This is a genomic window from Streptomyces canus, assembly GCF_030815415.1.
In the GTDB taxonomy this organism is placed as follows: Bacteria; Actinomycetota; Actinomycetes; order Streptomycetales; family Streptomycetaceae; genus Streptomyces; species Streptomyces canus_F.
In genome coordinates, this window is the sequence record NZ_JAUSWW010000001.1 from 7,801,810 (window position 1) to 7,858,219 (window position 56,410).

53 protein-coding genes, 2 rRNA genes and 2 pseudogenes (2 of these 57 running past the window's edge) are annotated in these 56,410 nt (G+C 70.0%); 33 read left to right on the forward strand and 24 right to left on the reverse strand.

All coding sequences use genetic code 11. The annotated features are described in order from the left end of the window. The 3 genes from QF037_RS36075 to QF037_RS36085 form a co-directional block, all read left to right on the forward strand. Positions 1–1,784: the 3' portion of a carbon starvation CstA family protein gene (locus tag QF037_RS36075; protein WP_307032530.1), read on the forward strand. Its footprint begins 370 nt before the window's first position; 1,784 of the gene's 2,154 nt are visible here — the last part of the coding sequence; its start codon lies beyond the left edge, outside the window; its stop codon occupies positions 1,782–1,784. After that, positions 1,781–1,969 (forward strand): YbdD/YjiX family protein, encoded by a 189-nt coding sequence (locus QF037_RS36080; protein WP_307032532.1) that lies wholly within the window; start codon positions 1,781–1,783, stop codon positions 1,967–1,969. Before QF037_RS36075 ends, QF037_RS36080 begins: the two co-directional genes overlap by 4 nt. 72 nt (positions 1,970–2,041) lie before the next feature. Further along, positions 2,042–2,980, forward strand: a complete 939-nt coding sequence (locus QF037_RS36085; protein ID WP_307032535.1) for a hypothetical protein — start codon at positions 2,042–2,044, stop codon at positions 2,978–2,980. 35 nt (positions 2,981–3,015) lie between these two features. Here QF037_RS36085 and QF037_RS36090 read toward each other — a convergent pair whose 3' ends face one another. From QF037_RS36090 to QF037_RS36105, 4 genes are all read right to left on the reverse strand, one after another. After that, the gene (locus QF037_RS36090; RefSeq protein WP_307032537.1) at positions 3,016–3,807 is read right to left on the reverse strand and encodes an SURF1 family cytochrome oxidase biogenesis protein; all 792 of its coding nucleotides are present in this window, start codon (positions 3,805–3,807) and stop codon (positions 3,016–3,018) included. A 48-nt stretch (positions 3,808–3,855) separates the two neighbouring features. Beyond that, positions 3,856–4,089 (reverse strand): hypothetical protein, encoded by a 234-nt coding sequence (locus tag QF037_RS36095; protein WP_079083468.1) that lies wholly within the window; start codon positions 4,087–4,089, stop codon positions 3,856–3,858. 79 nt (positions 4,090–4,168) lie between these two features. Further along, positions 4,169–5,155, reverse strand: a complete 987-nt coding sequence (locus QF037_RS36100) for a DEDDh family exonuclease (protein ID WP_307032541.1) — start codon at positions 5,153–5,155, stop codon at positions 4,169–4,171. Between the two features lie 199 nt (positions 5,156–5,354). Then, positions 5,355–5,960, reverse strand: a complete 606-nt coding sequence (locus tag QF037_RS36105) for a TetR/AcrR family transcriptional regulator (RefSeq protein WP_307032543.1) — start codon at positions 5,958–5,960, stop codon at positions 5,355–5,357. Between the two features lie 100 nt (positions 5,961–6,060). On the opposite strand from QF037_RS36105, the gene QF037_RS36110 reads away from it, so the two are divergent. From QF037_RS36110 to QF037_RS36145, 8 genes and pseudogenes are all read left to right on the forward strand, one after another. Next, a complete protein-coding gene (locus tag QF037_RS36110) occupies positions 6,061–6,858 on the forward strand; it encodes an acetoacetate decarboxylase family protein (protein WP_307032545.1) in 798 nt (265 codons plus the stop codon). Further along, positions 6,858–7,742 carry an SDR family NAD(P)-dependent oxidoreductase gene (locus QF037_RS36115; protein ID WP_307032547.1) on the forward strand — a complete coding sequence of 295 codons (885 nt, stop codon included), beginning with the start codon at positions 6,858–6,860 and terminating at the stop codon, positions 7,740–7,742. Before QF037_RS36110 ends, QF037_RS36115 begins: the two co-directional genes overlap by 1 nt. A 9-nt stretch (positions 7,743–7,751) precedes the next feature. After that, positions 7,752–9,038, forward strand: a complete 1,287-nt coding sequence (locus tag QF037_RS36120) for an amidohydrolase family protein (RefSeq protein WP_307032549.1) — start codon at positions 7,752–7,754, stop codon at positions 9,036–9,038. Continuing rightward, positions 9,035–10,261, forward strand: coding sequence for an amidohydrolase family protein (locus tag QF037_RS36125; RefSeq protein ID WP_307032551.1), 1,227 nt, complete (start codon positions 9,035–9,037; stop codon positions 10,259–10,261). Before QF037_RS36120 ends, QF037_RS36125 begins: the two co-directional genes overlap by 4 nt. A gap of 46 nt (positions 10,262–10,307) precedes the next feature. Beyond that, positions 10,308–11,018 (forward strand): VIT1/CCC1 transporter family protein, encoded by a 711-nt coding sequence (locus QF037_RS36130; RefSeq protein WP_307032553.1) that lies wholly within the window; start codon positions 10,308–10,310, stop codon positions 11,016–11,018. A 113-nt stretch (positions 11,019–11,131) separates the two neighbouring features. Continuing rightward, positions 11,132–11,998: a sterol desaturase family protein gene (locus QF037_RS36135; RefSeq protein WP_307032555.1), complete on the forward strand. Its 867-nt coding sequence runs from the start codon at positions 11,132–11,134 to the stop codon at positions 11,996–11,998. Then, positions 11,995–12,654 (forward strand): lysoplasmalogenase, encoded by a 660-nt coding sequence (locus QF037_RS36140; protein ID WP_307032556.1) that lies wholly within the window; start codon positions 11,995–11,997, stop codon positions 12,652–12,654. The genes QF037_RS36135 and QF037_RS36140 overlap by 4 nt, the downstream gene beginning before the upstream one ends. 36 nt (positions 12,655–12,690) lie before the next feature. Then, a pseudogene (locus tag QF037_RS36145) lies at positions 12,691–13,777 on the forward strand (zinc-dependent alcohol dehydrogenase family protein). 16 nt (positions 13,778–13,793) lie between these two features. Here QF037_RS36145 and QF037_RS36150 read toward each other — a convergent pair. The 5 genes from QF037_RS36150 to QF037_RS36170 form a co-directional block, all read right to left on the reverse strand. Further along, complete coding sequence (locus QF037_RS36150; protein WP_307032558.1) at positions 13,794–14,801, reverse strand: CopD family protein; 1,008 nt, start codon at positions 14,799–14,801, stop codon at positions 13,794–13,796. A gap of 100 nt (positions 14,802–14,901) precedes the next feature. Beyond that, complete coding sequence (locus QF037_RS36155) at positions 14,902–16,197, reverse strand: CoA transferase (protein WP_307032560.1); 1,296 nt, start codon at positions 16,195–16,197, stop codon at positions 14,902–14,904. A 37-nt stretch (positions 16,198–16,234) separates the two neighbouring features. Next, entirely contained in the window at positions 16,235–16,765 is a 531-nt protein-coding gene (locus QF037_RS36160; RefSeq protein ID WP_307032562.1) for a hypothetical protein, read from the reverse strand. Between the two features lie 84 nt (positions 16,766–16,849). Next, positions 16,850–18,361, reverse strand: a complete 1,512-nt coding sequence (locus QF037_RS36165) for a S8 family peptidase (RefSeq protein WP_307032564.1) — start codon at positions 18,359–18,361, stop codon at positions 16,850–16,852. Between the two features lie 70 nt (positions 18,362–18,431). Then, positions 18,432–19,961 (reverse strand): S8 family peptidase, encoded by a 1,530-nt coding sequence (locus tag QF037_RS36170; RefSeq protein WP_307032566.1) that lies wholly within the window; start codon positions 19,959–19,961, stop codon positions 18,432–18,434. A 329-nt stretch (positions 19,962–20,290) separates the two neighbouring features. Between QF037_RS36170 and QF037_RS36175 the strand changes: the two genes are divergently transcribed. From QF037_RS36175 to moaA, 3 genes are all read left to right on the forward strand, one after another. Continuing rightward, entirely contained in the window at positions 20,291–20,647 is a 357-nt protein-coding gene (locus QF037_RS36175; protein WP_307032568.1) for a DUF485 domain-containing protein, read from the forward strand. Continuing rightward, a complete protein-coding gene (locus tag QF037_RS36180; protein WP_307032570.1) occupies positions 20,644–22,269 on the forward strand; it encodes a solute symporter family protein in 1,626 nt (541 codons plus the stop codon). Before QF037_RS36175 ends, QF037_RS36180 begins: the two co-directional genes overlap by 4 nt. A gap of 179 nt (positions 22,270–22,448) precedes the next feature. Beyond that, positions 22,449–23,438, forward strand: coding sequence for a GTP 3',8-cyclase MoaA (gene moaA / locus QF037_RS36185; RefSeq protein WP_307032572.1), 990 nt, complete (start codon positions 22,449–22,451; stop codon positions 23,436–23,438). Here moaA and QF037_RS36190 read toward each other — a convergent pair. Continuing rightward, positions 23,435–23,659, reverse strand: a complete 225-nt coding sequence (locus QF037_RS36190; RefSeq protein WP_266829096.1) for a hypothetical protein — start codon at positions 23,657–23,659, stop codon at positions 23,435–23,437. The two genes, moaA and QF037_RS36190, sit on opposite strands and share 4 nt — an antisense overlap. 214 nt (positions 23,660–23,873) lie before the next feature. Then, complete coding sequence (locus tag QF037_RS36195; protein WP_307032576.1) at positions 23,874–24,272, reverse strand: DUF3099 domain-containing protein; 399 nt, start codon at positions 24,270–24,272, stop codon at positions 23,874–23,876. A 245-nt stretch (positions 24,273–24,517) separates the two neighbouring features. Here QF037_RS36195 and QF037_RS36200 point away from each other — a divergent pair, with 245 nt between their 5' ends. Continuing rightward, positions 24,518–24,796, forward strand: coding sequence for a GlsB/YeaQ/YmgE family stress response membrane protein (locus tag QF037_RS36200; RefSeq protein WP_307032577.1), 279 nt, complete (start codon positions 24,518–24,520; stop codon positions 24,794–24,796). 60 nt (positions 24,797–24,856) lie between these two features. Here the strand turns inward: QF037_RS36200 and tyrS are convergent, their stop codons facing one another. The 3 genes from tyrS to QF037_RS36215 form a co-directional block, all read right to left on the reverse strand. Beyond that, positions 24,857–26,125, reverse strand: coding sequence for a tyrosine--tRNA ligase (gene tyrS, locus QF037_RS36205; protein WP_307032579.1), 1,269 nt, complete (start codon positions 26,123–26,125; stop codon positions 24,857–24,859). Positions 26,126–26,181: 56 nt separating this feature from the next. Then, entirely contained in the window at positions 26,182–27,576 is a 1,395-nt protein-coding gene (locus QF037_RS36210; RefSeq protein WP_307032581.1) for a metallopeptidase TldD-related protein, read from the reverse strand. Between the two features lie 82 nt (positions 27,577–27,658). Continuing rightward, entirely contained in the window at positions 27,659–29,182 is a 1,524-nt protein-coding gene (locus QF037_RS36215) for a TldD/PmbA family protein (protein WP_307032583.1), read from the reverse strand. Between the two features lie 241 nt (positions 29,183–29,423). On the opposite strand from QF037_RS36215, the gene fabG reads away from it, so the two are divergent. The 3 genes from fabG (at position 29,424) to QF037_RS36230 (ending at position 31,460) form a co-directional block, all read left to right on the forward strand. Next, positions 29,424–30,143: a 3-oxoacyl-[acyl-carrier-protein] reductase gene (fabG, locus tag QF037_RS36220; protein WP_266894307.1), complete on the forward strand. Its 720-nt coding sequence runs from the start codon at positions 29,424–29,426 to the stop codon at positions 30,141–30,143. A 5-nt stretch (positions 30,144–30,148) separates the two neighbouring features. Continuing rightward, on the forward strand, positions 30,149–30,925 hold the full coding sequence (fabI, locus tag QF037_RS36225; protein WP_266829110.1) for an enoyl-ACP reductase FabI: 777 nt from the start codon (positions 30,149–30,151) through the stop codon (positions 30,923–30,925). A gap of 187 nt (positions 30,926–31,112) precedes the next feature. Continuing rightward, the gene (locus QF037_RS36230) at positions 31,113–31,460 is read left to right on the forward strand and encodes a hypothetical protein (RefSeq protein WP_307032587.1); all 348 of its coding nucleotides are present in this window, start codon (positions 31,113–31,115) and stop codon (positions 31,458–31,460) included. Here QF037_RS36230 and QF037_RS36235 read toward each other — a convergent pair. Then, complete coding sequence (locus QF037_RS36235) at positions 31,441–32,130, reverse strand: FadR/GntR family transcriptional regulator (RefSeq protein WP_307032589.1); 690 nt, start codon at positions 32,128–32,130, stop codon at positions 31,441–31,443. The genes QF037_RS36230 and QF037_RS36235 overlap by 20 nt on opposite strands. Before the next feature lie 69 nt (positions 32,131–32,199). Between QF037_RS36235 and QF037_RS36240 the strand changes: the two genes are divergently transcribed. From QF037_RS36240 to QF037_RS36255, 4 genes are all read left to right on the forward strand, one after another. Then, complete coding sequence (locus QF037_RS36240; protein ID WP_307032591.1) at positions 32,200–33,483, forward strand: CynX/NimT family MFS transporter; 1,284 nt, start codon at positions 32,200–32,202, stop codon at positions 33,481–33,483. A gap of 48 nt (positions 33,484–33,531) precedes the next feature. Next, a complete protein-coding gene (locus tag QF037_RS36245; RefSeq protein ID WP_095046370.1) occupies positions 33,532–33,648 on the forward strand; it encodes an SGM_5486 family transporter-associated protein in 117 nt (38 codons plus the stop codon). A gap of 159 nt (positions 33,649–33,807) precedes the next feature. Next, positions 33,808–34,014, forward strand: coding sequence for a hypothetical protein (locus QF037_RS36250; protein ID WP_046257754.1), 207 nt, complete (start codon positions 33,808–33,810; stop codon positions 34,012–34,014). A gap of 100 nt (positions 34,015–34,114) precedes the next feature. Beyond that, the gene (locus QF037_RS36255) at positions 34,115–34,633 is read left to right on the forward strand and encodes a SixA phosphatase family protein (RefSeq protein WP_307032595.1); all 519 of its coding nucleotides are present in this window, start codon (positions 34,115–34,117) and stop codon (positions 34,631–34,633) included. Positions 34,634–34,740: 107 nt separating this feature from the next. On the opposite strand, the gene serB is transcribed toward QF037_RS36255, so the two are convergent. Both serB and QF037_RS36265 read right to left on the reverse strand, forming a co-directional pair. Beyond that, positions 34,741–35,952, reverse strand: a complete 1,212-nt coding sequence (serB, locus tag QF037_RS36260) for a phosphoserine phosphatase SerB (RefSeq protein WP_266894319.1) — start codon at positions 35,950–35,952, stop codon at positions 34,741–34,743. Positions 35,953–37,006: 1,054 nt separating this feature from the next. Then, a pseudogene (locus QF037_RS36265) lies at positions 37,007–38,884 on the reverse strand (streptophobe family protein); the annotation flags it as partial. Between the two features lie 237 nt (positions 38,885–39,121). Between QF037_RS36265 and QF037_RS36270 the strand changes: the two are divergent. Then, on the forward strand, positions 39,122–41,656 hold the full coding sequence (locus QF037_RS36270) for an ABC transporter ATP-binding protein/permease (protein WP_307037531.1): 2,535 nt from the start codon (positions 39,122–39,124) through the stop codon (positions 41,654–41,656). 96 nt (positions 41,657–41,752) lie between these two features. Here QF037_RS36270 and QF037_RS36275 read toward each other — a convergent pair whose 3' ends face one another. The 3 genes from QF037_RS36275 to QF037_RS36285 all read right to left on the reverse strand — a co-directional run bounded on the left by QF037_RS36275 (position 41,753) and on the right by QF037_RS36285 (position 44,621). Further along, entirely contained in the window at positions 41,753–42,517 is a 765-nt protein-coding gene (locus tag QF037_RS36275; protein WP_307032599.1) for a transglycosylase SLT domain-containing protein, read from the reverse strand. Positions 42,518–42,831: 314 nt separating this feature from the next. Then, positions 42,832–43,929 (reverse strand): S-adenosylmethionine:tRNA ribosyltransferase-isomerase, encoded by a 1,098-nt coding sequence (locus QF037_RS36280; protein WP_307032601.1) that lies wholly within the window; start codon positions 43,927–43,929, stop codon positions 42,832–42,834. Continuing rightward, the gene (locus QF037_RS36285) at positions 43,926–44,621 is read right to left on the reverse strand and encodes an SDR family NAD(P)-dependent oxidoreductase (RefSeq protein WP_307032603.1); all 696 of its coding nucleotides are present in this window, start codon (positions 44,619–44,621) and stop codon (positions 43,926–43,928) included. The genes QF037_RS36280 and QF037_RS36285 overlap by 4 nt, the downstream gene beginning before the upstream one ends. Positions 44,622–44,809: 188 nt before the next feature. On the opposite strand from QF037_RS36285, the gene QF037_RS36290 reads away from it, so the two are divergent. The 4 genes from QF037_RS36290 (at position 44,810) to QF037_RS36305 (ending at position 47,413) form a co-directional block, all read left to right on the forward strand. Beyond that, a complete protein-coding gene (locus QF037_RS36290) occupies positions 44,810–45,955 on the forward strand; it encodes a GAF domain-containing sensor histidine kinase (RefSeq protein WP_307032605.1) in 1,146 nt (381 codons plus the stop codon). Beyond that, the gene (locus QF037_RS36295) at positions 45,948–46,589 is read left to right on the forward strand and encodes a response regulator (protein WP_307032607.1); all 642 of its coding nucleotides are present in this window, start codon (positions 45,948–45,950) and stop codon (positions 46,587–46,589) included. Before QF037_RS36290 ends, QF037_RS36295 begins: the two co-directional genes overlap by 8 nt. A 157-nt stretch (positions 46,590–46,746) precedes the next feature. Then, positions 46,747–46,992, forward strand: a complete 246-nt coding sequence (gene chpE / locus QF037_RS36300; protein ID WP_307032609.1) for a chaplin ChpE — start codon at positions 46,747–46,749, stop codon at positions 46,990–46,992. Positions 46,993–47,185: 193 nt separating this feature from the next. Next, on the forward strand, positions 47,186–47,413 hold the full coding sequence (locus QF037_RS36305) for a chaplin (protein WP_307032611.1): 228 nt from the start codon (positions 47,186–47,188) through the stop codon (positions 47,411–47,413). Positions 47,414–47,538: 125 nt separating this feature from the next. Here QF037_RS36305 and QF037_RS36310 read toward each other — a convergent pair whose 3' ends face one another. Further along, positions 47,539–48,327, reverse strand: a complete 789-nt coding sequence (locus QF037_RS36310) for a hypothetical protein (RefSeq protein WP_307032613.1) — start codon at positions 48,325–48,327, stop codon at positions 47,539–47,541. 137 nt (positions 48,328–48,464) lie between these two features. Between QF037_RS36310 and QF037_RS36315 the strand changes: the two genes are divergently transcribed. From QF037_RS36315 to QF037_RS36325, 3 genes are all read left to right on the forward strand, one after another. Then, the gene (locus QF037_RS36315; RefSeq protein ID WP_307032614.1) at positions 48,465–49,262 is read left to right on the forward strand and encodes an ABC transporter ATP-binding protein; all 798 of its coding nucleotides are present in this window, start codon (positions 48,465–48,467) and stop codon (positions 49,260–49,262) included. 102 nt (positions 49,263–49,364) lie between these two features. Continuing rightward, positions 49,365–49,799, forward strand: coding sequence for an NfeD family protein (locus tag QF037_RS36320; RefSeq protein WP_307032616.1), 435 nt, complete (start codon positions 49,365–49,367; stop codon positions 49,797–49,799). A gap of 132 nt (positions 49,800–49,931) precedes the next feature. Further along, positions 49,932–50,879, forward strand: a complete 948-nt coding sequence (locus QF037_RS36325; protein WP_046257770.1) for an SPFH domain-containing protein — start codon at positions 49,932–49,934, stop codon at positions 50,877–50,879. Positions 50,880–51,045: 166 nt separating this feature from the next. On the opposite strand, the gene QF037_RS36330 is transcribed toward QF037_RS36325, so the two are convergent. The 3 genes from QF037_RS36330 to QF037_RS36340 all read right to left on the reverse strand — a co-directional run bounded on the left by QF037_RS36330 (position 51,046) and on the right by QF037_RS36340 (position 53,074). Continuing rightward, positions 51,046–51,552 (reverse strand): HNH endonuclease, encoded by a 507-nt coding sequence (locus QF037_RS36330; protein WP_171146632.1) that lies wholly within the window; start codon positions 51,550–51,552, stop codon positions 51,046–51,048. A 156-nt stretch (positions 51,553–51,708) separates the two neighbouring features. After that, positions 51,709–52,248 carry a YbhB/YbcL family Raf kinase inhibitor-like protein gene (locus QF037_RS36335; protein WP_307032620.1) on the reverse strand — a complete coding sequence of 180 codons (540 nt, stop codon included), beginning with the start codon at positions 52,246–52,248 and terminating at the stop codon, positions 51,709–51,711. 43 nt (positions 52,249–52,291) lie between these two features. Further along, positions 52,292–53,074 (reverse strand): sporulation protein, encoded by a 783-nt coding sequence (locus QF037_RS36340; RefSeq protein ID WP_307032621.1) that lies wholly within the window; start codon positions 53,072–53,074, stop codon positions 52,292–52,294. A gap of 157 nt (positions 53,075–53,231) precedes the next feature. On the opposite strand from QF037_RS36340, the gene QF037_RS36345 reads away from it, so the two are divergent. The 3 genes from QF037_RS36345 to QF037_RS36355 form a co-directional block, all read left to right on the forward strand. Beyond that, complete coding sequence (locus QF037_RS36345) at positions 53,232–53,873, forward strand: DNA-3-methyladenine glycosylase (RefSeq protein WP_307032624.1); 642 nt, start codon at positions 53,232–53,234, stop codon at positions 53,871–53,873. A gap of 529 nt (positions 53,874–54,402) precedes the next feature. After that, a 16S ribosomal RNA gene (locus QF037_RS36350) occupies positions 54,403–55,928 on the forward strand. A gap of 315 nt (positions 55,929–56,243) precedes the next feature. Beyond that, a 23S ribosomal RNA gene (locus QF037_RS36355) occupies positions 56,244–56,410 on the forward strand (it continues 2,957 nt past the right edge of the window). Together the 16S and 23S rRNA genes form the textbook arrangement of a ribosomal RNA operon.

A 56,410-nucleotide genomic window follows, 5' to 3' on the forward strand; every position in this document is an offset into this window, starting at 1 on the left:
CGGCCCAGATGGGCTATCTGCCCGGCACGCTGTGGATCGTCGCCGGAGTGATCTTCGCGGGCGCGGTGCAGGACATGGTCGTGCTGTTCCTGTCCATGCGCCGGGACGGCAAGTCGCTCGGGCAGATGGCCCGTGACGAGATCGGCCGGGCGGGCGGCACGGCGGCGCTGATCGCGGTCTTCGCCATCATGATCATCCTGCTGGGTGTGCTCGCCCTGGTCGTGGTCAACGCCCTCGCCCACTCCCCGTGGGGCACCTTCTCCGTCGCGATGACCATCCCGATCGCCCTGTTCATGGGCTTCTGGCTGCACCGCATCCGCCCGGGCCGGGTCGTCGAGACCAGCCTCATCGGTGTCGTCCTGCTGCTGCTCGCGATCGTCGGCGGCAGCTGGGTCCAGGAGTCCTCGCTGGCCTCGGCCTTCACCCTGAGCCCGACGACCCTCGTCTTCTGCCTCATCGGCTACGGCTTCGTCGCCTCCGTCCTCCCGGTCTGGATGCTGCTGGCCCCCCGCGACTACCTCTCCACCTTCATGAAGATCGGCACGATCGCGCTGCTCGCGGTGGGGGTCGTGGTGGCCGCCCCGGTGCTGCGCGCGGACGCGGTGACCGACTTCGCCTCCTCCGGCGCGGGCCCGGTCTTCGCCGGTTCGCTGTTCCCCTTCCTCTTCATCACCATCGCCTGCGGCGCCCTGTCCGGCTTCCACGCCCTGGTCTCCTCCGGGACGACCCCGAAGCTGATCCAGAAGGAGTCGCAGATCCGGATGATCGGCTACGGCGCCATGCTGATGGAGTCGTTCGTCGCGATCATGGCGCTGATCGCCGCGGCGACCCTGGAGCCGGGGCTGTACTACGCGATGAACGCTCCGGCGGGACTGCTCGGCACGACGGCCGAGTCGGCGTCCCACGCGGTCGCGGGCCTGGGCTTCACCATCACGCCCGACCAGCTCACGCAGGCCGCCAAGGCGGTGGAGGAGCAGACACTGATCGCCCGCTCCGGCGGCGCCCCGACCCTCGCGGTCGGCATGTCCGAGATCTTCTCCGGGGTCTTCGGCGGTACGGCCATGAAGGCCTTCTGGTACCACTTCGCGATCATGTTCGAGGCGCTGTTCATCCTCACGACCGTCGACGCGGGCACCCGGGTCGGGCGCTTCATGCTCCAGGACATGCTCGGCAACGTCTGGAAGCCGGTCGGCCGGGTCAACTGGAAGCCGGGCATCTGGCTGTGCAGCGGACTCGTCGTGGCGGCCTGGGGTTACTTCCTCCACAGCGGCGCCACCGACCCGCTCGGCGGGATCAACCAGCTCTTCCCGCTCTTCGGCATCGCGAACCAGTTGCTGGCGGCCGTGGCCCTGACGGTGTGCACCACGGTCCTGGTGAAGTCCGGGCGGCTGCGCTGGGCCTGGGTCACCGGCGTCCCGCTGGCCTGGGTGGTCGCGATCACCTTCACCGCCGGCTGGCAGAAGATCTTCTCCGACGACCCGCGCGTCGGCTTCTTCGCCCAGCGCGCCAAGTACGCCGACGGCATCGACGCCGGCCAGGTGCTGCCGCCCGCCAAGTCCCTCGACGACATGCGGACCGTGGTCACCAACTCCACCGTCGACGGCGTACTGATCGCCGTGTTCCTGCTGCTCGTCGCGGTCGTGATCGTCAACGCGGCGGTGGTGTGCGTCCGGGCCGTCCGCACCCCGGGCACCCTGCCGACGACCGAGGCGCCGTACGTCGAGTCCCGCATCGAGATGCCCGAGCAGGCCGGTGAGGCGCCGCTGGCCGGGGCGCGGTCATGAGCGTCCGGCGCTGGGCGCGGGCCGTCCGCTGGTACCTGGGGGAGCTCACCGGGGAGACGGAGTACGACCGGTACTGCGAACGCCACCTCCGCCACCACCCGCTCGCCCCCGTACCGACCCGGCGCGACTACCAGGTGCTGCGCACGCGGCACCAGGAGGCCCACCCGCAGGGCCGCTGCTGCTGACCTCCACCGCCGGGGGACCGCGGGGCGCGCACACCGCCCCGCGGTCCCCGACGACTCACCTCCGGGACCGAGATGTTCAGACGCCGCTCCGCCCTGCTGGTCCGTCCCGCCCTCGACGACGACGCGCTGCACACGACCCTGACGGAGCTGCGCCCCACCCCTCAACTGCACGGCCTGGGCGCAGGCCGCACCCGCCCCCTGTGGCAGCCGGTCGCCGACCTGCTGCGCGACACGGGCCGCGACTGGGACCGCCGGTGGCACCGGATGTCCGTACTGGCGGGGGAGCTGCCGCCCGCGGTCTGCGAGCGCTGGACCGCCGAGCGGCCCGGGGATGGGGACGCCCTGGTGCTGCGGGCCTGCGTACGGTCCGCGCGGGCCGCTTCCGAGGGGTGGGCCGCCGTCCGGGAGGCCGAACGGGCGTGCCTGCGTGCCGCCGACGCCTGCCCCGAGGACCCGACCCCGTGGCTGGCCCTGCTGGACGTGATGTACGCGCTCGCCGCCCCGGTCCGGGACGCCGTGCCGGTGTGGACCGAGGCCGTCAACCGCGCGCCCTGGCACCGGGGCGCCTACCACCGGCTGCTGCGCCATCTGTCCCCGCGCGGACCCGGCACGGTCACCGCCATGACGGACTTCGCCAGCCACGCGGCCGCCCGCGCACCGCACGGATCACCTCTGGCCCTGCTTCCCGTGGCGGCCCGCGTCGAACTGGTCGCGCACCGGAACCTGCGGGGGCGGACGGGGCTCGGGGCCGACGCCCACTGGAACGAGTCCCGGGCCGGCGAGGAGACCGAGGCGGCTCTGGCCGGCTGGTTCCGCACCGCCGCCACGCCGCATGCCGAGGCCGTCGTCGACCTCAACCTCCTGGCCTTCGCCCTGGTCCGCACCCACCGCCCGAACGAGGCCGCACCCGTCTTCCGGCGTATCGGCCGCCATATGACGACGCATCCGTGGGAGCTGCTGCCGGCGCCGGAGCGCACGTTTCTCTACTGGCGCGACCGGCAGGAGGTGTGAGGAGGAGAGACGGGCAGGGACGGGCGTCGCCCGTCTCAGACCGCCGCCGGCTCCGCCTGCGCCGCCGTTTCCTTCTCTGCCGCCTCCCGGCGGTCCCGCAGCTCGCGCCGGACCAGGACGATCCAGCCGATCGGGACGCCCGCGGCGAACAGCCACCACTGGAAGGCGTAGGCGTAGTTCAGCGGGGCGTTCTCCTTGCCCGGCCTGCCGAGCAGTTCCGGGGTGTCGCCCTTGGGCTCGGGCGTGGTCAGGGCGATGTAGCCGCCGAGGACCTGCTTGCCGAGGCGCCGGGCCTCCTGCTCGCTGTTGATCAGCATGATCTGGCGGTCCGGCAGACCCTTGAGGTTCTTGATGCCGCTCGCCGCGGTCGTCTCGTCGGGCATCAGCCGCCCGGTGACGGTGACCTCGCCCGCGGGGGGCACCGGGACCTTCGGGAACGCGGTCTGGGTGGCACCGGTGGGGACCCAGCCGCGGTTGACCAGCAGCACCTTGCCGTCCTTCAGGACGAACGGGGTCAGGACGTGGTAGCCGACCTCGTCGTCGGAGTTGGTACGGCGGCGGACGACGAGCTCGTCATCGGTGTCGAAGCGACCCGTCGCGGTCACCGACCGGTACCGCTCCTTGCTGGTGACCGTGTGCCCGGCGGCCGTCATCCGCTCCACCGGCACCGGGTCGGCGGACAGCGCGTCGGAGACCAGCTGGTTGCGGGCGCTGCGCTCGTCGTAGCGATGCATCTGCCAGATGCCCAGCCGGATCATCGTGGGGATGAGGACGAGGGCGACCAGCGTGAGGATCACCCACTGCCGGGACAACAGGAAGCGGTACACCCCATGACCGTACAACTCGGGCCATGGGGTGTTCGCACAGGGGTGTGGTCAGACGCGGTCGACGATGCCCACCTTTCCCTCCGCGCGGGCGCAGTGGGCGCCGCAGAACCAGTGGCCCTCGACCTCGACGCCCTGGCCGATGATCTGCACCCGGCAGTGCTCGCAGATCGGGGCCATGCGGTGGATCGCACAGGAGAAGCAGTCGAACACGTGCACCGCTCCCTGTGCGTGCACCTCGAAGGTCATGCCGTAGTTGTTTCCGCATACTTCGCAAGTCGCCATGGGCCACAGGGTGAGCCGTCGGTCCGGCGCAGGCGAGGCGGCGGCGGGCGAGTCGCGGTGCAATCACCCGTCCGTACGGTCATCCCCGCGACGCCGGTGCCACATTGCCGAGGAGTTGCCCGAAGGCCGCCTCGTCGACGACCGGCGTGCCGAACTGCCGGGCCTTGACCACCTTGGACGTGCCCGAGTCCGGGTCGTTGGTGACGAGCAGGCTGGTCAGCCGGGAGATGCTGGTGGCGACGTGCAGCCCGGCCTCGATCGCGCGGTCCTCCAGCAGGTCCCGCTCGGTGGAGGTGTCGCCGGAGAAGGCGATCCGCATGCCCTGCTTGAGCGGTTTGCCCTCTTCGTAACGGCCCGGGTTGGGATAGGGGCATGCGGGCCTTTTGCGGGCGGGGCGCCAACTGGTCGGCCGGTAGCTGCCGTAGCTCGACTGCTGCTGCCGGGGCACGGCCCGGTCCGTCCACTCGGTCAGCGGCCGGCACTCGTGCAGCGGCAGCCGTACGCCGCCCTCGGCCGCGGCCCTGAGGCTCGGCCGGAACGCCTCCGCGAGCACGCGCGCGTCGTCGAGCGCGTGGTGCGCGCGCTGCTGTACGACGCCGAAGTGGGCGGCCAGCGACTCCAGCTTGTGGTTGGGCAGCGGCAGGGCGAGCTCCTTGGACAGCGCGATGGTGCACAGCCGCTGGCGCACCGGCGCCTCGCGCTCCGCGCGCGCGTACTCCCGCGCGATCATCTGCCAGTCGAAGACCGCGTTGTGCGCGACGAGCACCCGGCCGTCCAGCCGGGTCGAGAACTCCTCGACGATGTCCTGGAAGAGGGGCGCGCCCTCGAGTACATCGCTCGTCAGACCGTGGATCCACACCGGGCCGGGGTCGCGCTCCGGGTTGACCAGCGTGTACCAGTGGTCCTCGACCTCGCCGCGGGCGTCCAGCCGGTAGACGGCCGCGGAGATTATCCGGTCGTCCCGGGCGAGGCCGGTGGTCTCCACGTCGACGACCGCGTACCCCTGCGGATACGCGGCCGGCCACGTTGTGGGGGAGGACGCTGCGGTCGACTGGTCTTCGAGCATGGTCCCTGAGGATACGGGCCCTCACTGACAGCGCCGCGCGCACCCGGCCGAGAGGGGCCGGTGTGCGGCGGCGGGCGGTGCCGTGAGTTCGTACACAGGCGTGAGGAACCGTACGCACGCGCGCGTAGCGCGACCAATCTCGTACTGAAGCCGGGCAGTTGTTCGCCGGGCCAGGCACGCGCGCGTGCCGCGGTGCCGTCTAGTCGTTCTCGAGCAGCGATCGCGTCAACGCCCGCACGGACGTGACGAACAGCCGCTCCTCGTTCACCGGCCGCGCGAAGGCGCGGGCGAGCGCCGGGTCGTCGTAGGCGGTCGTCTCCTGCGCGGGCTGCTGCACGGGCGCGCGCTCCCGGTTGCGTTCGACGAGGACGAAGCCCACGACCTGGAACTGCACCGCCCGCACCGCCTCCGCCGCCCGGGCACCGCGCAGCCCGGCCGCGTGCACCTCGCGCACCAGCGCCTCCCGCGCGGGCAGGAACATCCGCTCGGTCAGGCCGCGTTCGTGCGCCATCGCGATCAGATGCGGATGGGCGCGCAGCCGCCGGCGCAGGATGCGGGCCAGCGAGACGACCCGCTCGGCCGGGGTGCGCCCGACCGGCCGGAACTCGCCCAGGTCGGCCACGGTCCGCTGCACGAGCGCGTCCAGCAAGGACTCCCGGTTGCCGACATGCCAGTAGATCGAGGTCACGGCGGTGCCCAGCTCGGCGGCGAGCTTGCGCATCGTCAGCGCCTCGGGGCCGTGCTGCCGCACCAGGTTCGCGGCGGTGTCCAGGACCTCGTCCCGGGTGAGCGACGGTCTCGCCATGCTGCCCCCAAGTCCGGCTCGTGCATGCCTATTTACCCTGCGGGACGAGTGCTGTAACTGTGTTACAGGTGACGGCCCATCAGAAGAAGGGCGGTACGACATGGCACGCGTACGGTACGGCGCACGGACCGAGGCGGAGATCGCCGCCGCGCGCACGGCGAGCTCCAGGCTCCCCGACATCTGGTCCACCGGTGTGGTGGCGATCTGGGAGACCGACCCGGACGCGCTCGCGGCGGTCCTGCCACCACCTCTGAAACCCACGGACCGGCCGCTGGCCCGGGTCAACATCAGCAAGGTCGACCTGCCCGGATATCCGCTCGGCGCGGGATCGTTCGCGGTCGCCGCGGCCCATGACGGCGTCGAGGGCTGGTATCCCCTCGTCATGCCGATGACCCACGAACGGGCCCTTGTCGGCGGCCGCGAGGTCTTCGGGGAACCCAAGAAGCTCGGTGAGGTGGTCGTCGAGCGCGACGGCCTGACCGTCCGCGCGTTCCTCGCCCGCCACGGCATCGCCTTCGTCGAGGTGCGCGGCGCGGTCGCCGGCGAACTGCCGCTGCCGGAGCCGGTCCAGAAGACCGACTTCTACTTCAAGTTCCTGCCCGCCGTGGACGGCTCGGGCTTCGACTCCGACCCGGTGCTCGTGCGCTGTGTGCGCAATGAGAAGGTCCGCAAGCTGGAGCGGATCACCGGCGACGTCGTCCTGCGCGAATCGATGTACGACCCGGTCGCCGACCTCCCGGTGTGCCGCCTCGTCGAGATCACCATCGGCGAGAAGACCAGCGACCAGCGGGGCAAGGTGGTCGAGCGGGTCGACGCGCGGGCGTTGCTGCCGTACATCCATCAGCGCTACGACGATCCGGCGCAGGTCCTCGACGCGCCTCCCGAGGGGAGTGCGTGATGGACCTCGCGGAAGGACAGGTCGCCGTGGTCACCGGCGCGGCGAGCGGCATCGGCCTCGCGATGGTCCGGCGGTTCGCCGCCGAAGGGCTCAAGGTCGTTCTCGCGGACGTCGAGGAGGGCGCCCTGGAGAAGGCCGTGGCGGGACTTCGCGCGGACGGTGCGGACGTGCACGCGCGCGTGGTGGACGTGGGTGAGCGTGAACAGGTCCTGGAGCTGGCGGACTTCGCCTATGAGACGTACGGGGCCGTCCATGTGCTGTGCAACAACGCCGGGGTCGGCTCGGGCGCCGAGGGCCGGATGTGGGAGCACGAGCCGAACGACTGGAAGTGGGCGTTCGCCGTCAACGTGTGGGGTGTCTTCCACGGCATCCAGGCGTTCGTGCCCCGCATGATCACGTCGGGTCGACCCGGTCATGTGGTCAATACGTCCTCCGGCGACGGCGGTATCGCCCCGCTGCCCACCGCCTCCGTGTACGCCGTCACCAAGGCGGCCGTCGTGACGATGACCGAGTCCCTGTACGCCCATTTGAATGCGGAGCACGCACGCGTGGGCGCCTCCGTCCTCTTCCCCGGCCCGCACATGCTCCGCACGGGCCTGTGGGAGTCGCACCGCAACCGGCCCGACCGGTACGCCAAGGAACGGCCGCGCCGGACGCCGTACCGCAGCCTCGACCAATGGGAGGCCGCGATGAAGGAGGCGGGCCGGGAGGTGCAGTTCACGCCGGTGGAGGAGGTGGCCGAGGCCGTCGTCGACGGCATCCGCGCGGACCGCTTCTGGATGCTGCCGCCGAGCGAGCACAGTGACGCCCAGATCAGGGCGCGGGCGCAGTCGATGCTCGACCGCGCCAACCCGTCGTACCTAGAGAGCTTCATCCTGGACTGAGGGGCTGCGATGACCGACCAGGACGACCCGTACCTGATCATCTCCTCCGACTGCCACGCCGGACTCCCCACCGAGGAGTACCGGCCCTATCTGGACTCCCGTTTCCACCGGGAGTTCGACGACTTCCTCGCCGGGCGCGACCGGCGCCGCGAGGAGATGACCCGGCTCGGCATCCGCAACGAGGCGTTCGCGAACAAGTGGTTCCAGGACAACGAGGAGGGTCTGCGCGGGGGCTGGGACACCGCGCAGCGGCTCAAGGAACTCGACGGCGACGGGGTGGCCGCCGAGGTCGTCTTCCCGGACGCCGACGCGGTCGACAGCCAGACCGCCGCGCCCTTCGGGGTGGGGCTCGGGCTCTCCGGCGATCAGGATCCGGAGCTCGGCATGGCGGGCGCGCGGGCGCACAACCGCTGGCTGGCCGACTTCGTCTCCGAGCACCCCGAACGGCACTGCGGGGTGGCCCTGTTGCCGGTCACGGCCCCGACCGAGCGGGTCGTCGCCGAGGTGTACCGGGCCAAGGAGTCCGGACTCGGCGCGCTGATGATCCCGTCCATGTGGGTCGACAAGGAGCCCTACCACGACCACCGTTACGACCCGGTGTGGGCGGCGGCCGCCGAATGCGGGATGCCGGTGATGACCCACTCCGGCGCCGCGCCGCGCCACGAGTACGGCGACCACCTCGGGATCTTCGTCTCCGAGGTCACCTGGTGGCCCGCGCGGCCACTGTGGTTCCTGCTCTGGTCGGGCGTCTTCGAACGCCACCCGGGGCTGAAATTCGGTGTCGCCGAGTCGGGTTGCTGGTGGCTGCCGAACCTGCTGTGGTTCATGGACCGCCTCTACCTCGGCGCACACGGCGGCAAGAAGCTCTCGCCCTTCCAGCAGGTGAGGCGTCCACCCCACGAGTACCTCGACCGGCAGGTCTTCATCTGCGCGACCAACACCAAGCGCCGCGAACTCGCCCAGCGCTACGAGATCGGCGTCGACAACATCCTCTGGGGCAGCGACTTCCCGCACCCCGAGGGCACCTGGCCCGACACCCGCGCGTGGCTCAGGCGCACCTTCCACGACATCCCGGTCGCGGAGACCCGCCGCATGCTGGGGCTGGCCGCGGCCGAGGTCTTCGGCTTCGACGTGACGAAGCTGACCCCGCTCGCCCGCCGTATCGGCCCCACCCCCGCCGAACTCGGCCAGTCCGCCGACCAGGCGGCCGTGGAGGCGTCCTGGGCGCGCTCGCGCGAGGTCGGCCGGCACTGGCTGACGGACCATGACTTCCCGGCCCTGGGAGTGACGCCGTGACCGATCGCTACACCGTCATCTCCGCCGACTGCCACGCGGGCGCCGACCTGCTGGACTACAAGCCCTATCTGGAGCGGCGGTACCACGACGAGTTCGACGCGTGGGCGGCGACGTACGTCAACCCTTACGAGGACCTGCTCGCCGACACCGCCGACAAGAACTGGAACTCCGAGCGACGGCTCGCGGAGCTGGAGGAGGACGGGATCGTCGCGGAGGTGGTGTTCCCCAACACCATCCCGCCGTTCTTCCCGTCCGGCTCGCTCATGGCGCCCGCACCGGACGCCGGGGAGTTCGAGCGCCGCTGGGCCGGTCTGCGCGCCCACAACCGCTGGCTGGCGGACTTCTGCGCGGCGGCACCGGGGCGGCGGGCGGGTGTCTTCCAGATCCTGCTCAACGACGTCGAGGAGGCGGTGAAGGAGATCCGCCGGTCCGTCGCAGCGGGCCTCAAGGGCGGCCTGCTGCTGCCGGGCACACCGCCGGGCAGCGGCCTCCCGGAGCTCTACTCGTCGGCGTACGACCCCATCTGGGCCGTCTGCGCGGAACTCGGCGTCCCCGTCAACCACCACGCGGGCTCGGCCTCCCCGCCGCTCGGCGAGGAACCGGCGGCGCGCGCGGTCTTCATGGTGGAGACGACCTGGTTCTCGCACCGGGCGCTGTGGCACCTGGTGTTCGGCGGCGCCTTCCGCCGCCACCCGGAGCTGAGGCTCGTGCTCACCGAACAGGGGTCCGGGTGGATCCCGGGTGTGCTGGAGATGCTGGACTACTACCACGGGCGCCTGGTCGCCGCCGCGACGCGGGCGTCCACGGCGGAGTCCAAGTTCGGCGCGGGCCTGGCCGCCCGCATGGGTAACGCGCCCTCCGAGGTCTGGCGCGACAACTGCTTCGTCGGCGCCAGCTTCATGCGCCCGCACGAGGTGCCGCTGCGCGACCGGATCGGCATCGACAAGATCATGTGGGGCAGCGACTATCCGCACGACGAGGGGACGTATCCGTACTCGCGGGAAGCCTTGAGGTTCGCGTACGCGCGTGTGCCCCGCGCGGAGGTCGCCGCGATGGTCGGCGGCAACGCCGCGCGCGTGTACGGCTTCGACCTGGACCTCCTCGACCCCATCGCGGCGAAGGTGGGCCCGACGGTCGAGGAGATCGCCGAGCCGCTCACCGAGCCACCGGCGGACGCGACGAGCCCGGTGTTCGCGAAGGGGGCGTCGGTACGGGTCTGGTGAGCGTCGGTGCGGACCGGAGGGCCCCCGGGGTGCGATCCTCCCGTCTGTGACCGAACCCACGCATGAGGAGGCCCACGGCGGCGCGCTCGCCGAGCGGTTGAACTGGCTGCGGGCGGCCGTCCTCGGAGCCAACGACGGCATCGTGTCCACCGCGGGCCTCGTCGTCGGCGTCGCCGGCGCCACGGACGACCGCTCGGCCCTCCTGACGGCGGGCCTCGCGGGACTCCTCGCGGGGTCGATGTCGATGGCGGCCGGGGAGTACGTCTCCGTCTCCACCCAACGGGACTCCGAGAAGGCCGCCCTCGCCGTCGAGAGACGGGAGCTGCGCGAGCAGCCCGAGGCCGAACTGGAGGAGCTCACCGAACTCCTCCAGGACCGGGGCCTGTCCTGGGACGTGGCCCGTGAGGCGGCCGTCCAGCTCACGGAGCGGGACGCCCTGAGAGCCCACGCGCGCGTGGAACTCGGTATCGACCCCGACCAGCTCACCAACCCCTGGCACGCCGCATGGGCGAGCTTCCTGTCCTTCACGGTCGGCGCCCTGCTCCCGCTCCTCGCCATCGTCCTCCCGCCCACCGGCTGGCGGCTGGCCGTCACCGTCCTCTCCTCGCTGGCCGCCCTCGTCCTCACCGGCTGGAGCAGCGCGCGCCTCGGCGCCGCCGACCCGGTCCGCGCGTCGCTGCGGAACGTGGCGGGCGGGGCGCTGGCGATGGGGGTGACATATGCGGCGGGGACGCTGCTGGGGGCGGCCGGAGTCTGAAACCGCCGGTGGTGGCTTTGGTGGAGATCACCAACAAGTAAGCGCGTACTCGCTGTAATACTTGTCAGTAACAACGTCTAGCCGCGGCCGACCAGCGGTTCTACGGTGCCCACATGCCGAACCTGCCCGATGTCGTGCTGTGGTCGATACCCGCCTTCGTGCTGCTCACCGTGGTCGAGGTGATCAGTGTCCGCATCCATCCCGATGAGGATGCCGGCGGATACGAGACGAAGGATGCCGCGACCAGCGTCGGCATGGGGCTGGGAAGCCTCGCCTTCGACTTCCTCTGGAAGATCCCGATTGTCGCGATCTACACGGCGATCCACGAACTCACCCCCCTGCGCGTCCCCGTGCTGTGGTGGACCGTCCCGCTGATGCTGCTCGCGCAGGACTTCTTCTACTACTGGTCGCACCGCGGCCACCACGTCATCCGCATCCTGTGGGCCTGTCACGTGGTCCATCACTCCAGCGAGAAGTTCAACCTCACCACCGCCCTGCGCCAGCCGTGGACCACGCTCACCGTGTGGCCGTTCTACGTACCGCTGATCGCCGCCGGTGTGCACCCCGCGGCCGTGGCCTTCTGCTCCTCGGCGAACCTCGTCTACCAGTTCTGGATCCACACGGAGCGCATCGACAAGATGCCCCGATGGTTCGAGTTCGTCTTCAACACGCCCTCCCACCACCGGGTCCACCACGCCTCCCAGGGCGGCTATCTGGACCGCAACTTCGGCGGCATCCTCATCGTCTGGGACCGGCTCTTCGGGTCGTTCGTCGCCGAGACCGAACGGCCCGTCTACGGGTTGACCAAGAACATCAACACGTTCAACCCGATCAAGGTCGCCACCCATGAGTACGTCTCGATCGTCAAGGACATCAAGGCGGCGCACAGTTGGCGCGAGCGGGCGGGGCGGGTGTTCCGGGGGCCGGGGTGGAAGCCGGCGCCGGTGGCGGAACCGGCCGAGGAGACCGTGGCCGCGTGAGACGCCCGCTCGCGGGAGCCCTCACCCTCACGGCCGTCGTCGACCTCGTCTCCCTGGCCGCCGGCTGGGACGCTGGGCACACCGTCGCCAAGCCCCTCCTGATGCCGCTGCTCGCCGCCTACGCGGTGTCCCGCGGCGCGCCCCGGCTCCTGGTCGCCGCCCTGCTGTGCGGCTGGGGCGGCGACACCCTGCTCCTCTTCGACGCCGAGCCCGCCTTCCTCGCCGGGATGGGCTGCTTCGCCGCCGGGCACATCTGCTACCTCGCGCTCTTCAGGCCGTACGGCGAGGCACGCGCGCGCAGTGCCTTCCTCGCCCCCGCCTACGCCGTCGTCCTCGGCACCAGCGTCGCCCTGCTCTGGCCGGACCTGCCCGCCGACCTGCGTGTCCCCGTCGCGGGATACAGCCTGCTGCTGACCGCCATGGCGTACACGGCCGCCACCCGGCTCGGACTCCTCGCCGGGCTCGGCGGCGCGCTCTTCGTGCTCTCCGACGGTCTCATCGCGACCGGCGTCGCGGAGTGGCCCCAGCCGCCCCGGCCGGACCTGTGGATCATGCTCACCTATATCGCCGCGCAGTCCCTGCTGGTCACCGGTGTACTCGGCGAGCGACGGCCGCGGGAGTCGGCGTACGGTGAAGTGCGCCCGACCACCCCCTGAGCGCACGTACCACCACAGACGAGAAGGATCCTCGCCATGCGCGCCACCACCATCCACGCCCCCTTCGACATGCGCGTGGAGGACGTGCCCGACCCCGTGGTGCAGCTGCCCACCGACGCCGTGGTCCGCGTCCTGCGCTCCTGCATCTGCGGCAGCGACCTGTGGGCGTACCGCGGCACGGCCACGCGGCAGCCGGGGCTGGGGGTGCCCCCAGGCCCTTAAGGCACTGGGGGAGCATCGGGCCGAGTTCTGTGGCGTAGCCCCCGGCGTCGTCGAGGAGACCGGCTCCGAGGTGGGCACCGTCCGCCGCGGCGACCTCGTCGTCGCGCCCTTCATGTGGTCCGACGGCGTCTGCGACTACTGCCGCGAGGGCCTGAACACCTCCTGCGAGCACGGCGGCTTCTGGGGCTCGGTCGGCTACGACGGCGGCCAGGGCGAGGCCGTGCGCGTGCCCTTCGCCGACGGCACCCTCGTCGGGCTGCCCAAGGACGCGGCCTCCGACGACCGTCTGCTGACCGCCCTGCTGAGCCTCTCCGACGTCATGGGCACCGGCCACCACGCCGCTCTCGGCGCCGGAGCCCGCGCGGGTGCGACGGTCGCCGTCGTCGGCGACGGGGCCGTCGGCCTGTGCGCGGTGCTCGCCGCCAAGCGGCTGGGCGCCGAACGGATCATCGCGCTCGGCCGCCACCTGGCCCGTACCGACATCGCCCGCCGTTTCGGCGCCACCGACGTGGTCGCCGAGCGCGGGGACGCGGCGGTCGAGGCCGTCCGTGAACTCACCCGCGGCCAGGGCGCGCACGCCGTCGTCGAGGCCGTCGGCACCGAGCAGTCGATGCGCACCGCGGTCGACATCACCCGCGACGGCGGCACCGTCGGCTGGGTGGGCGTGCCGCACGGCAGCGGCACCGGGATCGACCTCGGCGTCATGTTCGACCGGAACATCGCGCTGCGCGGCGGTGTCGCCCCGGTCCGCGCGTACATCCCGGAGCTGCTGCCCGACGTCCTGGACGGCACCATCGACCCGTCGCCCGTCTTCGACCTGACCCTCGGCCTGGAGGACGTCCCGGCCGGCTACAAGGCGATGGACGAGCGGACGGCCCTCAAGGTGCTCGTCGCCAACTGACCCTCCCCAGGACGGCTCACCAGCGGATCGGCACCGGCAGCGCCGTCAGCAGCCCCGACACCACGACCACCACGCCCAGCGCGACGACCTCCGCCCGCGCGGGGGAGCAGGCGGTCAGCGGGTCGGGCGCCCGGCGCAGCCGGAACCGCGCCCACAGGGCGAGCGCGGCGACCACGGCCACGAGCAGCACCTTGGCGAGCAGCACCCGCCCGTACGCGGTCGCCGTCAGCTGGTGCAGGACCGTGCCCGGCGGCATCCGGCGCAGCGTGCTGCACACCCCGGTGGCGGTGATCACGGCGAGCAGGACCACGGCCACGCGCGCGTAGAGGCCCAGCAGAGCCGCGCCCGCTTCCGTCGGCCCCCATCGGCGCAGCGTCCGCAGCGTGTACAGCAGCCCGCCCACCCACAGCGCCGCACAGGTCAGATGGACCAGGGTCAGCCCCGACCCGACCAACGGGCTCTGCTCGGTCGTGGGATGCGCACGCAGAGCTTCCGCCACGACGACCGCGGCCAGCGGCCAGACCTGTACGGCGGGCCGGGTCGAGCGGGAGCACAGGCCCGCCACGAGGAACGCGTTGACCTCGAGGAGCGCGAGCTTGCCTTCCCGGGACTCGTACAGGCCGCCGACGTCGATCTCGGCGAGGCTGTGCGGCACGAGGTTGCCGGTCGCCACCACCGAGGCGAGCCCCAGCGCGGCGGCGAAACCGGCGGCGGCGGCGTACGGGGCCCAGCTGCGCGGCGCGGCCGGAAGAGCGCCGGGCAGGGTACGGGCCAGCCGGTTCACGAACAGCTCGCCCACGGGGACGCACAGCGCCGCGAACAGCACCGCCCGCAGCAGCGCGATGCCGCCGACGCCGGGCGCGGCGGCCTCCCCGGTGCCGTCCAGCGCGGCGGACGGGCCCAGCAGCGGGATCAGCGCAGCGAGCGCCACCAGCACGAGGAGCGCGACAGCCGTGCCGGTACCGGAGCGGGGCGAGGGCCCGGTCGCGTCGGAGGCCCCGGCCGTGGGTCTTGTCAAGGTCACCTCGTGATCTTCACCAGCTGTCGCAGAACGGGGCAAGTCCGGGAGTACGACTGGTGGTACGGCATTCCGCCCAGGGGTACGTCTTCCGGTCGGCCGCCGCTCACGCCCACCGCGCGGGATCGGCCCCCCACGGCCCCGGTGGCCGCGCCCAGTCCGTCGGTCCGCCGGCGAAGGAGACCGGCGGCAGGGCGTACCGTAGCCGCCCGATGCCGCTGTCCGTCTCGGCGAGCCAGGCATCGGGCCCGTCGTACGAAGCATCCCCGGGGGAGTCGGCCGGGATGCCGTTCATCAGCCACTCCGCCGTCCGTGCCAGTGCCAGCCGTACGAACCGGCTGCCGCCCTCCTCCGACTGCTCGGTCAGCGCCCGTAGCACCTCCGCCGCCAGCAGGTACCCCGTGCCGTGGTCGAGGGCCTGCGCGGGCAGTGCCCCCGGCTGCTCCACCGACCCCTCCACCGCCGCGATCCCGGTCGCCACCTGCACGAGACTGTCGAACCCGCGCCGCTCACGCCAGGGCCCGTACGCGCCCCAGGCCGACAACTGCGCCACGACGACGCCAGGCCGCCGCTCCGCCAGGGCCCGCGGCGACAGCCCGAACCGGTCCAGCGCGCCCGGCCGGTATCCGGTGACGACCACGTCCGCCGTCGCGAGCAGTTCGTCGAAGGTCCGCCGGTCGGCCGCCAGGTCCAGCGTCGCCGACCGCTTCCCGAAGCCCGTGTCGGCATGCTGGTCGGGGAGTTCGGGCAGCCGGGGCGCGTCCAGGCGCAGTACGTCCGCGCCGAGCAGGGCGAGCGTGCGGGTGGCGACCGGGCCCGCGATCACCCGGGTCAGATCCAGGACCCGCAGTCCGGCGGCGGGCAGCAGGGGGGTCCCGTCGAGCGGTGTGAACGCACGTGCGCGTGCGGAGTCGAGCCGGGCGCGCTCGGCCAACGGCCGCTCGGCCACCGCCACGGCCTGGGGATGCGCGGCCCACTCCTGGGGTGTCCGCAGCGCGACGGCGAGGCCCCCGGCCGCGTACACGGCCTCCTCGATCTCCAGGGCGGAACGCTCGGCGAAGGCCGCCTCGAGGGAGTCCGGCGGCCCCATCACCGCGAGCAACCGTTCCCGGTGGTGCGGATAGTTGGCGTGCGTCCGCACCCAGCCGTCGGCCGTGCGCCAGAACCTGGACAGGGGCGCGAAGTTGACCGGAGCCCGGCCATTGATCAACAGATGCCGCTCGCTGACGAACGCCGTGGTGACGGCCCCGTCGTCCACCCGCACGGCGGGCACCTCGCCGAGCCCGGCCCGTCGTGCCCCCAGCTCGGCGGCGGCCCGCGCGCACGCGCCGACGCAGGCGCGCGCCAACTCCCGTACCGGAAGCCGCGCCTGAAGAGCGCCTTCGCGCATCACCTCAGTCATGACTTCACTATGCATCATTGATCAAATCAACATTGACTCAATCAATATGGGACGCGGCGGACCACCATAGACGCACCTCCTTGCGCACGTCCGTCGGCCGCAGCTCCCAGCCCTGCGCGACGGCGACCTGGGCGACGTACGCACCCCCCACTCCCCGGTAGTGGCGCAGCGGTATCGCGCACTCGACCGGCGGCCGCGGCTTCTTGGGGTCGCGCGGGACCGAGGCCCTCTTGGTCCAGCGACCGACCGCCTTCTCGGTCCGGGCCCGGTAGTACGCGGCGTCGCCCTCATGCCGCAGCTCCGGCCAGCTGACGCACCAGGCGGGCCATTTCGACAACGGGTCCAGTACGCGGTCCCCCGCCTTGAACAAGCCCTGTTCGTACGAGGTGCTGAACACGGTGATGATCTCCGTGACCAGACTGATCGCCAGGAAAATGACGAACGCCACGAGCCACATCAGGAACTGCACGGGCGTGTACAGGACCGTGAGGACGAAACGGAACACCAACTGCCCCTTGGGCCGCACTCGTTCCGGAGCCCAGGTGGTGGGATCTTCATACACATGCATGCCGCAGATCTTGCCGCACCACGGCAAAGGGCCGGACGGCACCCGCCCGGCCCTTCACGTCACGCGCGCGTGAGCGTCACCGCGTCACTTCGTCACCGCGTCCAGCGCGTCCGCGGTACCCCACCCGTAGAAGCCGTTGTAGTTCTTCGGCCCCTCACACACCGCGTCGACCTTCCCGTCGCCGTCGATGTCGTACGGGTCGGTGCACGGCGTCGCGTCGGCCTCCGCGTACAGCAGGGCCTTCACCAGGGCCGGGGAGGCCTTCGGGTGCGTCGACTTGATGAGCGCGGCCACGCCCGCGACATGCGGCGAGGCCATCGACGTACCGGCCATGTAGCCCCAGCCGCCGCCCGGCAGCGTGCCCAGGATCAGGCCGCTGGTGGCCGGCGGGGCAGGGGTCTGGAAGCGGGTCGAGTCGCCGCCGGGCGCCGCGATGTCGATGACGCCCAGACCATGGTTGGAGAAGGACGACTTGATGCCCTTCGCCCCGGTCGCCGCGACCGTCACGACACCCGGCAGCTGGGTCGGGATGTCGAGGCACTGCGACGGGTCGATCACCCGGTTCGAGGGCGTGCCGTCGTTCGGGGAGACCGGGTCGGTGATCTCGTCGGCCGCGAGGTCGTAGTTCTCGTTGCCGGCCGCCGCGACATTGACGGCGCCCTTCTTCTCCGCGTACCGCGAGGCCCGGGAGACGGCGTCGACGAGCGCCCTCTGGTCCGGGTCGTTCTTGCAGTTGAAGTACCACGGATCGGTGTAATAGCTGTTGTTCGTCACATCGACGCCGTGCTCGGCCGCCCACACGAAGCCGCAGACCACGGCCTCCGTGTAGAAGTAGCCGGCCGTCGTGGACACCTTGATGCCGGACACCTTCACACCGGGCGCGACACCCGTCATGCCGACGCCGTTCTTGGCGGCCGCGATCTCACCGGCCACATGCGTGCCGTGCGGGCTTTCCCCCGTGGTCGGCCGCCACGCCCCGTCGGTCGTGTCCGGCTTGCCCGTCACACAGTTGACCGACGCGGCACGGTCGAAGTTCGGCGCGATGTCCGGGTGCGTGTCGTCGACACCGGTGTCGATGATGGCGACGGTCACCTTGCTGCTGCCGAGCGACTTCTCGTGCGCCTTGTCCGCCTTGATGGCGGGCAGGTCCCACTGCAGGGGCTCGAGCGGGTCCTGTCCGGCGACCGCCTCGGCGTCCGCGACCTCCGCGGCGCTGAGCACCTTCGGCGTCCCCACGTCGGTCGTCGACTGCGCGGGCAGCGGCGCGTTACGGGTGTTGCCGGCCGACTCCACCCCGCGCACCGTGCGCACGACCTTGGCGAAGTCGGGGTTCGCCGAGTGGACGACGATCACGCCTATCTGGTCGTACGAGGTGACGATCGTGCCGCCGGCCTCGGAGATCGCCTTCCGCACATGCTTCGAAGGCCCGTGTCCGGGGCTGACGTTGACGACATAGCTGAGCGAGGTCGCGTCGGCCGCGGGGGACTCCTCCGCCGCGGCTGCCGAGACGTTCGGCAGGAACGCGAGTGCCGTCGCCATGGCCATCCCCATCGGGATGGCCAGCGCACGGCGGAAGCGCGGGTCAGGCGCTGTCATGCTGTCTCCAGTTCGTTCGCGGTACGAGCGGTACGAGCGGTACGAGCGGATCGTGCGGGTGCTCTGCGGGCTACTTGACCGCGCGCAGCGCGTTGACGATGCCGTAGCCGTAGAACCCGTTCACCCGCTTGCCCCCCACGCAGGTCGCGTCCTGCGTGCCGTCGCCGTCCTGGTCGTAGGAGGCCGGGCAGCCCGGGTTGTCCGCCTGCGCCTTCAGCAGCGCCTGCAACTGCGCCGGGGACGCCTTCGGGTGCGTCGACTTCAGCAGCGCGGCGACGCCCGCGGCGTGCGGGGACGCCATCGAGGTGCCCTGCAGGAAGCCGTACGAGTTGTTCGGCATGGTCGACAGGATGCGGCCGTTCTTCGACGGCGTGTCCGGGATCTGGTAGAGCCGGTCACCGCCCGGGGCCGCGATGTCGACGACGCCGTAACCGTACGAGGAGTAGTACGACTTCAGGTTCTGCACGCCCGTGGCGCTGACCGTCACGACACCGGGCAGCTGGGTCGGCACGTCGAAGCACTCGTGCGGGTCGATGGTGCGCGTCACCGGCGTGGAGTCGTCGGGGCTGCTGTCGTCGACCAGGGCGTCCGAGTCGAGGTCGTCGTTGGAGTTGCCCGCCGAGGCCAGGTTGAGCGTGCCCTTCTTCTGGGCGTACAGCGAGGCCCGGTTGACCGCGTCGACGATGGCCCGCTGGTCGGGGTCGTCGAGGCAGTTGTACAGCCACGGGTCCACGTAGTAGCTGTTGTTCGTGACCTCGACGCCGTGGTCGGCGGCGAACACGAACGCGCAGACGACGCTCTCCGGGTAGAAGAGGCCGTTGCTCGGGTCGGTCACGTTGATGGCCGCGACCTTCACGCCGGGCGCGACACCGGCCACACCGATGCCGTTGCGGGCGGCGGCGATCTCACCGGCCACGTGCGTGCCGTGGTAGTCGTCCACGGTGTACGGCCGCCAGGCGCCCTCGGTGGTGTTCGGGACACCGCCGTCGCAGTTGGCCGACTGCGAGGCCGAGAAGTTCGGCGCGATGTCCGGGTGGGTGTCGTCGACGCCGGTGTCGATGACGGCGACGGTGACCTTCTTGCTGCCCGGGTTGATCTGCGCGGCCTTGTCGGCGCCGATCGCCCGCAGGTCCCACTGGTCGGCCTCGAGGGGCTCGCTCTCCGCGTCGGCCGCGGAGGTGCTCTCGATCTTCTCGGCCTGTGCCTTCGTCAGGATCTGGGCCGCGCCCTCGTCCGTGGTGCTCGCGGGAGTGAGCGCCGAGGTACGCGTCGCACCCGCCGACTGCACGCCGCGCACCGCGCGTATCTGTGCGCCGAAGTCGGGGTTGGCCGAGTGGACGACGATCACGCCGATCTTCTCGTACGTGATGACGATCGTGCCGCCCTTGGCGACGACGGCCTTCTTCACCGACGCGATCGTCTTGCGGTCCACCTTGGTGTTGACCACGTACGACAGGTCGGGCGCGTCCGCGGCCTGCGCGGCCGGCGCCGCGTACGGGGCCGCCGAGGCGGCCGCCGGCAGGAAGCCGAGCGAGGCGGTCAGCGAGAGAACGACGGGCACGGCGAGCGCGAGCCGACGTCTGGAACGCAGATGAGGCATGGGGTCTCCACATCATCCGGAAACGAGAACCGCCCGAACACAGGTGGTGCTCGGGCAGGTACATGACGGGTGGTGCAGTGGCGAAGCTATCTCGCGAAGTTGCTGGCCAGCAATGACCTACCCGAGGTGACTTCGGAAAGAAGCCCGGGCAGTTGAACCGCTCCTCGCGTGCCGCCGTGACGTTGGACAGGGAGCGCGAGCACGATCGAGCCCCCCTGGGTCACCGTGAGGAACAGAGCCGTCACATGTCCGTCGTACCGAACCCGTCCCCGAACCCAGACCCGTCCCCGTCCACCGTGGCAACAGCACCCGCAACGCGAGGAGACTCCGTGGCTACCGACGCACCGCCCCCCTCGAAAGAGCAACACAAACTCCCCAGCACCGAGGAGTTCACCGCGGTGCAGGAGAGTGCGGAGTTCGGTGAACTACGCCACTCCTACCGCTCCTTCGCCTTTCCCCTGACCGTCGGCTTCATCGCCTGGTACCTGCTGTACGTCCTGCTGTCGAACTTCGCCGGCGACTTCATGGGCACCAAGCTGTTCGGCAACATCAACGTCGCCTTCATCCTCGGCATCGCCCAGTTCGTCACCACGTTCATCATCGCCTGGTGGTACTCCCGGCACGCCGCCGCGAAGCTCGACCCCAAGGCCGAGGCGATCAAGTCCCGTATGGAGGGCGACGCATGAGCATCGCGCAGCAGAGTGTCCTCGCGGCCGGAGAGGCCAGCGAGCACCGACCACTGATCATCAGCCTCTTCGCGGTGTTCGTCGTCGCGACCCTGGTCATCACGGTCTGGGCGGGCCGCCAGACCAAGGACGCCGCCGACTTCTACGCCGGCGGACGCCAGTTCAGCGCCTTCCAGAACGGTCTCGCGGTCTCCGGCGACTACATGTCGGCCGCCTCGTTCCTCGGCATCGCCGGCGCCATCGCCCTCTTCGGCTACGACGGCTTCCTGTACTCCATCGGCTTCCTGGTCGCCTGGCTGGTGGCGCTGCTCCTGGTCGCCGAGCCGCTCAGGAACTCCGGCCGCTACACCATGGGTGACGTACTGGCGTACCGCATGCGCCAGCGGCCGGTCCGCACCGCGGCCGGCACCTCCACGATCGTCGTCTCGATCTTCTACCTGCTGGCCCAGATGGCCGGCGCGGGTGTCCTGGTCTCGCTGCTGCTCGGCATCACCTCCGACGCGGGCAAGGTCGCCATCGTCGCCCTCGTCGGCATCCTGATGATCGTGTACGTCTCCATCGGCGGCATGAAGGGCACCACCTGGGTCCAGATGGTCAAGGCCGTCCTCCTCATCACCGGCACGATCCTGATCACGTTCCTGGTGCTGCTGAAGTTCAACTTCAACATCTCCGACCTGCTCGGCACGGCCGCCGAGAAGAGCGGCAAGGGCTCCGCCTTCCTGGAGCCCGGCCTCCAGTACGGCGCGACCGGCACCTCCAAGCTGGACTTCATCTCCCTGGGCATCGCCCTGGTGCTCGGCACGGCGGGTCTGCCGCACATCCTGATCCGCTTCTACACGGTGCCCAACGCCAAGGCCGCTCGTAAGTCCGTGAACTGGGCCATCGGCATCATCGGCGGCTTCTACCTGATGACGATCGCGCTCGGCTTCGGCGCCGCCGCGCTGATCGACCAGAAGGAGATCATCGAATCCAACCCGTCCGGCAACACGGCGGCCCCACTGCTCGCCCTGCACCTGGGCGGCGTCGACTCCACGTGGGGCGCGATCCTGCTGGCGACGATCTCGGCGGTGGCCTTCGCGACGATCCTCGCCGTGGTCGCCGGCCTGACCCTCGCCTCGTCGTCCTCGTTCGCGCACGACATCTACGCCAACGTCATCCGCAAGGGCCAGGCGTCCGGCAAGGAAGAGGTCCGCGCGGCCCGCGTGGCGACCGTCTTCATCGGTGCCGCGGCCATCGGCCTGGGCGCGCTCGCCCGTGACCTCAACGTGGCCGGCCTGGTCGCGCTGGCCTTCGCGGTCGCCGCGTCCGCCAACCTGCCGACGATCCTCTACAGCCTGTTCTGGAAGAAGTTCACCACCCAGGGCGCGCTGTGGTCGATCTACGGCGGTCTGATCGTCGCCGTCGGCCTGGTGCTGTTCTCGCCCGTCGTCTCCGGCGACCCGAAGGCGATGTTCCCGGACGTCGACTTCGCCTACTTCCCGCTGAAGAACCCGGGCATCATCTCCATCCCGTTCGGCTTCGCGATGGGCTGGCTCGGCACCGTCCTGTCCAAGGAGGAGCCCGACGCCGGCAAGTACGCGGAGCTGGAGGTCCGGTCCCTGACCGGCACCGGCGCCCACTGAGTCCGCCGGGCAGCGCTCTGTGACCGGCCGCGTCGTAGGTCTCTACGACGCGGCCGCGTCTTACCTCGTGGGATCGGGCACTGTCGATGTCAGTCGGGTCACGTAGGCTCGCAGGTGACGGGAAACGAGTGCTCCTCGAGTGCTCCGACAGTGTTCCGCAGACGAGGGAGGGGGCCCACGTGCTCATCGACACCTACGGCCGGCAGGCCACCGACCTGAGGGTCTCGCTGACCGACCGGTGCAATCTGCGCTGTACGTACTGCATGCCCGAGGAGGGCCTGCAGTGGTTGGCCAAGCCCGATCTGCTCACCGACGACGAGATCGTCCGCCTGATCGACATCGCGGTCACCTCGCTGGGCATCGAGGAAGTCCGCTTCACCGGCGGCGAGCCGCTGCTGCGCCCCGGCCTGGTGGGCATCGTGGAGCGGGTCGCAGCGCTGGAGCCCCGCCCCCAGATGTCGCTGACGACCAACGGCATCGGCCTCAAGCGCACCGCGACCGCCCTGAAGGCCGCGGGCCTGGACCGGGTCAACGTCTCCCTGGACACCCTGCGCCCGGACGTCTTCAAGACTCTCACCCGCCGGGACCGCCACAAGGACGTCCTCGAGGGCCTGTACGCGGCCCGCGAGGCGGGCCTGACCCCGGTGAAGGTCAACTCGGTCCTGATGCCGGGCCTGAACGACGACGAGGCCCCCGACCTGCTGGCCTGGGCGGTGGAGCACGACTACGAGCTGCGCTTCATCGAGCAGATGCCGCTGGACGCCCAGCACGGCTGGAAGCGCGACGGCATGATCACCGCGGGCGACATCCTCACCTCCCTGCGCACCCGCTTCGACCTGACCGAAGAGGGCTCCGAAAAGCGCGGCTCTGCCCCGGCGGAACGCTGGCTGGTGGACGGCGGCCCGCACGTCGTCGGTGTCATCGCCTCGGTCACCCGCCCGTTCTGCTCCGCCTGCGACCGCACCCGCCTCACCGCCGACGGCCAGGTCCGCACCTGCCTGTTCGCCACCGAGGAGACCGACCTGCGCGCGGCCCTGCGCTCGGGTGCCCCGGATGAGGAGATAGCCCGCATCTGGAAGGTCGCGATGTGGGGCAAGAAGGCGGGCGCGGGCCTGGACGACCCGACCTTCGTCCAGCCGGACCGCCCGATGTCCGCGATCGGCGGCTAGGGAACCTGTCCCTGCGCTTCCCACTCCTTCAGCAGGACGACGTCCTTCAGGAACCCCCGTACGCCGAGGAACTGGGACAGGTGCTCCCGGTGCTCCTCACAGGCCAGCCATGTCTTCCGGCGCTCCGGCGTGTGGATCTTCGGGTTGTTCCACGCGAGCACCCACACGGCGTCCAGGCGGCAGCCCTTCGCGGAGCAGATCGGGGTGGTCTCTTCACTCACTGTTTCGTCTCACAAAGTGCCGTGAACAAGGCGACGCCGAGCAGCCACGGGGGGAGCTGCCCGGCGTCGGTCTGTCGCTCCGACGGGGGATGCGGAGCGCGTAGGAAGTATGTCACGGGTAACCCGTCGCCCGGCACTGGAACAACATGATTGATCTGAGCTTTTCTTGAGCTTGGTACGGAGGAAACTTCCGGATTCGGGCCCTCCGCCAAGATCACGTCCGCTCGCGCGGCTCGCCCGGTACACCCGCCTCCGAACCGCCCACGGCGTCTTCCGGGAACGGTTCCGCCGAGCCCCTCGGAGCACTCGGCGGCGTGATCATCGGAGGCAGCGGCGCGGTCACGAATGTCGACGGCAGGGACGGCGCGTTCTCCCGCCCCGCGTTGGCGATCACCACCGCGACGTACGGGAGCAGAGCCCCCAGCACCAACGCGACGATGGCGACGTGCCGTTCGACGTTCCAGAGCGAGACGGCGAGGATCACCGATGCCGTACGCACGGCCATCGAGATCACATACCGCCGCTGCCGGCCGCGCACATCGTCCTGAAGCCCCTGACGGGCTCCGGTGATCCGGAAAACCTGGGCGTTGCCTGCCGCATGCTGCTTCCGCATCACATTCCACCATCCGCCCGCATCGGACTCTCCCCGGCCCGTACCCACTCCGCCCCCGGGCAGAGGTTCCGGGCCCGGACACGTCCTACGTTACGCCGCGACTGCGCCGCCTACGAGACCGGGGCACCTCCCGCCCGGGCGAACGACCTGCGCCGTAGCGCGTACGGCTCATTCGACATGCGCCGTACAGCGCATGCGCCGACACTGGGCGTAATGCTCACGTCGAGCCGTACTAGGAGGCAGCCATGGGCTGGTTGTGGGCGATCATCGTGGGATTCGTGCTGGGTCTGATCGCGAAGGCGATCCTCCCGGGCAAGCAGCACAGCCCGCTGTGGTTGACGACCATCTTCGGCATGCTGGGCGCCATCGTGGGCAACGCGATCGCGCGTGCCGCAGGCGTCGACGAGACCTCCGGTATCGACTGGAGCCGCCACGCCTTCCAGCTCGTCGCCGCGATCATCATCGTGGGCGTCGGCGACATGGCGTACATGGCGACGCTGGGCAAGCGGAAACAGCGGATCTGAGAGCATCCACGCCGAGAGGGGCGGCCTCCCGCACGGGAGACCGCCCCTCTCGCCGTGTGCTCAGGCGCCCGTGACCTCGACCGCCGCCAGGTTCTTCTTGCCCCGGCGCAGCACCAGCCAGCGACCGTGGAGCAGGTCCTCCTTGGCGGGAACCGCGTCCTCGGCCGCGACCTTCACGTTGTTCACGTAGGCCCCGCCCTCCTTCACGGTCCGCCGCGCGGCGGACTTGCTGGCCACCAGGCCGACCTCGGCGAGCAGGTCCACGACGGGGCCGAGCTCGGCGACCTGGATGTGCGGCACCTCGGAGAGGGCCGCCGTCAGCGTCTTCTCGTCCAGGTCCGCCAGCTCGCCCTGACCGAACAGCGCACGGCTCGCGGCGACCACGGCGGCGGTCTGGCCGGCGCCGTGCACCAGCGTCGTCAGCTCCTCGGCCAGTGCGCGCTGCGCGGCACGGGCCTGCGGACGCTCCTCGGTCTGCTTCTCCAGCTCCTCGATCTCCTCATGGGAGCGGAAGCTGAAGATGCGCAGGAACTTGGAGACATCCCGGTCGTCCGCGTTCAGCCAGAACTGGTAGAAGGCGTACGGCGTGGTCATCTCCGGGTCGAGCCAGACCGTGCCGGACTCCGTCTTGCCGAACTTGGTGCCGTCGGCCTTGGTGATCAGCGGCGTGGCCAGCGCGTGCACCACGGCGTCGGGCTCGACCCGGTGGATCAGGTCGGTGCCCGAGGTGAGGTTGCCCCACTGGTCGCTGCCGCCGGTCTGCAGCGTGCAGCCGTGCCTGCGGAACAGCTCCAGGAAGTCCATGCCCTGGAGGATCTGGTAGCTGAACTCCGTGTAGCCGATGCCCGCGTCGGAGTTGAGCCGCCGGGCGACGGCCTCCTTCGCGATCATCTTGTTGACCCGGAAGTACTTGCCGACGTCCCGCAGGAACTCGATGGCCGACAGCCCCTGCGTCCAGTCCAGGTTGTTGACCATGATCGCGGCGTTCGGGCCCTCGAAGTCGAGCAGCGGGGTGATCTGCGCCCGGAGCCGCTCGACCCACTGGGCCACGACGTCCGGCGAGTTCAGCGTCCGCTCCGCGGTCGGCTTGGGGTCGCCGATCAGACCCGTCGCACCGCCCACCAGGCCCAGCGGACGGTTGCCCGCCTGCTGGATCCGGCGCATCGTCAGGATCTGCACGAGGTTGCCGAGGTGGAGGCTGGGTGCGGTCGGGTCGAACCCGCAATAGAACGTGACGGGGCCGTCCGCGAACGCCTTGCGCAATGCGTCCTCGTCAGTGGAGAGGGCGATCAGCCCGCGCCACTTCAGCTCGTCGACGATGTCCGTCACGGTTCTCGTATCTCCTTGGATGATCTACGGCGGTCGGGTGACAACCAGCTACGAGGTTATACGCCCCGACTGACAGAGCTCATATTGAAGTCCGGCACCCTCAGGGCCGGCATCGCAGCCCTAGTGAACCAGTCGCTCCACTCCCTCGGCAGCGTCTTTTCCGTGCGCCCGGCCTCCGTGGCCCGGCCCAGCAGGTCCACCGGCGACTCGTTGAACCGGAAGTTGGTGACCTCTCCGGTGACCTCGCCGTTCTCGACGAGGTAGACGCCGTCGCGGGTCAGGCCGGTCAGCAGCAGCGTGGCCGGGTCGACCTCGCGGATGTACCAGAGGCAGGTCAGCAGCAGCCCGCGCGCGGTGTTCGCGACCATCTCCTCCAGGGAGCGGTCCTCGCCGCCGTCCAGGATCAGGTTGTCGATGCCCGGCGCCACCGGCAGCCCGGTCAGCCCGGCGCTGTGCCGGCTGGTCAGCAGGCTGCTCAGCTCGCCCGCCCGCATCCACTCGGTGGCCGTCAGCGGCAGCCCGTTGTCGAACACCGACGAGTCGCCGCCGGAGGAGTGCGTGAGCACGAAGGGCGCGGACTCCAGGCCCGGCTCGTTCGGGTCGCTGCGCAGGGTCAGCGGCAGCTCGGTCAGCCGGTCGCCGAGCCGGGTGCCGCCGCCGGGCTTGGAGAACACGGTCCGGCCCTCGGCCGCGTCCCGGCCGGACGCCGACCACATCTGGTAGATCAGCAGGTCCGCCACGGCGGTCGGCGGCAGCAGCGTCTCGTACCGCCCGGCGGGCAGGTCGTGCTTGCGCTCGGCCCATCCCAGGCGTACGGCGAGCTCGGCGTCCAGCGCGGCCGGGTCGACGTCCTTGAAGTCCCGCATGGAGCGGCCGGCCCACGCCGAGCGCGTACGGTCCGGCGACTTGGCGTTCAGCTCCAGCGTCCCGTTGGGCTGGTCGTGCCGCAGGCGCAGACCCGTCGACGTACCGAGGTAGCTGGAGACCAGCTCGTGGTTGGCGAAGCCGTACAGCTCGCGGCCGCCCGCACGCGCGCGTGCGAAGGACTCGCCGAGCGCCGGCGCGAAGTCGGCGAACACCGCGGAGGAGGTCTCGGCGGGCCCGTCCGTGAAGTCGGGGGACGCCGGTACGCCCGTCACCAGCGGCTGCGCGTCCTCGGCGGGCGCCGCACCGCGCGCTGCGGCCTCGGCGGCCCGGACCAGGGACTCCAGCTCGTCCACGGTCACCGCGGCCCGTGAGACGACTCCGGAGGCGGTGCCCTCCTTGCCGTCGACCATCGCGATCACGGTGAGGGTACGGGTGCGGGTGACGCCGTTGGTGGTGAGCGCGTTGCCGGCCCAGCGCAGGTTCGCCGTGGACTGCTCGTCGGCGATGACGACACACCCGTCGGCGGTGGACAGCTCCAGGGCACGTTCGACGATCTCGTGCGGCTTGTTCGTACGAGGACTCATCGACCGGCCTCCTGGGTCGTGTTGAGACTGTGCTTTCCCGGGGAGTAACCCCCGGACCCCCAGCCGATTCCGAAGTTGACGCTCATCGACCGGCCTCCTGGGTCGTGTTGAGGATGTTGACGCCCTTGAAGAGGGCCGACGGGCAGCCGTGCGACACCGCCGCCACCTGACCCGGCTGGGCCTTGCCGCAGTTGAAGGCGCCCCCGAGGACGTAGGTCTGCGGACCGCCCACCGCGGCCATCGAGCCCCAGAAGTCGGTGGTGGTCGCCTGGTAGGCGACGTCCCGCAGCTGGCCGGTGATCCGACCGTTCTCGATCTTGAAGAATCGCTGACCCGTGAACTGGAAGTTGTAGCGCTGCATGTCGATCGACCAGGACCGGTCACCGACGACATAGATGCCCCGGTCGACCCCGCCGATCAGGTCCTCCGTCGACATCCCGGCCGGGTCCGGCCGGAGCGAGACGTTGGCCATGCGCTGCACGGGCACATGGCCGGGGGAGTCGGCGAACGCGCACCCGTTGGACCGCTCGAAGCCGGTCAGCTTCGCGATCCGCCGGTCCAGCTGGTAGCCGACGAGCGTGCCGTCCTTCACCAGGTCCCAGGACTGGCCCGCCACGCCCTCGTCGTCGTAGCCGACGGTCGCCAGGCCGTGCTCGGCGGTGCGGTCACCGGTCACGTTCATCAGGTCGGAGCCGTACCGCAACTTGCCGAGCTGGTCGAAGGTGGCGAAGGAGGTGCCGGCGTAGGCCGCCTCGTAGCCGAGGGCGCGGTCCAGCTCGGTGGCGTGGCCGATGGACTCGTGGATCGTCAGCCACAGGTTGGACGGGTCGACGACCAGGTCGTACACCCCCGACTCGACACTGGGCGCCCGCATCTTCTCGGCGAGCAGCTCCGGGATCTGATCGAGTTCGCTGTCCCAGTCCCAGCCGGTGCCCGTGAGGTACTCCCAGCCGCGTCCGACCGGCGGTGCGATGGTCCGCATGGAGTCGAACTCGCCGCTCGACTCGTCGACCGACACCGCGGTCAGCGACGGGTGCAGCCGCACCCGCTGCTGGGTGGTCACGGTCCCGGCGGTGTCGGCGTAGAACTTGTTCTCGTGGACGGTCAGCAGCGACGCGTCGACGTGGTTGACCCCGTTCGCCGCCAGCAGTCGCGCGCTCCAGTCCGCCAGCAGCCCGGCCTTGTCCTCGTCGGGCACGGTGAACGGATCGATCTCGTACGACGAGATCCATGTCTTCTCGGAGTGCACCGGCTCGTCGGCGAGCTCGACGCGCTCGTCCGAACCCGCCGCCTTGATCACCTGCGCGGCCAGTTTCGCCATCGCCACGGCCTGCGAGGCGACCCGCGCCGCCGCGTCCATGCTCAGATCCACGCCCGACGCGAAGCCCCACGTGCCGCCGTGCACGACCCGCACCGCGTACCCGGAGTCGGTGGTGTCCGACGAACCGGCGGGCTTGGCGTCCCGCAGCCGCCAGGACGCGCTGCGCACCCGCTCGAACCGGAAGTCCGCGTGCTCGGCGCCCAGCGCACGCGCGCGTGCCAGCGCGGCGTCGGCCAGGGCGCGTAGGGGAAGCGCTGTGAAGGCTTCGTCGATGGTATGAGGCACCGAGGTATCTCCCTGCTCTCGTGACCTGTGGACTCCGATCATGTCGTGTGCGCAGCTCCGGGGACCATACGTTTCCGTGCGTGGTCGCCGTCTTCTGTAGAGACCCGACAGTGCGGCCCCCGAGCCACTGTCGGTGCCCGAATGTCCGCACGCCGGGGCAGACCGATAGGTTTCGAAGGAAGCCGCCTGCCCTCCGGGTGCCGGGCGGATGAGTTCAGACCGCTATGGAAAGGGTGATCCGTTGAGCCGCTCGGTTCTCGTCACCGGAGGCAACCGGGGCATCGGCCTCGCCATCGCCCGGGCTTTCGCCGAAGCCGGCGACAAGGTCGCGATCACGTACCGCTCGGGTGAGCCACCGGCCGCCCTGGCGGAACTGGGCTGCCTCGCCGTCAAGTGCGACATCACCGACACCGAGCAGGTGGAGCAGGCCTACAAGGAGATCGAGGACGCGCACGGTCCCGTCGAGATTCTGGTCGCCAACGCCGGCATCACCAAGGACCAGCTCCTGATGCGCATGTCCGAGGAGGACTTCACGTCCGTCCTCGACACCAACCTCACCGGCACCTTCCGCGTCGTCAAGCGCGCCAACCGCGCCATGCTGCGCGCCAAGAAGGGCCGTGTCGTCCTGATCTCGTCGGTCGTCGGACTGATGGGCGGCCCCGGCCAGGCCAACTACGCAGCCTCCAAGGCCGGTCTGGTCGGCTTCGCGCGCTCCCTCGCCCGTGAGCTGGGCTCGCGCAACATCACCTTCAACGTCGTCGCGCCCGGCTTCGTCGACACCGACATGACCAAGGTTCTCACCGACGAGCAGCGCGAGAACATCGTGAAGCAGGTGCCGCTCGGTCGTTACGCGCAGCCCGAGGAGATCGCCGCGACGGTGCGGTTCCTCGCCTCGGACGACGCCTCGTACATCACTGGAGCCGTCATCCCGGTTGACGGCGGACTGGGAATGGGTCACTGAACACCATGGCTGGAATCCTCGAGGGCAAGAAGATCCTCATCACCGGTGTGCTGATGGAGTCCTCCATCGCCTTCCACACCGCCAAGCTGGCCCAGGAACAGGGCGCGGAGATCATCCTCACCGCGTGGCCGCGTCCGACCCTCACCGAGCGCATCGCCAAGAAGCTGCCCCGGCCGGAGAAGGTCAAGGTCCTGGAGCTCGACGTCTCCAACGACGAGCACCTGGCCCGCCTGGAGAGCCAGGTCCGTGAGCACCTGGGCGACCGGCTCGACGGTGTCGTGCACTCCATCGGCTTCGCGCCGCAGGACGCGCTCGGCGGCAACTTCCTCAACACGCCGTTCGAGTCCGTGGCCACCGCCATGCACGTCTCCGCCTTCTCGCTGAAGTCGCTGACCATGTCGCTGCTGCCGCTGATGACCGAGGGCGGTTCCGTCGTCGGCCTCACCTTCGACGCCCAGTTCGCCTGGCCGCAGTACGACTGGATGGGCCCGGCCAAGGCCGCCCTGGAGGCCACCAGCCGCTACATGGCCCGTGACCTGGGCAAGCACAACATCCGCTGCAACCTGATCTCGGCCGGTCCGATCGGCTCCATGGCCGCGAAGTCGATCCCCGGCTTCGCCGAACTGGCGTCGGTGTGGGACAGCCGCTCCCCGCTGGAGTGGAAGCTGGAGGACCCGGAGCCGGCCGGCAAGGGCGTCGTCGCCCTGCTGAGCGACTGGTTCCCGAAGACCACCGGCGAGATCGTCCACGTGGACGGCGGTCTGCACGCCATCGGGGCGTAACGCTGCCGCCGAGCCTCGGCCGACATCGAGGGGCCGCATCCTCTGCCAAGGGATGCGGCCCCTCAGCGCGTCCGCGCGGGGTCACCCGTTCGGCCCATCCGGTCGGGCGGGCGGGGCGCACAACTGGGCACTCTGGATTACGCGTTCACCACGCTTCCCTCCCCAGCGCGGCCGAGGAGGTCCCCTTGTGCGCCTGTCCCGCAGCCTCGCCTCAGCAGCCGTCGCCGTAGCCCTCCTGCTGTGCCTGCCGCACGACGCGTCACCGCACGCACGCGTGGAGAGACCGAGGGCCGAGGAACCCGAGTTGTTCGGTGCCGCCTGCCACAGCAGGATCACCGGCTCCCATGTGACCGCGTACTGCCACAACCCGTATCCCGACGTCGACCGCGTCCGGCTGCACATCGAGTGCGAGCGCTGGTGGGACGTCGACAGCGACGGCGCCCCGGTCGAGGCCGGGCCCGCGCAGACCGTACGGCTGGACGGCCGCTGCTGGAAGGAAGTCCGCTCGGTGTGGGTCAGCCACCAGAAGCGGTGAACCGGCCCGGCCGGCACAGGAACGGATAGCCCGCCGCCTCCGCCGCGGCCGTCTCCGCGTCACCCGCACGGATCGCGTCGACCAGCCGCGCGTGGTCCATGTACGTCTCCGGCGTCAGCTCCTCGCCGACGTCCTCGCGCAGCCAGTCCCGCAGCACCTCGCCCAGGTCCGCGTACAGCGCCGACATCACGTCGTTGTGGGAAGCCGCCACCACCGCCAGGTGGAAGGACGAGTCCGCCGTCACGAAGGCCTCCGCGTCACCCGACTCCCACGCCTCCTCACGCCGTACGAGAAGCGCGTCGAGCTGCTTGAGGTCCTTCTCCGAACGCCGCTCGGCGGCCAGCCGCGCGGCGGAGGACTCCAGCGTGGCGCGGAGCTCGGCGATGTGCCGGGGATCGGCTTCGGCGAACCGGCGGTGCATCACACCGGCCAGCTCGCTGGTCGCCACGACATAGGTGCCCGAGCCCTGGCGGATGTCCAGCAGACCGTTGTGCGCGAGCGCGCGGACGGCCTCGCGGACCGTGTTGCGGGCCACCCCGAGCTGCTCGACGAGCTCCGGTTCCGTCGGGATGCGCGAGCCGACCGGCCACTCGCCCGACGTGATCTGCTGCCGCAGCGCCGCGATGACCTGCTCGGACAGTGCCGATCGACGGGGGTGGCTCAGAGGCATGGCACACCTTCGCATGGGATCGCCGACCCGGGGCAGCCGGGGATGGACAACCAATCATCCCATGATTCTATGATGGGTGGCATGGCACGTGAGGAAACCCGGACGATGACGTCCCCGCACATCCGCAGCTCGGCGCCGAGCGAGCCCCCGAGGGGCGCCACGCGCGCGTGGCCGACAAGGCTGCTCGTGCTCGGCATCGTCCTGGCCGCCGTCAACCTGCGCCCCGCCATCACCAGCCTCGGCGCCCTCCTGGAGGAGGTCCGCGACGGACTGGGCATGAGCGGAAGCATGGCCGGGCTCCTGACCTCCGTGCCCCCGCTCTGCTTCGCCTTCTTCGGTGTCATGGCCCCGCGCCTGGCCCGCCGCTTCGGACCGGGAGCGGTGGTGTGCGCCGGCATGGTCGCCATCACGGCAGGCCTGCTCATACGGCCGTACACGGGCAGCACGGTCGGCTTCCTGGCCGCCAGCGCTCTCGCCCTCATGGGCATCGCCGTCAGCAACGTCCTGATGCCCGTCATCGTCAAGCGCTGGTTCCCGGAGCGCGTCGGCACCATGACCGGCCTCTACTCGATGGCCCTCGCCCTGGGTACGGCCACCGCGGCCGCCGTGACCGTGCCGGTGACCGACAGGCTGGGCGGCAGCTGGCAGACCGGGCTCGCGGTCTGGGCGGGGCTGGCCGCCGCGGCCGTACTGCCGTGGATCCCGTCGATACGGCAGCGGGGCACGGCGTCCGCCGCGGAGGCTCCCGCGCGTGAGGAGCAGCCCGCGCTGCGCATCACCCGCAGCCGTACCGCCTGGGCGCTCGCCGTCTTCTTCGGACTCCAGGCCACCGCCGCCTACATCACCATGGGCTGGATGGCGCAGATCTTCCGGGACGCGGGCGTGCCCGCGAGCACGGCCGGACTGCTGCTCGCCGTCACGATGGTGATGGGCGTACCGCTCGCCTTCGTCATCCCGCGCGTGGCCACCCGCCTGCCGCACCAGGGCCCGATCGTCCTCGTGCTCGGCGTCTGCGGCCTCGCCGGATACGCCGGCCTCTACTTCGCGCCCGCCTCCGGAGCCTGGGCCTGGGCCCTGCTGCTCGGCGTCTCCAACTGCGCCTTCCCGCTGGCCCTGACGATGGTCGGGATGCGGGCCAGGACCGGCGCCGGCGTCGCCCAGCTGTCCGCGTTCGCGCAGAGCACCGGCTATCTGATCTCCATCCCCGGCCCGCTCCTGGTCGGCGTGCTCTACCAGCACAGCGGCGGCTGGGGCCTGCCGATCGCCCTCATGGCCGCCCTGATGGTCCCGCAGATGGCCGTGGGCGTCCTCGCCGGACGCGACAGGACGGTCGAGGAAGAGGCGGCCCGCTGACGCCACCCCGGCGGATCCGATGGCGGTCGGAAGTGCGAGACTGGCCGCATGCCAGTGCTCGACCCGAACCCGCAGAACGGCCAGAAGAAGATGCTGCTCGTCTTCGGCGCGTTCCTCGCCATCTTCGTGATCATCGCCGTCATCGCGTCGCTCGCCTCACCCTGAACCGGCGGGGGTGGGGCTAGCCCCACCGTCCCCTAGGGGGCGAGTCTCAGGGTCAACTGGGTGGATCACCGGATGGGTTGAGAGTCCGCGATTCCGTAACTTCGAGATGTGACCGCGGCACAGCGGACCACCGGCCCACTCGAAGACGCGGAGGCAACCATGTCGGCCCCTACGCACACCCCGCCCCACCCGGCGACCCGGGGACGCGTCGACATCCGGCTGCCCTGGTGGGCCCTCGCCCTGCCGACGCTCGCCTTCATCACGCTGCTCGCGCTGATCCTGAATCCATCCGACGCGCACGCCGCCGCGGACGATCCCCTGATCACCCAGCTCTTCGAGCGCATACAGCAGCTGGTCACGCGCTGAGCACCCCGGCGGCACCGGCCCTCGACCACCTCCACACACCCGTGGGGCCGCATGTCAACTCCCTGCGCCTTATGGCCTATTTCATGCGAAGCTGGGTCTCATGAGCGTCGCAGAATCCCGCAGGATCGTCCTCTTCCGGCATGCGAAAGCCGACTGGCCACAGGTGACCGACCACGAGCGGCCGCTCGCCGACCGGGGCCGCAAGGATGCCGCAGAAGCCGGACGCAGGCTGGCCGACACCGAAATCCCCTTCGACCTGGCCCTGTGCTCCACCGCGACCCGGACCCGCGAGACCTGGAAGCTCGCCGTGCACGAGTTCGCGCACCGGCCGAAAACCGTCTACGAGGAGCGGGTCTACGAGGCCTCACCCGGCGAGCTGATCGCCGTGCTCAACGAGACCCCCGACGACGCGCAGAACATCGTCCTGATCGGCCACAACCCGGGTGTGCAGGGCCTCGCCGACGTCCTGGCCGGCTCGGCCGAGGGGGATGCCGGCGAGCGGATGGGCCGCCGCGGTTTCCCGGCCGCCGCCTTCGCCGTCCTGTCGTTCACCGGCCCCTGGAAGGCGCTGGAGCCGGGCGCGGCCACGCTCCTGGACTACTGGGCACCGTCCGAATGATCCGACCGATGTGAGAACCCTGTGAAAGGGCCCGGCACCACCGCGGTGCCGGGCCCTTCGCACGCCGTACGACGCCTGCCGTACCCGACGGCTCGGTACGCGGCGGCTCAGTCGATGTCGTCGTGGGTGTCCGCCGCCTCGACCTCTTCGCGGGTCACGCCCAGCAGATACAGGACGGTGTCCAGGAACGGCACGTTCACCGCGGTGTGCGCCGCCTCCCGGACCACCGGCTTGGCGTTGAAGGCGACCCCGAGGCCGGCCGCGTTGAGCATGTCCAGGTCGTTCGCACCGTCGCCGATGGCCACGGTCTGCGCCAGCGGCACCCCCGCCTCGGCGGCGAACCGGCGCAGCAGCCGCGCCTTGCCCGCCCGGTCCACGATCTCGCCGGTGACCCGGCCGGTCAGCTTCCCGTCGACGATCTCCAGGGTGTTGGCCTGGGCGAAGTCCAGCCCGAGGCGCTCCTTGAGATCGTCGGTGACCTGGGTGAAGCCGCCCGAGACGACACCGACTTGGTAGCCGAGGCGCTTGAGCGTACGGATGAGGGTGCGGGCGCCGGGGGTCAGCCGCACCTCGGTGCGCACCTTGTCCACGACCGAGGCGTCGAGCCCTTCGAGGAGGGCCACACGCGCGTGCAGCGACTGCTCGAAGTCCAGCTCCCCGCGCATCGCGGCCGCCGTCACCTCGGCGACCTTGTCCTCGCAGCCGGCGTGCGCGGCGAAGAGCTCGATGACCTCGTCCTGGATGAGCGTCGAGTCGACGTCCATCACGACGAGCCGCTGCGCGCGCCGGTGCAGCCCGGCCGCGACGACGGCGACGTCCACGCCGAGCGCGGCGGCGTCGGTCACCAGGGCGGTCCGCAGGGGCTCGGTCTCCACACCGGACACCGCGAACTCGACCGCGGTCACCGGGTACTTGGCCAGCCGGAAGATACGGTCGATGTTGCCGCCGGCCTTGGTGATCCGTGCGGCGGTCGCGGCGGTCGCCTCCGCGGTGAGCGGATGTCCGAGCACGGTGACGAGGGAACGGCCGAGGCCACGGGGCCGGTTGTCGCCCAGGCCGGAGATGATCTCGGCCTGCATCTTCATCGACTCCGCCCAGCTGTGGACGGTCTTGCGCAGGTCGCCCTCCAACCCGCGCGGCGGCTCGGTCACGAGCGCGCACAGCACCATGCGGCCACGGGTGACGACCTGCTCGATGTCGACCACGTCGACGGAGTAGGCGGCGAGAGTGTCGAAGAGTCCGGCAGTGATGCCCGGCCTGTCCTTGCCGAAGATCTTGACGAGAAGAGTGGGGACATCGGAGGTCTGCGAAGCGCTCATGGTGTACCCACCGTATCCGGCACCCAGTGCCTTCCGCCCCTGAGGTCCGCCTGACGGACAGGGAACACTGAGCGTCGCTCAAGTGGCGGGGGCCTTACGTGGTGGCCACGGCTCTATGGGCACATGTCGGGAGACCGGACCGACGGATACCGGTCACGTGGTCGGCACCCCGGGGCCCGAGGACGACGGAAGCCATGAGGCAGCGGACGCTTCGCCCCGCTGTCGCGCCCCCGAAACGCCCTCGCCCGGATCACCTCCGCCCCTTCGGCCTCCCCGGCGGGGGAGGCGGCGGCGGTGGCGGCGGACCGTCGTCGGGCGTGGACGGCTCGCGCCCCGAGGGCATACGCCGGGGCGGCGGCTCGATCGGACGCACCACGGTGGGAGCGCCGTACAGGTCGTCACCGGCCGGCGGCGACTCGTCGTCACCCCCAGGCGGCGGCCCGCTGCTCACACCCCCGGCAGACGGATCCACCTCACCCCGCCAGGCACCCTCACCGGGCCGCGCCCCCTGCCCCGGCGGTGCGCTTGCGGACGGTCGACCTTGCCTCGGAGCAGGCCGCCAGGCGCTCTCACCCGGCCGACCCTCGGGCCCGCCAGGCGGTTCCGAGGGGGAGCGGCCCTGCCCCGGAGGCCGCGTCCCGGCCCGCCAGGCGCCCTCGGTCGGCGGTGCGTCCTGTCCTGGTCGTCGGCTGCTCTCGCCGGGTGGAGCCTCTTGCCCCGGCGGCCGTCCCGAGGGGGAGCGGTCTTGTCCCGGGGGGCGTGTCCTGGGGTGCCAGGCGCCCTCGGTCGGCGGTGCGTCCTGTCCTGGTCGTCGGCTGCTCTCGCCGGGTGGAGCCTCTTGCCCCGGCGGCCGTCCCGAGGGGGAGCGGTCTTGTCCCGGAGGCCGTGTCCCCGCCTGCCAAGCACCCTCGGTCGGTTGGGAGCCCTGCCCCGGTCGTCGGCTGCTCTCGCCGGGCGGAGCTCCCTGCCCCGGCGGCGGTCCCGACGGTGAGTAGCTCTGCCCGGGGGGAGGCGTCCCCGGTCGCCTGCCACCCTCCGCGGACTGTGCCCCCTGCCCCGGCGGCACCCCGCCCGGTGGCCGCCCGCGTCCGGGCGGTGCGCCCCGGGGCGGTCCCGCGTCGGACGGTCGCGCATCCTCGGGTTCCCGCAGCTCGTCCGGCATCCGCAGATACGGATTGGTCGCGGGGTTCGGCGGCCGGTACGACGCACCCGGCGTGTACGGCCCGGACTCGCCACCCGCGGGCGTCGCCCCGGCCTCGCCACCGCGCGGCGCGCCTCGGGAATCACCCCTGTACGGATCCACCTCCGACGCCCCCGCATACGGATCCGCCTCCGACGCCCCCGCATACGGCGCCCCCCGCGAAGGCCCCCCATGCGGTGCCGACCCGGACTCGCCCGGGTACCGTCCGGGCGCCCCCGGATACGCCCCGACCCCGCCCGCATACGGCGGCTGCCCGGCGTCCGGCGTCCCGTTCCCCGGAACCCCGCCCACGCCACTCAGTGCCAGTGCTGCCGCCCGGTTCCCCGCCGCCCCGGTCGCACGGGCGAGCAGCGCCCCGACGGCGCCCGCGCCCGCTCCCCACAGGGCGCCGAGGAGCAGAGCCATGCCGAGCTGCCCGTGCAGTTCGATGCCGGCGCCGAACGCGTCGAAGCCCAGCACCGACAGCGAGGCGTTCACGGACACCTCCGTCATCCAGGCGAGCAACGGCAACGTCAACGCCGTCACGACCCCCAGCCGCAACGCACAGCGCCCGGCGAAACCGAGGGCACCCGGATCCCGTACCTGCGCACTTCCCGCGCCGCCCCCGGAGCCCCGTACCCCCACCGGCGTCCGCACCGCCGTCAGCACCCCCGCCAGCAGCAGCATCATCGCCGCCGCGACCCCCAGCAGCCACACCCGTCCGTCCAGCTCCGCGAGTCGCGACAGCGACACGGACTGGTCGCGCTCGGAGCTCAGGAGGTCGTCCAGGGGATCCGGGAGGAAGCCGGCCAGCGGACCGGTCGCCCGGCCGTCCCACGGCACGAACAAGCCGATCGGGATGCCCAGCCACGTGCCGTTGGGCGTGCCCAGCAGCGCCGCGCCCGCGATCCGCTTCGGGTGATCGTCGCCGATCGACGCGTACGCCGCCGCCGCGAGCCCCGCCGCCACGGCGACCAGCAGCACGGTCACGAGGGCGGACACCGCCGGGCGTACGACGCGATGCGCCGCTTCCCAGCCGCGGGGCAACGGCGTGCGGCGCGAGGCGAGGAGCGCGATCAGCAGGACGCCGACCGACCAGACCAGACCCCCGAGCAGCGTCGGCACCGTGTCCACCGTGAAGCCGACCGCCGCCTTCGCGTCGACCAGGTCGCCGATCTGGTCCGGGAGCAGTCCACCGATGTCCCCGACATCGCCGAGGCCCGGAATCTCCAGACCCCCGCCCCCGTCACCGCCGCCGGGCAGGTCGTCGAGACCGAGCGCGCTGCCGTCGATCGTGATGACGTCGTGACCCGCCCAGGCCAGCCCGCCCAGCGTGGCCACGAAGAGCGCGATCACCGCACCCGCGCGCGCGAGGAGTTCGGCCGGTGCGACGACAACTCCGGCCGCCCGTAAGGACCGTAGGAAAAACCATGACAAAAGTAGCGCACCTACCAGGCTGACACCCAGTGGCGTGATCTCGATGGCCGTCGCAGCCTCCGCGCCGGTCAGCCCGAAAGCGGACACGTCGCCGGACGGTGTCACCGAACCACCCGCCCCGAGCGCCACTACCGCCGCGGTCATCGGGCCCAGCGATGCCGTCGAGTCGGCCTCCAGCAGGTGCAGGCCGAGTGCGGCGACGCCCGCCATCCCGATCAACGCCCAGCTCACGGCGGCGATCGCAGACAGCAGGATGTCTCCCCACGGCAACTTCGAGCCGTGCTTGGTGGTGTCGACGCCCATGGACGTACTCATGGCAGACCCCCCGATCCGCGGTGCGGCGATCGCCGCGCATGTCCCCCTCGCGTGGATTACCACTCTCCGGGTCGGTTTCAACCCCGTCAACGGAACCGGTCGAAGCGTGTGTGCGTGGTCTTCACAAGGCCCGGCTTTCGGTCAGGGGGCAGAGCCTGAAATAGTTCCCGACGATGTTCGACATCCCTAGACTCCCTGTGTTGGGGGTAACTCGGGGGACTACTCATGGGGCATGGAGTGCCGGAACTCGTACTGGAATTGAATGGACGTACCTGGACGCTAGACGCGTCCAGGCCCTACACCCTCGGACGCGATCCGCAGGGTGACATCGTGCTCGACGACGCCAGGGTGTCCTGGAGGCACGCCACTATCAGCTGGAGCGGCCGTAGTTGGGTCATCGAGGACCACGGCTCCACCAACGGCACCTTCGTGCAGGGCCAGCGGATCCACCAGCTGGAGCTCGGCCCCGGCTCGGCGGTGCACCTGGGCAACGCGACCGACGGTCCGCGGGTGAGCCTCTCGGGCACCGCGGCCCCGGCCGCGCAGCCTCAGCAGCAGCCGTACGCCGCCCAGGGCGCTCAGGGCGGGGGAGCTCCGGCCGCGAACCCCGGCTGGGCCCAGCAGGCACCGCAGCACCAGCAGGCCCCGCAGGCCGGCTGGCAGCAGCCGCAGCAGCAGCCCTCTGCCGGGAAGGTTCCGCAGCAGCAGGGTCCCGGCGTCGGCGCGGGGGCGCCGCCGGTCTACGGCGACCGCAGCCCGACCACGTTCCACCAGTTCTCGATCGGCCGCGTGATGCGGATCGGTCGCGCCCTGGAGAACGAACTGGTCGTCTCCGACCTGCAGGTCTCCCGTCACCACGCCGAGTTCCACTCGACGCCCGACGGGCGCATGGAGATCCGCGACCTCGGCTCGCACAACGGCACCTATGTCAACGGTCAGCCGATCGCCAAGGGCGGCTCGATCCTGCTCGGCCCGACGGACATCGTCGGCGTCGGTCACTCGACGTTCCGGATCGTGGGCGACCGCCTCGAGGAGTTCGTCGACACCGGTGAGGTCTCCTTCTCGGCCCGCCATCTGACCGTCACGGTCGACGGCGGCAAGCAGATCCTCAAGGACGTCTCCTTCGGCGTCCCGGAGAAGTCGCTGATCGCGGTCATCGGACCGTCCGGTTCCGGCAAGTCGACGCTGCTCAAGGCGCTGACGGGCTACCGGCCCGCCAACCAGGGCGACGTCCTCTACGACAACCGGAACCTCTACAAGCAGTTCGCCGAGCTGCGCCAGCGCATCGGTCTGGTCCCGCAGGACGACATCCTGCACAAGGAACTGACCGTCAAGAAGGCCCTCAAGTACGCGGCCAAGCTCCGCTTCCCCGCCGACACCACCGGCGCCGAGCGCGACGCCCGTATCGACGAGGTGCTGCGCGAGCTGAAGCTGGACATCCACAAGGAGAAGAAGGTCACCTCCCTCTCCGGTGGCCAGCGCAAGCGCGTCTCCGTGGCCCTGGAGCTGCTCACCAAGCCGTCGCTGATCTTCCTGGACGAGCCCACCTCGGGCCTCGACCCGGGCATGGACCGCGATGTCATGCAGCTGCTGCGCGGCCTCGCCGACGACGGCCGTACGGTCCTCGTCGTCACCCACTCGGTGGCCGAGCTGGCGATCTGCGACAAGCTCCTCGTGATGGCTCCCGGCGGTGCGGTCGCCTACTTCGGCCCGCCCGAGGAGGCGCTGAACTTCTTCGGCTACGACACCTGGGCCGACGTCTTCTCCGCCTTCGAGAACTACCGCGACTACGACTGGGCCGGACGCTGGAAGGGCTCGCAGCACTACCAGATGTACGCCGCGGACATCGACGCGATTGCGCCGCAGTCCGTACAGATGCCGCCGATGCAGGCGATGAGGCCGCCGAAGCCGCAGGGCTGGCTGTCCCAGTTCAGCACTCTCGTGCGCCGCTACACCTCGGTGATCGCCTCCGACAAGGGCTTCCTGGCCCTGACGATCATCCTGCCGCTCGTCCTCGGCTCGGTGAGCCTGCTCATCGACCAGGGCAAGGACCTCCTGGTCAACACGGAGATCAACCCGAGCACCGGTCAGCCCGTCGCCAACGGCACGGCCCTCACCGTCCTGCTGATCCTCGCGGTGGGCGCCTGCTTCGCCGGCGCCGCCAACTCCGTCCGTGAGCTGATCAAGGAACGGGTCATCTACGAGCGGGAGCGCGCGACCGGCCTGTCGCGTTCCGCGTACCTGATGTCCAAGGTGTTCGTGCTCGGTGTGGTCACCGTGCTGCAGGGCCTGATGGTCGGCGTCATCGGCTTCTCCAGCCGCACCCTCCCCGACGAGGGCCTGATCCTGCGCAGCCAGATTCTCCTGGAACTGTGCATTCCGATCATGGCGCTGGGCTTCACCGCGATGATGTTCGGTCTGATCATCTCGGCCCTGGTGAAGACCGCCGAGAAGACCATGCCGCTCCTGGTCATGTTCGCGATCGTCCAGGTCGTCTTCACCGGCTGTCTGTTCCCGCTGTCCGGCTCGGTCGGCGTCAACGAGCTCTCGTATCTGATGCCGTCGCGCTGGGCGGTCGCCGCCGCGGGTGCCACGCTCGACTTCAACAAGATCAGCCCGCCCGCCAAGGGCGAGAGCAACGACCCGCTGTGGGAGCACACTGTCGGCGCCTGGGGCATGGACATGCTCGCCCTGATCGTCCTCGGCGTGATCTGCGGCTTCTTCGTGGCCCGCTTCCTGCGCCGCCACGAGCCCGAGGTCATGCGCAAGTAATCGCGTTCGTACGACGGTGAAGGGCGGCACCCCGGTGAGGGTGCCGCCCTTCGGCGTACTTCGCCTTGTGCAGGCGTACGAGAGGTCCGCGCAGCCTCAGTACGCGCCGTTGACGTTGTCGATCGAGCCGTACTTGTCGGCCGCGTAGTTGGCGCTGGCGACGATGTTGGCGACCGGGTCGTACTGGCTGAAGGGGGTGCCGGAGACGTGGTACGCGTCGAAGGTCGGCTTGATGATCTGCAGCAGACCGATCGACGGGGTGCCGTTGACGGCGTTGACGTCCCAGTTGTTGATCGCGTTCGGGTTGCCCGAGGACTCCCGGATGATGTTGCGGTACAGACCGTTGTAGGTACCCGGGATGCCCTTGGACTTCATGATGTCCAGGGACTCCTTGATCCAGCCGTCGAGGTTGTTGGCGTAGGTCTTCGGGGCGGCGGCCTTGACCACGGCGCGCTTGGCGGACCGGCTCGCGGCCTCCTTGGCCTTGCGCTCCTGCTCGGCCTTCTTCTTGGCCGCGGCCTCGGCGGCCGCCTTCTTCTTGGCCGCGGCTTCGGCGGCCGCCTTCTTCTTCGCGGCGGCCTCGGAAGCGGCCTTGGCGGCGACCTTCTTCGCGGCTGCGGCCTCGGCGGCCTGGCTCTGCAGGCTGACGCCGGCGAGCTGCTCGGTCACGTCCGACCGGAGACCCTTGAGCTGCTCGGAGCTGTACGCGACCTTCGCCGAGGAGGCGGCCTCGCTCGTGGTCGTCTCCGCGTTGCCGGGAACCGCGGAGAACGCGAGGGTGGCGGCACCGAGCGTGGCGACACCGGCGATGGCGACCTTGTGGCGCTTGGTCAGCGCGCGACTGTGGCTCTTCTTGAACATGCGGGTGGACCTCTTCGAATAGCGCGGAGGTCGCTCCTCGTCCGGCGGGGGACACCGGTGCTTCCGGCACCCGGTACTTCCGGCACGAACGCCGCGGGCGGAACCCACGGCGCTGAGCGACGGCTGCCATTCTTAGCGGTCGCAAAAATGTGTGGCAAAGGTGTGACGTACGATCCCCGGTAGTGGATCGGGGAAGGGCAAAACGGGACAGACGGGAGCGTCTGCCCCGCTCACCGGGGGCCGGTTTATCTCCTATTCTCCTTCGTACGTGATGTGCGCCCTATGTGCGGGCTCACACCGGAGGCGTGGCGGTCTCACCGGCAGTTGCGCCAGCAAGGCTCTGTGTGAGGACCCTCCTCGGGGAGGAGGAGATGCACGTCCCCGAACTCGTGCCACAGGTACCGCCCGCGCAGCGCCTCCGTGTAGGCGCGGTCGATCGCCGCCCGCCCGGCCACCGCCTCCAGCATCAGCAGATGCGAGGCCTCCGGCTCGTGCAGCCCGGTCAGCAGCCCGTCCACCACACGCACCCCGCGCTCCGGGGTCACCACGAGGTCCGTCCACCCCGCACGCGCGCGTACCGCCCCGTCGGCGCCGGCCGCCGACTCCACCGCCCGGACTGCGGTCGTCCCGACGGCGATCACCCGGCCGTCCCCCGCCCTCACGGCATTGATCAGCCGCGCCGACGCCTCCGGCACCGCGAACCGCTCCGGATACGGCGCCTCGTGCACCTCCCCCGAAGCCACCCCGGTATGCAGCGACACCGGCGCGAACTGCACCCCCCGGCTCACCAGCTCCGCCACCAGCCGCGCCGTGAAGGGCCGAGCGGCACTCGGCATCTCCGCACTGCCGTTCCCGTCAGGGGAGGGCAGCGCGAACACCGTCTGATAGACGGAGAGGGGCTGGTCGCGCTCGGTGTAGGAGTAACGGATCGGCCGCCCGTACTCCCGCAGCAGCCCGACGATCCCGGCTCCGCCCCCGGCCCCCGGCACCCGCGCCCACCACAGCCGCCCGCTCACCGCGCTCAGCGGCTCCTCCAGCCGCAGCCGCACACCCCCGGGCAACCGCACCTCCGTACCCGCGGGGCCGCCCGCACGCGCACGCGTGGTGCCCCGCTCGTCGGGATCCCGCAGCTCGACCGCCCACCGTCCGTCGTCCCCGCGCGTGGAGAAGTGCACCACCACACGCGTGTGCCCGACCCGCCCGTCCACGGCCGCGGCGAGGGTCGGCGACGTGTTGACGACGAGCAGGTCCCCGGCCCGCAGCAGCCGCGGCAGCTCCGGGAAGGCGCGGTGCGACACCTCGGTACCGCGCGACACGAGCAGCCGTACGGCGTCCCGGTCCAGCCGCGGCCCACGCTGCTCGACCGGGATCCGGGCGGACAGCTCCTCCGGGACGTGCAATGCCGTCGTCATCGCTCCTCCACCAGCGCGGGCGCGGTGTACCGGCCGCTCACCGGCCGCTCGTCCAGCAGCCGCAGGAAGCCGGGGACCACGTCGGCCGGGTCGGGCCGCGGCTCGTCGTCGTCCGGTACGGCCGCCGCGTACAGCTCCGTGGCCATGTCCCCGGGATCGACCGCCCAGACCCGCAGCCCGGGCTCCTCCTCGCCCAGTACCGCCACGAGGTGGTCCAAGGCCGCCTTCGACGCCCCGTAGCCGCCCCAGGTCTCGTAGGCCTCGGCGGCCGCGTCCGAGCTGACCGCGATCACCGCCCCGGCCCCGGACGCCCGCAGCAGCGGCAGCGCCTCCTGGACCAGGCCCAGCGCGGCCACGACATTCACCTCCAGCGCCCGCCGCAGCCCCTCCAGGGGCAACGCGTCCAGCCGTACGAGCGGCTCGGCGCCCAGCGCGCTGGCATTGCTCACCACCAGATCGACCCCGCCGAACCGCCGAGCGGCCGCCACCAGCCCGGCCCGGTGCCCGGCGTCCGTGACGTCCCCCGGAAGTGCCGTCACGCGCGCGCCGTACTTCTCCAGCCCCTCGGCCACCTCCCGAAGGGCCTGCGCGCCTCTGGCATCGAGCACCAGATCCCAGCCGCGCGCGGCCAGCGCCTCGGCGAGCGCCCGCCCCAGCCCCTTCGAGGCCCCCGTGATGATCGCTACCGACATGACCACGTCCCCTCGCCGTTCTCGACGCCTTCCGATCGGCGTGATCCCACCGTAGGAACCGGACCGCCCCGGCCGCGTCGGACGCGGGTCGCGAGGCGGCGGGGCCCTTTGCCCTAGGCCCAGCGCCCTAGGCGGGCGCCGCCACAGGTCCGATACGGACTGTCACAGCCCGCCGGTACCGTGAGGGCATGAGTCAAGGACCCAGGTCCGGCCTCGCAGCGGTGAGCTCCGCGCTGCTGGCCATGAGCAGGCATCTCGAGGTGCGCGACGTCCTCAAGACGATCGTCGCCTCGGCCCGCGAGCTGCTCGACGCGCAGTACGCGGCGCTCGGCGTCCCGGACGACCACGGAGGCTTCGCCCAGTTCGTGGTCGACGGCGTCAGCGACCGGCAGTGGAAGGCCATCGGCCCGCTCCCGCGCCAGCACGGCATCCTCGCCGCGATGCTGCAGGAGGCGAAGGTCGAGCGCCTCGCCGACGTGCGCAAGGACCCCCGCTTCGAGGGCTGGCCCTCGGCCCACCCCGACATGTCCGACTTCCTGGGCCTGCCCATCCGCGACGGCGACGAGGTCATCGGCGCCCTCTTCCTGGCCAACAAGAACTGCCCGAAACCGGACGGCAGCTGCGGTTTCACCGCGGAGGACGAGGAACTGCTCTCCATCCTCGCCCAGCACGCCGCGATCGCCCTGACCAACGCCCGTCTGTACGAGCGCAGCCGCGAACTGACCATCGCCGAGGAACGCTCCCGCCTGGCGCACGAACTGCACGACGCGGTCGCCCAGAAACTCTTCTCCCTGCGCCTCACCGCCCAGGCCGCCGCCGCCCTCGTCGACCGCGACCCCTCACGCGCCAAGGGCGAGCTGCAACAGGTCGCCGCGCTCGCCGCCGAGGCCGCCGACGAACTGCGCGCCGCCGTCGTGGAGCTGCGCCCCGCGGCCCTCGACGAGGACGGCCTCATCGCCACCCTCCGCACCCAGGTCCACGTCCTCGACCGCGCCCACACCGCACACGTGACCTTCGACAGCTGCGGCGTCCGCGCGCTGCCCGCCTCCCAGGAGGAGGCCGTCCTGCGTGTCGCCCAGGAGGCCCTGCACAACGCCCTGCGGCACTCCGGAGCCGAACACGTCGACGTGACACTGGCCCGGCGCGACGGCGGAGTCGTGCTGCGGGTCACCGACGACGGCAGCGGCTTCGACCCGCAGCAGACCCGCCGCGCGGGCCGTCACCTCGGACTGGTCTCCATGCGGGACCGGGCCGGCGGGGTCGGCGGCGCGCTGACCGTGGAATCGGCGCCCGGCAAGGGCACCACGATCGAGATGGAGGTCCCTGGTGGCTGACGCAATCAAGGTGCTGCTGGTCGACGACCACCAGGTGGTCCGCCGCGGACTGCGTACCTTCCTCGAAGTGCAGGACGACATCGAGGTCGTCGGCGAGGCCGCCGACGGCGCCGAAGGAGTCGCCCGCGCCGAGGAACTCAAACCCGACGTCGTCCTCATGGACGTCAAGATGCCGGGCATGGACGGCGTCGACGCGCTGCGCAAGCTCCGCGAACTGAACAACCCCGCACGCGTGCTGATCGTCACCAGCTTCACCGAACAGCGCACGGTCGTCCCGGCGCTGCGCGCGGGCGCCGCGGGGTACGTCTACAAGGACGTCGACCCCGACGCCCTCGCCGGCGCCATCCGCTCCGTCCACGCCGGGCACATCCTGCTCCAGCCGGAGGTCGCGGGCGCCCTGCTCTCCCAGGAGGAGGCCAACAACGGCCAGGGAAGAGGCGGCTCGCTCACGGAACGCGAGCGTGAGGTCCTCGGTCTGATAGCGGACGGCCGCTCGAACCGCGAGATCGCCCGCGCCCTCGTTCTGTCCGAGAAGACCGTCAAAACCCATGTCTCGAACATCCTGATGAAACTCGACCTGGCGGACCGCACACAGGCCGCACTGTGGGCGGTACGTCATGGAGTGACCGGTTGATCCATGGGGCCCACGGCAACACGGAGGGTTCCGCTCCGGACTGAGATTCATACTGTCGTGGGAATGTCCCCCGGATGGCGCATCCTTCGTGGATCTCCACCGTTCTCCAGTGCGTGCTGCGGCGACTGCCGCGGCAATCGCTAGGAGGGGCTCAGAAGTGAAGAACCTGAAGAAGGTAGCGGCCGTGACGATGGTGGCCGGCGGGCTGGTCGCCGCCGGTGCCGGTATGGCCTCCGCCACCGACGGCTCGCACGCCGACGGCAAGGCCGTCGGCTCGCCCGGCGTCATCTCGGGCAACCTCGTCCAGGCCCCGGTGCACGTTCCGGTGAACGCGGTCGGCAACAGCGTGAACGTCATCGGTGTGCTGAACCCGGCGTTCGGCAACCTGGGCATCAACCGCTGACCTCCGCCACGGAGCGGCAGTGACCTCCGGCCTCCCAGGCACTCACTCCTGGGGGGCCGGTCAGTTTGTCGGCCCAATGACCCGAACGGGCACTCGCCCTCCACTTTCCGTACCGTTCCCCCCACGCTTCCGCGTTGATCAGCGCACGACCCGCGGCCGGGTCGGACACGCAAACGCAGGAGGAACTCTTCTCATGAGCATCGCCAAGAAGGCTGCCGTGGCCCTTACCGTCGCCGGTATCGCCACGGGTGCCGCCGCCGGTGCCGCTGTCGCCGACGCGGGTGCCGACGGCGCGGCCGTGAAGTCGCCGGGCGTCGCCTCGGGCAACCTGGTCCACGTCCCCGTCAACGTCGTCGGCAACGCGGTCGACGTCATCGGCCTGCTCAACCCCGCCTTCGGCAACCAGGGCGTGAACGACTGACGTCGGGTCCGACCGACGAGGACCCCGCGAATCAAGGGCGATTCGCGGGGTCCTTTGTCGTGTTCGCACCCCACGTCGCTCAGCGCAGTCCCGCGATCAGTCGTGCACCCACCCCGCCGTATCCGCTACCGCACGCCCCGCTCCCGCTCTTCCACATACGCGTTGTACGCAGCGACCTGTGCCCGCCGAGCCGTCCGCTCGACAGGCCGCAACGCCTCGGAGCGCGCCGCCATCTCGCCGGCGCTCACCGCACCGCCAGGCCCGTTCTCGTAAGCCACGGAGATCAACAACCCCACCCGCTGCGCAAGCTCCAGCACCCGCACCGCCCGTGGCGGATACCCCGGCGCCAGCACCTCTCGCCCCCGCTCGGACCGAGCCCGATACGCGTCGACCGCCGCCGCGGCCACCGGCCCCGACCCGGCCACGTCCAGCCGCGTCAGCACCTCCGTCGCCTCCCGCAAAGCCTCCGCGAGCTCCCGCTCGGCCTCACCCAGGGACGGCACATCCGCGGGCGGCGCCTCCCGCACCGGAAGTACGTGCCACATCACCTCGACATGCACATCGCCGGACGGCCCGGCCTCGTACACCTCCGGCACCAACCCGAGCGCGGCCCCGTGGCAGATCACCGCCTCCTCGGCCTCCAACGCCCGCGCGTTGAACTCCGGCGGCCCACTCGGCCCGAGCGGATGTCCGGGCGCCGGCAGCGCGATGCGCAACCCCGTCACGCCGAGCGTCCGCAACCGCCCGAGCGCGAGCGTGAGACCGACGGGCGCCGACTCACCCGGCAACCCCTCCACCCGGTGCACGGCGTCCTCACCCACCATCGCGAGCACGGCGTCGTCAGGCGACACAAGTCCGGCAAGAAGGCCATTTCCCCAAGCGGCAAGGCGTCCAGAGCGTGGTTCCGAGAGCATGCCCCCACCCTAAGGACCGGACCGATGGAATGGACCGGCCGACCGGTGGCGTAGATTTCGTCGAGGGCTGCGCTCAAACGCGCACGCGACAGCCGAGACGCCGAACCGGTCAGACTGCAAGGGGAGACAACGCGCTCATGAGCGATGTTCTGGAGCTTGAGGACGTATCCGTGGTCCGTGAGGGCCGGGCTCTGGTGGACCAGGTCTCCTGGTCGGTCAAGGAGGGCGAGCGCTGGGTCATCCTCGGCCCCAACGGCGCCGGCAAGACCACCCTCCTGAACGTCGCCTCCAGCTACCTCTACCCCACCAAGGGCACCGCGACGATCCTCGGCGAGACCCTCGGCAAGCCCGGCACCGACGTCTTCGAGCTCCGCCCGCGCATCGGCGTGGCCGGCATCGCCATGGCCGACAAGCTCCCCAAGCGCCAGACCGTCCTGGAGACCGTGCTGACGGCCGCCTACGGCATGACGGCCACCTGGCAGGAGGACTACGACGAGATCGACGAGCAGCGGGCCCGCGCCTTCCTCGACCGTCTCGGCATGAGCGACTACCTGGAGCGCAAGTTCGGCACGCTCTCCGAGGGCGAGCGCAAGCGCACCCTCATCGCCCGCGCCCTGATGACCGACCCCGAGCTGCTCCTCCTCGACGAGCCCGCCGCCGGCCTCGACCTCGGCGGCCGCGAGGACCTCGTACGCCGGCTCGGCCGCCTCGCCCGCGACCCGATCGCCCCCTCGATGCTGATGGTCACCCACCACGTCGAGGAGATCGCCCCCGGCTTCACCCACGTCCTCATGATCCGCCAGGGCCAGGTCCTCGCCGCGGGTCCGCTGGAGCTCGAGCTCACCTCCCGCAACCTCTCCCTCTGCTTCGGCCTCCCGCTCGTCGTCGAGCAGGTCGGCGAGCGCTGGACGGCACAGGGCCTGCCGCTGTCCTGAGCCCTTCTCACCTTCGCAGCAAGGGAGTTCACGGGTAAGAACCCCGTGCAGACCCGCACTGCGCCCTGTCCGCGGCGGGACCTGCGGAACTACCATGACCATGTGAACGACATCGACGCATGGGTGTGGTGGCTCATCGGCGCGGCAGGGCTGGGCATCCCGCTCGTGGTCACAGCCATGCCGGAGTTCGGAATGCTCGCCGTCGGCGCCGTCGCGGCCGCGATCATGGCCGGACTCGGCTTCGGCATGGTGGTCCAGGTACTCGCCTTCGTCGTCGTCTCGGTGGCCCTCATCGCCGTCGTACGACCCGTCGCGGCGAGACATCGCGCACAACGGCCCCAACTCGCCACAGGTATCGAGGCGTTGAAGGGAAAGCAGGCCGTAGTACTGGAGCGCGTCGACGGCACCGGCGGCGGCCGGATCAAGCTCGCCGGAGAGGTCTGGTCGGCCCGCGCTCTCGACACCGACCATGCCTACGAAGTAGGCCAGGAAGTGGACGTCGTGGATATCGAGGGGGCCACGGCGATCATCATGTGACCTCGCACGATGCAAGTGGCGCGAACACCCCACGAGGTACACGACGGTCTGTCAGACTCGACCATCAAGATCTTCAACAACCATAAGATCTTCCGAAAGCGCCGAGGCGGAGAGAGGTACGGGGAAGCGACGATGGAACCGGTCATCATCGTTTTGATCATTCTGGTGGTGTTGGTCTTCATCGCCTTGATCAAGACCATCCAAGTCATCCCACAGGCCAGCGCCGCGATCGTCGAGCGCTTTGGCCGCTACACGCGGACACTCAACGCGGGCCTCAACATCGTCGTCCCGTTCATCGACACCATCCGCAACCGCATCGACCTGCGTGAACAGGTCGTCCCGTTCCCGCCGCAGCCGGTGATCACCCAGGACAACCTGGTCGTCAACATCGACACGGTCATCTACTACCAGGTGACCGACGCGAGGGCCGCGACCTACGAAGTAGCCAGCTACATCCAGGCAATTGAGCAGCTCACGGTCACCACGCTCCGCAACATCATCGGCGGCATGGACCTCGAACGCACCCTGACCTCCCGCGAGGAGATCAACGCGGCCCTGCGCGGCGTCCTCGACGAGGCGACGGGCAAGTGGGGCATCCGGGTCAACCGCGTGGAGCTGAAGGCCATCGAGCCCCCGACCTCCATCCAGGACTCGATGGAGAAGCAGATGCGCGCCGACCGGGACAAGCGCGCCGCGATCCTCACGGCGGAGGGCACGCGCCAGGCGGCCATCCTCACCGCCGAGGGTGAGAAGCAGTCCCAGATCCTGCGCGCGGAAGGCGAGGCCAAGGCCGCGGCCCTGCGCGCGGAGGGCGAAGCCCAGGCCGTTCGCACGGTCTTCGAAGCCATCCACGCCGGCGACCCCGACCAGAAGCTCCTCTCCTACCAGTACCTCCAGATGCTCCCCAAGATCGCCGAAGGCGACGCCAACAAGCTCTGGATCGTCCCCAGCGAAATCGGCGACGCCCTCAAGGGCCTCTCCGGCGCCATGGGCAACTTCGGCAACCTGGGCGGCGGTTCAGGAGGCGGCGGCCAGGGCAACGGCGGATCGGAACGCCGGGAGAAGCCGTCGATCGACTGACGCGAAGTTTCGGGTACGACAATGGGGCTCGCCTTCATCATGAGGGCGAGCCCCAGGTCGTTCAGGGGCGCGGGGCTCTATCGATTTGCGGCTCCGCCGCGTGGGCGCGACAAGCCACGACGAACGCGCACCCGCATCCGAACCGATCCCGGCAGACGCTCAGGCGCTACGCGGCATCCCGAGCCAACCAGTCAGGCAGCGCCTGAAACTCCTCGGTCCCCAGCGAGAGCAGCATCGCGTCCGCAGGACTGGGCTCGAACGGCGCCCGCAGCAACGGCATACCCGCCTGCTCCGGAGTCCGGTCCGCCTTACGGTGATTGTCCTCCGCGCAGGAAGCCACCGTGTTCAGCCAGGAGTCCTGACCACCCTGCGCCCTCGGCACCACGTGGTCCACCGTCGTCGCCCTGCGCCCGCAGTACGCGCACCGGTGCCGGTCCCTGACCAGCACACCCCGCCTGGACCATGGCGCTTGTCTTCGGAACGGCACCCTCACGTACCTGCACAGCCTGATCACCCGGGGCGCCGGTATGTCGACCGCGGCTCCGCGCATACGCAGTTCGGGGTGGGACTGCTCGACGACGGCCTTGTCCTGAAGCACCAGAACGACGGCGCGGTTCAACGTCACCGTCGACAGCGGCTCGAAGCTCGCGTTCAGCACCAACGTGTCCCGCATGACCAGCCCACCTCCCGTGTGCACCCGCCCACCCCTCGGCGGACTGGGATCAACTCTGGCCGGGCACGCCGAGATGGACAACGAAATAAAAAGTGCCCGCCCCTGATCACTTCCAAGACCAGGGGCGGGCAAACGTTCCATGAACGGTGGGCTTGTTCAGCTCTGTTCGGGGATCTCGTACTCACCGATCAGCTGCGCACGCGCGATCGTGTGGAACCTCAGATTGAAGCCCACGTAGGCGGGAGAGGCGTCGGCATCCGGCCCGAGCTTCTCCTGATCGACCGCGTACACCGTGAAGACGTACCGGTGCGGTCCGTCCCCAGGAGGCGGCGCGGCCCCACCGAAGTCCTTGCTGCCGTAGTCGTTACGTGCCTGTACGGCACCCTCGGGCAGCCCTTCGAACTTGCCGCTGCCCGCGCCCACCGGCAGCTCGGTCACCGAGGCCGGAATGTCGAACAGCACCCAGTGCCAGAACCCGCTGCCCGTCGGCGCGTCGGGGTCGTAGCAGGTCACGGCGAAGCTCTTGGTCTCCGGCGGGAAGCCCTCCCACCGCAGCTGCGGCGAGGTGTTGCCCGCCGCGTACACCTGGGCTTCCTTGAGCGTCGCTCCTTCCTCGATGTCCTCGCTCGTCACCGTGAACGACGGGACGGGCGGGTGGAAGTCATGGGGGAGAGGCCGCCGCTTCAGCTCGGTCACCTCGGTACCTCCTGATCGATCTACGGAATCAGCAGTTCCGAGCCTAGAACCAGTTGCGCTTGCTGCCGACCTCGGACAGCCACTGGTTGAGGTAAGCCGCCCAGTCGGTGCTCTGGTGGTCGTGCAGACCCACCTGGAAGGAACGGAACGTGTCGCTGCCCTCGCTGAAGAGCCCCGGCTTCTTGTCCATCTCGAGCACGACGTCCATCGCGTTCTGATCGGCCACGAAGCTCAGCTCGACCTGGTTGATACCGCGGTACTGCTGCGGCGGGAAGAACTCGATCTCCTGGTAGAACGGCAGCTTCTGCCGCGTACCCCGGATGTGACCGCGCTCCATGTCCGCGTTCTTGAACCGGAAGCCCAGCTGGATGAAGGCGTCGAGGATCGCCTTCTGCGCGGGCAGCGGGTGCACGCTGATCGGGTCCAGGTCACCGGAGTCCACCGCACGCGCGATCTCCAGCTCCGTGGTCACACCGATGTGCATACCGCGCAGCGGCTGACCGTCGATCGTCGTGATCGGCGTCTCCCACGGGATCTCAAGCCCGAACTGCACCGCGTGCACGGCGTTCGCCTTCAGCTCGAAGGCACCGCCGAGCCGCTGCTTGGTGAACTCGATGTCCTGCTTGTACTCCTGGTCGCCGCTCTCGACCTCGACCTTGGCCTGCAGCCCGACCGACAGCCCCTCGATCTGCTGGTCCACGGACCCACCCTGGATCCGCACCTCGCCCTGGACGACACCACCCGGAACGACATTGCCCTCGGTCAGCACCGTCTCGACCGAAGCCCCGCCGGCTCCCAGGCTCGCGAGCAGCTTCTTGAACGCCATGACTCTCCCTCTTACGTCGTCCTGCTTCTTGTGCGTGGATCCTTGATCCATACAAACGCGATCCGGCCGTGGCCGGTTCCGCGTCCTCACCCTTGCAAGGCGAACGCCCCCCTGACCACCCCGTGGCAGCCACCCGTCTGCACTACCCTCGGACGGCATGATCGCGACCCCCGACCGTACGCCCCTGCCACGCGAGTTCTTCGACCGGCCCGTGCTGGAAGTCGCCCCCGACCTCCTGGGCCGCATCCTCGTACGCACCACGCCGGACGGTCCGATCGCCCTCCGCCTTACAGAGGTGGAGGCCTACGACGGTCAGAACGACCCCGGTTCCCATGCCTACCGCGGCCGCACGGCCCGCAATGACGTGATGTTCGGCCCGCCCGGTCATGTGTACGTCTACTTCACCTACGGCATGTGGCACTGCATGAACCTGGTGTGCGGTCCGGACGGCAGGGCGAGCGCGGTCCTGCTCCGCGCCGGCGAGATCGTCGAGGGCGCCGAGTTCGTCCGTAAACGTCGACTCTCGGCCCGAAATGACAAGGAACTGGCCAAAGGCCCCGCACGCCTGGCCACAGCACTGGACGTGGCTCGCCCCTTGGACGGCACGGACGTGTGCGCCGTGGGCGACACCCCGCTGAGGGTCCTTGCCGGTACCCCGATCGCCCCCGACCAGGTACTCAACGGTCCCCGCACCGGGGTGTCCGGCGACGGGGGCGTCCACCCCTGGCGCTTCTGGGTCGCCAACGACCCGACGGTGAGCCCTTATCGGGCCCATACGCCGAGGCGTCGCTCAAGTTGACGCGCCCTTGCGGGGTGCGTAATGTAGCCCGAGCCGCTTGAACCGGGTACTGCGTTCGTCAGCAGCCGGAGGCGGCCAAACCACTACCTACGACTTCCTCTCAGCGAGGGTCAATTCGGCGTGCCTGCATGCCTGAATTCGAACTCGCGGAACTCGATTATGAGTTGCCGAGCGGATGGGCTAACGTAGTGAATGTCGAAAGGCCGACAGGCGAAAGCCTAAATCCCTAGACAATCCCAACCGACAGGGAATCGGAGCCGGAAACGGTCTGATAGAGTCGGAAACGCAAGACCGAAGGGAAAAGCCCGGAGGAAAGCCCGAGAGGGTGAGTACAAAGGAAGCGTCCGTTCCTTGAGAACTCAACAGCGTGCCAAAAATCAACGCCAGATTAGTTGATACCCCGTCTCCGGCCATCATGGTCGTAGATGAGGTTCCTTTGAAGAAAAACACAGCGAGGACGCTGTGAACCATCGGCTTATTCCGCCGGTGGTTCCGCTCTCGTGTGTGTGCACCCGATTACGGGTAAACATTCACGGAGAGTTTGATCCTGGCTCAGGACGAACGCTGGCGGCGTGCTTAACACATGCAAGTCGAACGATGAACCACTTCGGTGGGGATTAGTGGCGAACGGGTGAGTAACACGTGGGCAATCTGCCCTTCACTCTGGGACAAGCCCTGGAAACGGGGTCTAATACCGGATACCACTACCGCAGGCATCTGTGGTGGTTGAAAGCTCCGGCGGTGAAGGATGAGCCCGCGGCCTATCAGCTTGTTGGTGAGGTAATGGCTCACCAAGGCGACGACGGGTAGCCGGCCTGAGAGGGCGACCGGCCACACTGGGACTGAGACACGGCCCAGACTCCTACGGGAGGCAGCAGTGGGGAATATTGCACAATGGGCGAAAGCCTGATGCAGCGACGCCGCGTGAGGGATGACGGCCTTCGGGTTGTAAACCTCTTTCAGCAGGGAAGAAGCGAAAGTGACGGTACCTGCAGAAGAAGCGCCGGCTAACTACGTGCCAGCAGCCGCGGTAATACGTAGGGCGCAAGCGTTGTCCGGAATTATTGGGCGTAAAGAGCTCGTAGGCGGCTTGTCACGTCGGGTGTGAAAGCCCGGGGCTTAACCCCGGGTCTGCATTCGATACGGGCTAGCTAGAGTGTGGTAGGGGAGATCGGAATTCCTGGTGTAGCGGTGAAATGCGCAGATATCAGGAGGAACACCGGTGGCGAAGGCGGATCTCTGGGCCATTACTGACGCTGAGGAGCGAAAGCGTGGGGAGCGAACAGGATTAGATACCCTGGTAGTCCACGCCGTAAACGGTGGGAACTAGGTGTTGGCGACATTCCACGTCGTCGGTGCCGCAGCTAACGCATTAAGTTCCCCGCCTGGGGAGTACGGCCGCAAGGCTAAAACTCAAAGGAATTGACGGGGGCCCGCACAAGCAGCGGAGCATGTGGCTTAATTCGACGCAACGCGAAGAACCTTACCAAGGCTTGACATACGCCGGAAAGCATCAGAGATGGTGCCCCCCTTGTGGTCGGTGTACAGGTGGTGCATGGCTGTCGTCAGCTCGTGTCGTGAGATGTTGGGTTAAGTCCCGCAACGAGCGCAACCCTTGTCCTGTGTTGCCAGCATGCCCTTCGGGGTGATGGGGACTCACAGGAGACCGCCGGGGTCAACTCGGAGGAAGGTGGGGACGACGTCAAGTCATCATGCCCCTTATGTCTTGGGCTGCACACGTGCTACAATGGCAGGTACAATGAGCTGCGAAACCGTGAGGTGGAGCGAATCTCAAAAAGCCTGTCTCAGTTCGGATTGGGGTCTGCAACTCGACCCCATGAAGTCGGAGTTGCTAGTAATCGCAGATCAGCATTGCTGCGGTGAATACGTTCCCGGGCCTTGTACACACCGCCCGTCACGTCACGAAAGTCGGTAACACCCGAAGCCGGTGGCCCAACCCCTTGTGGGAGGGAGCTGTCGAAGGTGGGACTGGCGATTGGGACGAAGTCGTAACAAGGTAGCCGTACCGGAAGGTGCGGCTGGATCACCTCCTTTCTAAGGAGCATCTAGGCCGCCAAGCTTGCTTGGTGGTCCAGGGCCATTACGCAGGCAAACGTTCTGCGGTGGTTGCTCAAGGGTGGAACGTTGATTATTCGGCACTCTCAGTCATCTCGGGCTGCCAGTACTGCTCTTCGGAGCGTGGAAAGCTGATCACGAGTGGCGAGGGTGCCGGGCACGCTGTTGGGTGTCTGAGGGTATGGCCGTATCGGCTGCCTTCAGTGCCGGCCCCAGTGCACTCGAACCGGATGGTTCGGGGTGATGGGTGGCTGGTCGTTGTTTGAGAACTGCACAGTGGACGCGAGCATCTGTGGCCAAGTTTTTAAGGGCGCACGGTGGATGCCTTGGCACCAGGAACCGATGAAGGACGTGGGAGGCCACGATAGTCCCCGGGGAGCCGTCAACCAGGCTTTGATCCGGGGGTTTCCGAATGGGGAAACCCGGCAGTCGTCATGGGCTGTCACCCATACCTGAACACA

Excerpts from the sequence above, each read along its gene's own strand:
- QF037_RS36330 (WP_171146632.1), bottom strand. The coding sequence starts at position 51,552 with ATGCGGGACACGTTGGTGCTGAACGCGAGCTTCGAGCCGCTGTCGACG.
- fabI (WP_266829110.1), top strand. The coding sequence starts at position 30,149 with ATGGCTGGAATCCTCGAGGGCAAGAAGATCCTCATCACCGGTGTGCTG.
- QF037_RS36110 (WP_307032545.1), top strand. The coding sequence starts at position 6,061 with ATGGCACGCGTACGGTACGGCGCACGGACCGAGGCGGAGATCGCCGCC.
- QF037_RS36240 (WP_307032591.1), top strand. The coding sequence starts at position 32,200 with ATGATGGGTGGCATGGCACGTGAGGAAACCCGGACGATGACGTCCCCG.
- QF037_RS36340 (WP_307032621.1), bottom strand. The coding sequence starts at position 53,074 with ATGGCGTTCAAGAAGCTGCTCGCGAGCCTGGGAGCCGGCGGGGCTTCG.
- QF037_RS36135 (WP_307032555.1), top strand. The coding sequence starts at position 11,132 with ATGCCGAACCTGCCCGATGTCGTGCTGTGGTCGATACCCGCCTTCGTG.
- serB (WP_266894319.1), bottom strand. The coding sequence starts at position 35,952 with ATGAGCGCTTCGCAGACCTCCGATGTCCCCACTCTTCTCGTCAAGATC.
- QF037_RS36245 (WP_095046370.1), top strand. The coding sequence starts at position 33,532 with ATGCCAGTGCTCGACCCGAACCCGCAGAACGGCCAGAAGAAGATGCTG.
- QF037_RS36155 (WP_307032560.1), bottom strand. The coding sequence starts at position 16,197 with ATGACTGAGGTGATGCGCGAAGGCGCTCTTCAGGCGCGGCTTCCGGTA.
- QF037_RS36285 (WP_307032603.1), bottom strand. The coding sequence starts at position 44,621 with ATGTCGGTAGCGATCATCACGGGGGCCTCGAAGGGGCTGGGGCGGGCG.
- QF037_RS36315 (WP_307032614.1), top strand. The coding sequence starts at position 48,465 with ATGAGCGATGTTCTGGAGCTTGAGGACGTATCCGTGGTCCGTGAGGGC.
- QF037_RS36250 (WP_046257754.1), top strand. The coding sequence starts at position 33,808 with ATGTCGGCCCCTACGCACACCCCGCCCCACCCGGCGACCCGGGGACGC.
- QF037_RS36310 (WP_307032613.1), bottom strand. The coding sequence starts at position 48,327 with ATGCTCTCGGAACCACGCTCTGGACGCCTTGCCGCTTGGGGAAATGGC.
- QF037_RS36210 (WP_307032581.1), bottom strand. The coding sequence starts at position 27,576 with ATGAGTCCTCGTACGAACAAGCCGCACGAGATCGTCGAACGTGCCCTG.
- QF037_RS36165 (WP_307032564.1), bottom strand. The coding sequence starts at position 18,361 with ATGACAGCGCCTGACCCGCGCTTCCGCCGTGCGCTGGCCATCCCGATG.
- QF037_RS36170 (WP_307032566.1), bottom strand. The coding sequence starts at position 19,961 with ATGCCTCATCTGCGTTCCAGACGTCGGCTCGCGCTCGCCGTGCCCGTC.
- QF037_RS36290 (WP_307032605.1), top strand. The coding sequence starts at position 44,810 with ATGAGTCAAGGACCCAGGTCCGGCCTCGCAGCGGTGAGCTCCGCGCTG.
- QF037_RS36100 (WP_307032541.1), bottom strand. The coding sequence starts at position 5,155 with ATGCTCGAAGACCAGTCGACCGCAGCGTCCTCCCCCACAACGTGGCCG.
- QF037_RS36195 (WP_307032576.1), bottom strand. The coding sequence starts at position 24,272 with ATGCGGAAGCAGCATGCGGCAGGCAACGCCCAGGTTTTCCGGATCACC.
- QF037_RS36200 (WP_307032577.1), top strand. The coding sequence starts at position 24,518 with ATGGGCTGGTTGTGGGCGATCATCGTGGGATTCGTGCTGGGTCTGATC.
- QF037_RS36105 (WP_307032543.1), bottom strand. The coding sequence starts at position 5,960 with ATGGCGAGACCGTCGCTCACCCGGGACGAGGTCCTGGACACCGCCGCG.
- QF037_RS36085 (WP_307032535.1), top strand. The coding sequence starts at position 2,042 with ATGTTCAGACGCCGCTCCGCCCTGCTGGTCCGTCCCGCCCTCGACGAC.
- QF037_RS36115 (WP_307032547.1), top strand. The coding sequence starts at position 6,858 with ATGGACCTCGCGGAAGGACAGGTCGCCGTGGTCACCGGCGCGGCGAGC.
- QF037_RS36275 (WP_307032599.1), bottom strand. The coding sequence starts at position 42,517 with ATGTTCAAGAAGAGCCACAGTCGCGCGCTGACCAAGCGCCACAAGGTC.
- QF037_RS36095 (WP_079083468.1), bottom strand. The coding sequence starts at position 4,089 with ATGGCGACTTGCGAAGTATGCGGAAACAACTACGGCATGACCTTCGAG.
- QF037_RS36180 (WP_307032570.1), top strand. The coding sequence starts at position 20,644 with ATGAGCATCGCGCAGCAGAGTGTCCTCGCGGCCGGAGAGGCCAGCGAG.
- QF037_RS36255 (WP_307032595.1), top strand. The coding sequence starts at position 34,115 with ATGAGCGTCGCAGAATCCCGCAGGATCGTCCTCTTCCGGCATGCGAAA.
- QF037_RS36280 (WP_307032601.1), bottom strand. The coding sequence starts at position 43,929 with ATGACGACGGCATTGCACGTCCCGGAGGAGCTGTCCGCCCGGATCCCG.
- QF037_RS36305 (WP_307032611.1), top strand. The coding sequence starts at position 47,186 with ATGAGCATCGCCAAGAAGGCTGCCGTGGCCCTTACCGTCGCCGGTATC.
- QF037_RS36160 (WP_307032562.1), bottom strand. The coding sequence starts at position 16,765 with ATGCATGTGTATGAAGATCCCACCACCTGGGCTCCGGAACGAGTGCGG.
- QF037_RS36345 (WP_307032624.1), top strand. The coding sequence starts at position 53,232 with ATGATCGCGACCCCCGACCGTACGCCCCTGCCACGCGAGTTCTTCGAC.
- QF037_RS36080 (WP_307032532.1), top strand. The coding sequence starts at position 1,781 with ATGAGCGTCCGGCGCTGGGCGCGGGCCGTCCGCTGGTACCTGGGGGAG.
- QF037_RS36325 (WP_046257770.1), top strand. The coding sequence starts at position 49,932 with ATGGAACCGGTCATCATCGTTTTGATCATTCTGGTGGTGTTGGTCTTC.
- QF037_RS36235 (WP_307032589.1), bottom strand. The coding sequence starts at position 32,130 with ATGCCTCTGAGCCACCCCCGTCGATCGGCACTGTCCGAGCAGGTCATC.
- QF037_RS36120 (WP_307032549.1), top strand. The coding sequence starts at position 7,752 with ATGACCGACCAGGACGACCCGTACCTGATCATCTCCTCCGACTGCCAC.